Origin of the sequence: Nocardiopsis potens DSM 45234 (genome assembly GCF_000341105.1) — a bacterium.
Classification (GTDB): Bacteria; Actinomycetota; Actinomycetes; order Streptosporangiales; family Streptosporangiaceae; genus Nocardiopsis_A; species Nocardiopsis_A potens.
This window is the reverse complement of record NZ_ANBB01000042.1, coordinates 1-57,671: the sequence shown is the minus strand read 5'-3', so window position 1 is coordinate 57,671 and position 57,671 is coordinate 1. Positions and strand designations below refer to the sequence as shown.

At 75.7% G+C, this 57,671-nt stretch carries 43 protein-coding genes and 1 pseudogene (1 of these 44 running past the window's edge); 22 read left to right on the top strand and 22 right to left on the bottom strand.

Annotation, left to right across the window (positions count from 1 at the left end):
• Positions 1-277 carry the 3' portion of a hypothetical protein gene (locus D459_RS0116815; protein ID WP_017594176.1) on the top strand. The gene continues 107 nt to the left of window position 1, outside the view, so only the last 277 of its 384 coding nucleotides appear in the window; the start codon falls outside the window, past its left edge; the stop codon is at positions 275-277.
• Positions 278-2,088: 1,811 nt separating this feature from the next.
• On the opposite strand, the gene D459_RS31925 is transcribed toward D459_RS0116815, so the two are convergent.
• The gene (locus tag D459_RS31925; RefSeq protein WP_051065459.1) at positions 2,089-2,445 is read right to left on the bottom strand and encodes an AbrB/MazE/SpoVT family DNA-binding domain-containing protein; all 357 of its coding nucleotides are present in this window, start codon (positions 2,443-2,445) and stop codon (positions 2,089-2,091) included.
• Between the two features lie 196 nt (positions 2,446-2,641).
• Here D459_RS31925 and D459_RS0116805 point away from each other — a divergent pair, with 196 nt between their 5' ends.
• Complete coding sequence (locus tag D459_RS0116805) at positions 2,642-3,805, top strand: DUF418 domain-containing protein (protein WP_017594174.1); 1,164 nt, start codon at positions 2,642-2,644, stop codon at positions 3,803-3,805.
• A gap of 144 nt (positions 3,806-3,949) precedes the next feature.
• Here D459_RS0116805 and D459_RS0116800 read toward each other — a convergent pair whose 3' ends face one another.
• The 3 genes from D459_RS0116800 to D459_RS31915 all read right to left on the bottom strand — a co-directional run bounded on the left by D459_RS0116800 (position 3,950) and on the right by D459_RS31915 (position 8,255).
• A complete protein-coding gene (locus D459_RS0116800; protein WP_017594173.1) occupies positions 3,950-4,252 on the bottom strand; it encodes a hypothetical protein in 303 nt (100 codons plus the stop codon).
• 98 nt (positions 4,253-4,350) lie between these two features.
• Positions 4,351-6,531, bottom strand: a complete 2,181-nt coding sequence (locus D459_RS33725; RefSeq protein ID WP_017594172.1) for a serine/threonine-protein kinase — start codon at positions 6,529-6,531, stop codon at positions 4,351-4,353.
• 74 nt (positions 6,532-6,605) lie between these two features.
• Positions 6,606-8,255 carry a class I adenylate-forming enzyme family protein gene (locus D459_RS31915; protein WP_241485065.1) on the bottom strand — a complete coding sequence of 550 codons (1,650 nt, stop codon included), beginning with the start codon at positions 8,253-8,255 and terminating at the stop codon, positions 6,606-6,608.
• Here D459_RS31915 and D459_RS0116780 point away from each other — a divergent pair.
• On the top strand, positions 8,221-9,165 hold the full coding sequence (locus D459_RS0116780) for a cation diffusion facilitator family transporter (protein WP_017594171.1): 945 nt from the start codon (positions 8,221-8,223) through the stop codon (positions 9,163-9,165). The two genes, D459_RS31915 and D459_RS0116780, sit on opposite strands and share 35 nt — an antisense overlap.
• Before the next feature lie 63 nt (positions 9,166-9,228).
• Here the strand turns inward: D459_RS0116780 and D459_RS0116775 are convergent, their stop codons facing one another.
• From D459_RS0116775 to D459_RS0116755, 5 genes are read right to left on the bottom strand one after another with little or no spacing between them, the layout of a single operon-like run.
• Positions 9,229-12,087 (bottom strand): DUF5682 family protein, encoded by a 2,859-nt coding sequence (locus tag D459_RS0116775; protein ID WP_017594170.1) that lies wholly within the window; start codon positions 12,085-12,087, stop codon positions 9,229-9,231.
• Positions 12,087-13,199, bottom strand: coding sequence for an ATP-binding protein (locus D459_RS0116770; RefSeq protein WP_017594169.1), 1,113 nt, complete (start codon positions 13,197-13,199; stop codon positions 12,087-12,089). The genes D459_RS0116775 and D459_RS0116770 overlap by 1 nt, the downstream gene beginning before the upstream one ends.
• Before the next feature lie 11 nt (positions 13,200-13,210).
• Positions 13,211-14,554 carry a vWA domain-containing protein gene (locus D459_RS0116765; protein ID WP_017594168.1) on the bottom strand — a complete coding sequence of 448 codons (1,344 nt, stop codon included), beginning with the start codon at positions 14,552-14,554 and terminating at the stop codon, positions 13,211-13,213.
• The gene (locus tag D459_RS0116760; protein ID WP_017594167.1) at positions 14,551-15,957 is read right to left on the bottom strand and encodes a hypothetical protein; all 1,407 of its coding nucleotides are present in this window, start codon (positions 15,955-15,957) and stop codon (positions 14,551-14,553) included. The genes D459_RS0116765 and D459_RS0116760 overlap by 4 nt, the downstream gene beginning before the upstream one ends.
• Complete coding sequence (locus D459_RS0116755) at positions 15,957-16,457, bottom strand: hypothetical protein (protein ID WP_017594166.1); 501 nt, start codon at positions 16,455-16,457, stop codon at positions 15,957-15,959. Before D459_RS0116755 ends, D459_RS0116760 begins: the two co-directional genes overlap by 1 nt.
• Positions 16,458-16,772: 315 nt before the next feature.
• On the opposite strand from D459_RS0116755, the gene D459_RS31910 reads away from it, so the two are divergent.
• Entirely contained in the window at positions 16,773-17,387 is a 615-nt protein-coding gene (locus tag D459_RS31910; RefSeq protein ID WP_338044425.1) for an effector-associated constant component EACC1, read from the top strand.
• Positions 17,384-19,372 (top strand): esterase-like activity of phytase family protein, encoded by a 1,989-nt coding sequence (locus tag D459_RS0116745; protein WP_017594164.1) that lies wholly within the window; start codon positions 17,384-17,386, stop codon positions 19,370-19,372. Before D459_RS31910 ends, D459_RS0116745 begins: the two co-directional genes overlap by 4 nt.
• Before the next feature lie 1,375 nt (positions 19,373-20,747).
• Here D459_RS0116745 and D459_RS31900 read toward each other — a convergent pair.
• Both D459_RS31900 and D459_RS0116735 read right to left on the bottom strand, forming a co-directional pair.
• The gene (locus D459_RS31900) at positions 20,748-23,594 is read right to left on the bottom strand and encodes a hypothetical protein (RefSeq protein ID WP_017594163.1); all 2,847 of its coding nucleotides are present in this window, start codon (positions 23,592-23,594) and stop codon (positions 20,748-20,750) included.
• A 403-nt stretch (positions 23,595-23,997) separates the two neighbouring features.
• Complete coding sequence (locus D459_RS0116735) at positions 23,998-26,799, bottom strand: hypothetical protein (RefSeq protein ID WP_017594162.1); 2,802 nt, start codon at positions 26,797-26,799, stop codon at positions 23,998-24,000.
• 248 nt (positions 26,800-27,047) lie between these two features.
• On the opposite strand from D459_RS0116735, the gene D459_RS0116730 reads away from it, so the two are divergent.
• Positions 27,048-28,481, top strand: coding sequence for a DUF2201 family putative metallopeptidase (locus tag D459_RS0116730; RefSeq protein WP_017594161.1), 1,434 nt, complete (start codon positions 27,048-27,050; stop codon positions 28,479-28,481).
• A gap of 227 nt (positions 28,482-28,708) precedes the next feature.
• Positions 28,709-30,583, top strand: coding sequence for an AAA family ATPase (locus tag D459_RS0116725; protein ID WP_017594160.1), 1,875 nt, complete (start codon positions 28,709-28,711; stop codon positions 30,581-30,583).
• Positions 30,584-30,654: 71 nt separating this feature from the next.
• On the opposite strand, the gene D459_RS0116720 is transcribed toward D459_RS0116725, so the two are convergent.
• On the bottom strand, positions 30,655-31,299 hold the full coding sequence (locus tag D459_RS0116720; RefSeq protein WP_017594159.1) for an HNH endonuclease family protein: 645 nt from the start codon (positions 31,297-31,299) through the stop codon (positions 30,655-30,657).
• 511 nt (positions 31,300-31,810) lie between these two features.
• Between D459_RS0116720 and D459_RS36950 the strand changes: the two genes are divergently transcribed.
• Positions 31,811-32,224, top strand: coding sequence for an NUDIX domain-containing protein (locus D459_RS36950; protein WP_017594158.1), 414 nt, complete (start codon positions 31,811-31,813; stop codon positions 32,222-32,224).
• A gap of 78 nt (positions 32,225-32,302) precedes the next feature.
• Here D459_RS36950 and D459_RS0116710 read toward each other — a convergent pair whose 3' ends face one another.
• The 3 genes from D459_RS0116710 to D459_RS0116700 form a co-directional block, all read right to left on the bottom strand.
• Positions 32,303-34,015: a hypothetical protein gene (locus D459_RS0116710; RefSeq protein ID WP_152523008.1), complete on the bottom strand. Its 1,713-nt coding sequence runs from the start codon at positions 34,013-34,015 to the stop codon at positions 32,303-32,305.
• On the bottom strand, positions 34,012-37,179 hold the full coding sequence (locus tag D459_RS0116705; RefSeq protein ID WP_152523007.1) for a hypothetical protein: 3,168 nt from the start codon (positions 37,177-37,179) through the stop codon (positions 34,012-34,014). The genes D459_RS0116710 and D459_RS0116705 overlap by 4 nt, the downstream gene beginning before the upstream one ends.
• Before the next feature lie 160 nt (positions 37,180-37,339).
• Positions 37,340-37,837 (bottom strand): DUF2975 domain-containing protein, encoded by a 498-nt coding sequence (locus D459_RS0116700; protein WP_017594156.1) that lies wholly within the window; start codon positions 37,835-37,837, stop codon positions 37,340-37,342.
• A gap of 167 nt (positions 37,838-38,004) precedes the next feature.
• Between D459_RS0116700 and D459_RS0116695 the strand changes: the two genes are divergently transcribed.
• The 6 genes and pseudogenes from D459_RS0116695 (at position 38,005) to D459_RS37480 (ending at position 41,484) form a co-directional block, all read left to right on the top strand.
• On the top strand, positions 38,005-38,685 hold the full coding sequence (locus D459_RS0116695) for a response regulator transcription factor (RefSeq protein ID WP_017594155.1): 681 nt from the start codon (positions 38,005-38,007) through the stop codon (positions 38,683-38,685).
• Between the two features lie 140 nt (positions 38,686-38,825).
• On the top strand, positions 38,826-39,725 hold the full coding sequence (locus D459_RS0116690) for a universal stress protein (RefSeq protein ID WP_017594154.1): 900 nt from the start codon (positions 38,826-38,828) through the stop codon (positions 39,723-39,725).
• A 206-nt stretch (positions 39,726-39,931) separates the two neighbouring features.
• Positions 39,932-40,108, top strand: a complete 177-nt coding sequence (locus tag D459_RS35890; RefSeq protein ID WP_161634169.1) for a hypothetical protein — start codon at positions 39,932-39,934, stop codon at positions 40,106-40,108.
• Positions 40,108-40,758: a CBS domain-containing protein gene (locus D459_RS31895; protein WP_017594152.1), complete on the top strand. Its 651-nt coding sequence runs from the start codon at positions 40,108-40,110 to the stop codon at positions 40,756-40,758. Before D459_RS35890 ends, D459_RS31895 begins: the two co-directional genes overlap by 1 nt.
• Positions 40,759-40,763: 5 nt before the next feature.
• A pseudogene (locus D459_RS37575) lies at positions 40,764-41,129 on the top strand (CBS domain-containing protein); the annotation flags it as partial.
• Between the two features lie 61 nt (positions 41,130-41,190).
• Entirely contained in the window at positions 41,191-41,484 is a 294-nt protein-coding gene (locus D459_RS37480) for a BON domain-containing protein (RefSeq protein WP_017594150.1), read from the top strand.
• Positions 41,485-41,596: 112 nt separating this feature from the next.
• On the opposite strand, the gene D459_RS0116670 is transcribed toward D459_RS37480, so the two are convergent.
• The gene (locus tag D459_RS0116670) at positions 41,597-42,118 is read right to left on the bottom strand and encodes a flavodoxin domain-containing protein (protein WP_017594149.1); all 522 of its coding nucleotides are present in this window, start codon (positions 42,116-42,118) and stop codon (positions 41,597-41,599) included.
• 154 nt (positions 42,119-42,272) lie between these two features.
• Positions 42,273-42,911 (bottom strand): CBS domain-containing protein, encoded by a 639-nt coding sequence (locus D459_RS31885; RefSeq protein ID WP_017594148.1) that lies wholly within the window; start codon positions 42,909-42,911, stop codon positions 42,273-42,275.
• 250 nt (positions 42,912-43,161) lie between these two features.
• Here D459_RS31885 and D459_RS0116660 point away from each other — a divergent pair, with 250 nt between their 5' ends.
• The 3 genes from D459_RS0116660 (at position 43,162) to D459_RS35885 (ending at position 46,582) form a co-directional block, all read left to right on the top strand.
• A complete protein-coding gene (locus D459_RS0116660; RefSeq protein WP_040710276.1) occupies positions 43,162-43,920 on the top strand; it encodes an HAD family hydrolase in 759 nt (252 codons plus the stop codon).
• The gene (locus D459_RS0116655) at positions 43,917-46,298 is read left to right on the top strand and encodes a glycoside hydrolase family 65 protein (RefSeq protein ID WP_017594146.1); all 2,382 of its coding nucleotides are present in this window, start codon (positions 43,917-43,919) and stop codon (positions 46,296-46,298) included. The genes D459_RS0116660 and D459_RS0116655 overlap by 4 nt, the downstream gene beginning before the upstream one ends.
• Before the next feature lie 128 nt (positions 46,299-46,426).
• Positions 46,427-46,582 (top strand): hypothetical protein, encoded by a 156-nt coding sequence (locus tag D459_RS35885; RefSeq protein WP_020380215.1) that lies wholly within the window; start codon positions 46,427-46,429, stop codon positions 46,580-46,582.
• A 124-nt stretch (positions 46,583-46,706) separates the two neighbouring features.
• Here the strand turns inward: D459_RS35885 and D459_RS0116645 are convergent, their stop codons facing one another.
• On the bottom strand, positions 46,707-47,099 hold the full coding sequence (locus D459_RS0116645; protein WP_017594144.1) for a hypothetical protein: 393 nt from the start codon (positions 47,097-47,099) through the stop codon (positions 46,707-46,709).
• 227 nt (positions 47,100-47,326) lie between these two features.
• Between D459_RS0116645 and D459_RS0116640 the strand changes: the two genes are divergently transcribed.
• Positions 47,327-48,061, top strand: coding sequence for a helix-turn-helix domain-containing protein (locus tag D459_RS0116640; protein WP_017594143.1), 735 nt, complete (start codon positions 47,327-47,329; stop codon positions 48,059-48,061).
• Between the two features lie 111 nt (positions 48,062-48,172).
• Here D459_RS0116640 and D459_RS0116635 read toward each other — a convergent pair whose 3' ends face one another.
• Entirely contained in the window at positions 48,173-48,859 is a 687-nt protein-coding gene (locus D459_RS0116635) for a CBS domain-containing protein (RefSeq protein ID WP_026120461.1), read from the bottom strand.
• A gap of 15 nt (positions 48,860-48,874) precedes the next feature.
• Positions 48,875-49,726 (bottom strand): universal stress protein, encoded by an 852-nt coding sequence (locus D459_RS0116630; RefSeq protein ID WP_017594141.1) that lies wholly within the window; start codon positions 49,724-49,726, stop codon positions 48,875-48,877.
• 350 nt (positions 49,727-50,076) lie between these two features.
• On the opposite strand from D459_RS0116630, the gene D459_RS0116625 reads away from it, so the two are divergent.
• Together D459_RS0116625 and D459_RS0116620 are read left to right on the top strand one after the other, a co-directional pair.
• Positions 50,077-51,069 carry an Acg family FMN-binding oxidoreductase gene (locus D459_RS0116625; RefSeq protein ID WP_017594140.1) on the top strand — a complete coding sequence of 331 codons (993 nt, stop codon included), beginning with the start codon at positions 50,077-50,079 and terminating at the stop codon, positions 51,067-51,069.
• Between the two features lie 207 nt (positions 51,070-51,276).
• On the top strand, positions 51,277-53,010 hold the full coding sequence (locus tag D459_RS0116620) for a sensor histidine kinase (protein ID WP_026120460.1): 1,734 nt from the start codon (positions 51,277-51,279) through the stop codon (positions 53,008-53,010).
• Between the two features lie 162 nt (positions 53,011-53,172).
• On the opposite strand, the gene D459_RS0116615 is transcribed toward D459_RS0116620, so the two are convergent.
• Positions 53,173-54,093 (bottom strand): universal stress protein, encoded by a 921-nt coding sequence (locus D459_RS0116615; RefSeq protein WP_017594138.1) that lies wholly within the window; start codon positions 54,091-54,093, stop codon positions 53,173-53,175.
• A 346-nt stretch (positions 54,094-54,439) separates the two neighbouring features.
• Here D459_RS0116615 and D459_RS0116610 point away from each other — a divergent pair, with 346 nt between their 5' ends.
• The gene (locus D459_RS0116610; protein ID WP_017594137.1) at positions 54,440-54,919 is read left to right on the top strand and encodes a hypothetical protein; all 480 of its coding nucleotides are present in this window, start codon (positions 54,440-54,442) and stop codon (positions 54,917-54,919) included.
• Between the two features lie 28 nt (positions 54,920-54,947).
• On the opposite strand, the gene D459_RS0116605 is transcribed toward D459_RS0116610, so the two are convergent.
• The gene (locus D459_RS0116605; protein WP_017594136.1) at positions 54,948-56,366 is read right to left on the bottom strand and encodes an MFS transporter; all 1,419 of its coding nucleotides are present in this window, start codon (positions 56,364-56,366) and stop codon (positions 54,948-54,950) included.
• Positions 56,367-56,472: 106 nt separating this feature from the next.
• Here D459_RS0116605 and D459_RS0116600 point away from each other — a divergent pair, with 106 nt between their 5' ends.
• Positions 56,473-57,069 (top strand): TetR/AcrR family transcriptional regulator, encoded by a 597-nt coding sequence (locus D459_RS0116600; RefSeq protein ID WP_017594135.1) that lies wholly within the window; start codon positions 56,473-56,475, stop codon positions 57,067-57,069.
• Positions 57,070-57,671 lie beyond the last annotated feature (602 nt).

Sequence of the window (57,671 nt, the reverse complement as noted above, 5' to 3'; positions counted from 1 at the left end):
CTGCGCCCGGCCGCTGGCCTGCGCCGGCCGCGACTTCGCCGCGCCGCCGAGGCGCGATGCGGCCGGGTGGTCCGTGGTGGCCGCCGTCCTGGGCGAAGGGCTGCGCTACGAGGGGCGGTCGGTGTGCGGCTGCACCCGGGAGCCCCGGTACCGCCCGCGGACGCGCGCGCAGCTGCGGGCCCGCAGGGACGCCGCCGCGCGGGAGGGCCTGCCGCTGTCCGAGGTGCTGTCGCGGCCGGATCCTTCGACACCGGTAGATGACGACCCCCGCCGCTGAGCGCACGGCCCCGGCCCCACTCCCGGCCGGACGGACCACGACCGGCGACAACGGCGCAGGTAGAGACAGAGCAAGGCCCACCACCCGAGCCCGGCACCCCACGGGGCGAAGGTCCAAGCAGGCGGCGAGGGCGGGAGGGAGGCCGGCCGATCGGGCCGGCGCGGCACCCCGCAGAGCGAAGCTTCAAACAGGCGGCGACGGCAGAGGTAGGGACGGGCCGAGCGCCCCAGCCGAGCGCGGCACCCCACAGGGCCGGGGTTCAGGCGGGCGGCGAAGGCGGGTGGGGCACCGGCCGGTCGGTCAGGCGCGGCGCCCCACGGGGCGAAGGTTCAGACGGGCGGCGACGGTGAAGGTAGGGCCGGGGTACGGGAGTCGCCCGGGCACGGCGCCCCACGGGGCCGGGGTTCAGGCGGGCGGCGAAGGCGGCGGTGGGGGACCGGCCGGTCGGTCGGGCGCGGCGCTCCGCGGAGCGAAGGTCAAGACGGGCGGCGACGGCGCCGGCAGGGGCGGGGCAAAGGCAATCGCCCGGGCGCCGGGCCCCACGGGGCCGGGGCTCAAGCGGGCGGCGACGGCGGGTGGGGGACCGGCCGGTCGGTCGGGTGCGGCAGAGCAGGGCGGGAGTGGTCGGGGCGGGCAGTGGGGGCGGGATCGCCGTGCCCGCGCCGCCCGGGCGCCGGGGCCGGCCGCCCCTGAAACCGCTCCCCCTCCCTGACCTGGGCGAATACCCACGGTGATGGCGGGGAGGGGCGCCCTGCGCACCGCGAGAGCACCCCGGTGATTCCCAGGCGCGCACCCTGGGCCGGATCGGGCCCCTGAGGCCCTGATTCGCCCTGATCGGGCCGGTGTTCGGGGGTTCGAGCCACCCGCAAGACCGGGATGCAGGGGGGCCGAAACCCAGGAGAGGCAGGGGTGAGGGCGAGATGTCGCTTTTGCCCTGCCGGGAGGACCCACTTGGGTCACTCTGGGTGACCGGTGAGGGGGTGGTGGGAGCTTCGGGGCTTACTACTCGCTGGTAGATGTAATCGGGGTGCTCTCGCGGTGCGCAGGGCGCCCCCGCCCCTGCCTGTTCCCTGCCGCGAACCCGGCATAGGGGATATGACCACCCTGCTCGGCTCGGGCAGGCCCACCCGCACCGCCGGGGCGCCGCGCCCGGGCGGCCGCCTCCGCCCCGCTCCCCACCGCTGCCGTCGCCGCCTGCTTGAACCTCCGCTCCGCGAGGCGCCGCGCCCGGGTGGGGCCTGCGCCCCGGCCCTACCCTCGCCGTCGCCGCCGGTTTGAGCCTTCGCCCCGTGGGGCGCCGCGCCGAACCGACCGGCCGGTCCCCACCGCTACCGTCGCCGCCGGTTTGAACCCCGGCCCCGTGAGACGCCGTGCCCGGGTGGGGCGCCGGGCCCGGTTCCCACCTGCGCCGTCGCCGCTCGTCTTGACCTTCGCTCCGTGGGGTGCCGCGCCGACCGACCGGCCGGTCCCCCTCGCCGCCCGTTCGAACCTCCGCTCTGCGGGGCGCCGCGCCCAGGTGAGACGCCGGGCCCGGTTCCTACCTGCGCCATCGCTGCCCGCCTTGACCTTCGCTCCGCGAGGCCCCGCGCCGAACCGACCGGCCGGTCCCCACCGCTGCCGTCGCTGCCGGCCTGAACCCTCACCCCGTGAGGCGCCGCGCTCGGGCGACCACCCCCGCCCCGGCCCTGCCTGCGCCGTCGCCGCCTGCTTGAACCCTGGCCCCGTGGGGCGCCGCGCTCGGCTGCGGCGAGACCACCGCCGGGCCGGGCCCGTTCCTTCTGTGCTGCGGACCCGGTTTCCGGGGCCGCCCGCTACTCGGGGGCGCCGGCGCTCTCGCCGCCCCCGCCGTCCTCCGGCCCGCCGGACTCACCGGGCCCGCCGGCCTCGCCGGCCCCGCCCTGGGCGTGCTTCTGCAGCTCGGCGAGGAGTCCGCTCGCACCCTGGAGGTTGCTCATCAAGCGGTCGAGGGTCATCAGGGCCAGCCCCTGCTCGGGGTCGCCGAGGACGAGGAGCTTGGTGCCGGGGGCGATGCCCAGGTCCCGGCGGGCCTGGGCCGGGATCACGATCTGGCCCCGCTCGCTGACCGTCACGGCGCCGTAGAAGCCCCGCCCGCCGGGACCGTAGGAGGCCTTGCTCTCCTCGGTGGCCACCTCATCACCGCTTTCCATCCGCGCACGTGGACGTTTTGCAAAGCGTATCAAGCGAATCATGTCCGGTTCCGGCCAGTCACCGGACTGACCTGCAGGTATGATTTACATGTCATTGCGTGTATAACGTTCTTTGCGGAGAGGGCCCCGGTTCCGCGCACCCGGCGGCCCCTCGCCGCAGACCGACCGGAGCAGAACCGCACCAGGAGGGCCGACCGTGACGACGCCGACCCGCGCCCCCGGGGCCCGCGCCCTCGCGCCCGATCTGGCCCGGGGCGCCATGCTGCTGGCCATCGCCTGCGCGCACGCCCCGCTGTTCACCGCGGCGGCCGGCCGCGCGCCCTCCGCGGCGGACGACATCGCCCTGGTCGCGCACCAGCTCTTCGTGGGCAACCACGCCCGGCCGATGTTCGCGTTCCTGTTCGGCTACGCGCTGGTGCAGATGCTGGACCGGCGGACCGGGCGCGGCGCGTCCTGGCCCGAGGTCCGCCGGCTGCTGCGCCGCCGGGGCTGGTGGCTGGTGGCCTTCGGCGCGCTGCACACGGCGCTGGTCCCGCTGGACATCCTGGCCGTCTACGGGATCACCTCGGTGCTGCTGCTGGGCCTGCTGCGGGCCCGGAACCGGACGCTGCTGTGGGCCGCCGGGATCGCGCTGGTCCCCGCGACCCTCTCCACCGGCATGGGCATGTGGCAGGCGCTGGACCAGGGGGTGACCGTCCTGGAGTCGGGCTCGATCGCGGTCACCGCCGCCCCGCCGCTCCCCGACCGCCTGGCGGTCTGGCCGTTCAGCCTGGTGTTCGGCGGAGCCTCGGTGGCCCCGCCGATGATCATCGGGATCTGGGCGGCCCGGCGGCGGCTGCTGGACGAGCCCGGGCGGCACCGCGCCTTCCTGGTCCGCGCCGCGGTGCTCACCACCGCGGTCTCGGTCCTGGGCGCGGTCCCGGCGATCCTGATCCAGCTGGGCGCCTGGGCCGACCCGTCGGCGGCCGCGGTCTGGGCTGCCTCCTTGGCCCAGCCGCTGACCGGCTACTTCGGCGGGATCGGCCTGGCCGCGATCATCGCGCTGGCCGCGATCGGCGCGGCCCGCACCCGGGGCCCGCTGACCACCGCCGTGGAGGCGCTGGGGCAGCGCTCGATGAGCCTGTACCTGTTCCAGACGGTCGCGTTCCTGGCCGTCTTCCACCCCTACGGCCTCGGCCTCCGGGACGACCTCGGCCCGGCCGGCGCCTTCGGGGTCGCCGGGGCGGTCTGGCTGGTGTCGCTGGCCGCCGCCGACCTCATGCGGCGGGCCGGCCGGAAGGGCCCGGCGGAGGTGCTGCTGCGCCGGCTCGCCTACCCGGCGCCGGCCGCCCGCGCCTCCGCCCCGGCGCCTCCCGGTTGACCCCGGCGCCGCCCCGGCGGCGGGTGCGGCGGGAATGCCTTCCCACCCGATCGGGGCGCGACGCTCTCTGAACGGCACTCTCCGGGAGGAGGCACCGGGCCCCGCCGGCCCCGGGGGGCGGCGGCACGGTTCCAGCCCCAAGGCTCAGGCGGCGGCGAGTGCCGCGTCCTCGGCGCGGTAGTCCAGGTAGCGGGCGGTGAAGGCGGCGTCGGCGACCGGCTCCGGGCCGGCCTCCGCCGCCCGGGCCGGCCAGTCCGGTTCCTCGCGGACCGTCTCGGCGTAGGTGCCGGCCGGCGTGCAGCCGATCCGCTCGGCCGCCGAGGTGCCCAGGACGATCGGGGACTCGGTGTCCCACGGCGTCCGCCCCAGGCCGGAGGCCTCCGTCGCGGGGCGCACCCGCCAGGCGTGGCCGAAGTGCGCGGCGACGGCCTCCGCGATCTCCCGCACGCTCGGCGCACCGGGGTCGGCGCCGTTCAGGGTGCGCGCCGGGGACCTCGGCGGCCCGGTGGACCAGCGCTTTCCCTCCTACCTGTGACCACCCTGCCTCAGGCGGTGCCGATGCGGGCCGCGGTGCCGGTGGTCTCCTCGGCGATCACCGGGCCCAGCGGGGTGTACCCCGTGTCCTGGGCGGTCCCGGCGCCCTCCTCGCCCAGGGCGTAGAGCCAGAAGTCGCGCAGCGCCGCTCCGGCGCCCCCGTCGTAGCCGCACTCGAAGGCGAACACGTGCGCGATCCGCATGATGGGGTACGCCTCCCCCTCCGCCGAGGGGAGGGCGGCCCTGCCGCCGTCCAGTTCCAGCTGCTCGGTGGCCGCCTCCGTGCTGCCGGGGTCCGGGACGACCGGGGAGCCGGAGTCGTTGACGACCGGCAGCGCCGTCAGCTCCATTTCGTCGGCGAAGGAGGCGTTGACGAACCCGATGCCGCCCTGCTCCTCCTGGAGGACCTGGTAGACGCCCTCGTCGCCGGGGGCGGCCACGGCCGCGTCGCCCCAGTCCTCGGGGTCCCACCCGGTGCCCCGCGACGCCAGGTAGTCGGCGAACACCCGGGCGGTGGAGGCCGTGTCGTCGTGGCGGACCGGGACGATCTCCAGGCTCGGCCCCTCCCCGTCCGCCCCCTCCGCGGGGACGGTGCCGGGCAGCCCCGGGTAGTCCAGGTCCTCCCCGCGGTAGAGGCTCGCGAGCCCGTCCGCCGTGAACGCCGTGCCCTCCAGCTCCTCGTTCGCGCTGACCACGGCCACGGCCCCGGTCACCACGGGGAACTGGACGACGGGGCAGCCCCGGGCGGCCTCGGCCGCCTCGACCTCCTCCGCGGTGAGGCCGGCCTCGGCCGACCCGAAGTCGGCCTCGCCGCTGACGAACATCTGCGCCCCCGCGCCCGACCCGACGGCGTCGTAGGAGGCCTCGACGCCCGGCTGCCGCTCGGCGTAGTCCGCGGCCCACCCCTCGAACGCGGCGGCGAGGAAGGTGGAGCCGGCGCCCTGGAAGGCCCCGGACAGGGTCCCCTCGCCGGCGAGGGGCGGCGGTTCGGCGGCCGGGCCGGGCCCGCCGGGCTCCCCGTCGTCCCCGCCGCCGAACCGCGCGGCGGCGATCAGCCCGGATACTCCGATGAGCGCGACCGAGAGCGCCCCGGCGGTCAGGGCCAGGGGGAGCTTCCAGCGGCGGGCCGGGGGCCCGTCCCCCGGCGTCCCGGGCGGGGCCGGGGCGGGCGGCGGCGTTCCCGGGACCGCGGGCGGAGCGGGCCTCGCCGCGTGGGGTTCGGGCGGGGCGGGCCGCGTCCCTCGGGTCTCGGGCGGGGCGGCCGCTCCCGGCCCGTCCCCTCCCCCGTCCCAGTGGGCGCGGATGAGCCCGTCGACGACCGTCGTGTCGTCGGCCCCGGCATCGGCCCCCGCCTCGGCGCCGGGGGCGGGGCCGGCGATCCGGTGCAGCAGCTCCGCCGCCCGCGGGCGGCGGTCCGGGTCCTTGTCCAGGGCCGCGGTGACCGGCTCCCGCAGCTCCTCGGGCAGCCCGCCCAGGTCCGGCTCCTCGTTGAGGATGCGGTACATCAGCGTCTCGGCCCCGCCGCCGCCGAACGGCGAGCGCCCCGTGGCGGCGAAGGCGACCATCGCGCCCCACGCGAACACGTCGGCCTCGGGCCCGCTGACGCCCCGGTAGCGCTCGGGGCTCAGCCAGCCGGGCGAGCCCACCAGGCCGCCGGTCCGGGTCAGGCCGGTCTCGTCGACCGCCCGCGCGATGCCGAAGTCCAGGACCTTGGGGCCGTCCGGGGCGAGGATGACGTTGGACGGCTTGAGGTCGCGGTGCAGGACGCCGGCCGCGTGGATCGCGGCGATCGCCTCGGCCATGCCCGCCGCGACCACCCTCGCCTGCGGCATCGGGATCGCCCCGCCCTGGCGGACCCGCGCCCCCAGGGTCGGCCCGGGCAGGTAGGGGGTGGCGTACCAGGGCTGCCCCGCGCGGGTGTCGTGCGCCAGCACCGGGGCGATGCAGCGCGCCCGGACCCGGCGCATCAGCTCGACCTCGCCGGCGAAGCGGGCCCGGAACTCCGCGTCGCCCGCGTACTCGGGCCGCACGACCTTGATCGCCACCCATGCCCCGGCCGGGTCGGTCGCGGCGAGGACCACCCCCATGCCGCCCGCGCCGAGCCTGCCGTGCACGGTGAACGGCGGGACCGACCGGGGGTCGGCGGGTTCGAGCGGGGCGAGGCCGGCGGGCGCTCGGAAGGGGTGGGCCATCGGAGTCCTCGGGGGTCGGGGCTCCCTCCCCCGGCACGGCGCCGCGGCCGTGCCCCGTGCGGGGAGGAGGACGTTCACGCGGTTCGGACGCCCCATTCTCCCGAATCGTTCACTCCTGCCGCACCCGCCCCGGCCCGGAGCCGGACCGGCCCCGGCGCCGGGCCCCGGGAGGCGCCCGGCCCGCGCAGCGCGGGGGGGCACCCGCCTGGTCGGCCGCCCGGGGCGACCCGGTCGGCCGGCCACCGCGCGACGCCGCCGCCCTTGGCGCCCACCTCCAGGCAGTGCCCCCCGGGTCCGGCCCCGGTCTCCGCCAGCCGCTCGGTGGTCACCGGGTCGTAGGCGGCGGCCAGGAGGCGGTGCCGGTCGAAGGCGTGCTCGCTGTGGTCGTCGAAGAGGTGGCGGGAGGGCGCCGCGTTCCCGGGCGCCTCGGTCGCGGTGTCGGTCATCTGTACTCCTTCTCCTTGCTTCCGTCTGCTCTGCGTTCGGTGCCGCGGGCGCGGTCCGCGGCGGCGGCCTCGGCGGCGGCGCGGGAGAGGGCGGCCGTGCACACCTTGCCGGTGGGGCCGAGCGGCGGCTCCGGCAGGACCGCCACGTGCTCGGAGGAGTTTGCGGACGTCCAGGCCGCGCTCGTCGCGGAGGAAGGCCAGCAGGTCCTCGCGGGCCGGCGGGGGCGTGCCGGGCCCGGGGACCACGCAGGCGCACATCCGCTCGCCCGGGTCGGGATCGGGCACCGGCAGGCGGTGCGCCTCGGCCGGGGCCGGGTGCGCGCCCAGTTCGCGCTCCACCTCGGCCGGGGAGATGTCGACCCCGCCGCGGATCACCGCCCGGCGGAGCCGGTCCACCGCCCGGAGCCGCCCTTCGGCGTCGATCAGCCCCAGGTCGCCGGGGCGCACCCAGCCGCCCGGGGCCCTGCGGTCGGCGTCCAGCCCGGGCGCGTCCACGTGGCACATCGGCGTCATCGGCCCCAGCGCCCAGATCTCCCCGGTCTCCCCCGGCGGGACCGGCCGGCCCCCGGGGTCGCGGATGCTCACCTCGGCGACGCCGGAGGCGGGGTGCCCGGCGACGCCGGGCTCCCAGGCGCCGGGGTCGCGCCCGGTGTGGCGGTTGGCGCCGCCGGTGGAGCCGTAGACGTCGACCACCGGGCGGCCGAACCGCCGCAGGCAGGCGTCGCGGACCTCGCGGTGCAGCGGCGCGCCGCCGGCCACCACCGTGCGCAGCGCGGAGGCGTCGGCCTCCTCCGGCAGCTCGGCGATGCGGCGCAGCATGGTCGGCACCCCGATCAGGTGGGTGGGGCGGTGCCGCTGCACCGCGCGCAGCGCGGCGGCCGGGTCGAACCGGGGCAGCAGCACCAGGGTGCCGCCGTACCGGGCCGGCGTCACCGGGGCCCCGCAGGAGCCGAAGGAGGAGGCCAGGGAGACCAGCACCAGGTTGCGCATCGGGCCCGGGCCGGTGTGCAGTGCGGCCGGGTAGTCGCCCCGGCCCCCCGCCATGGCGTTGTGCGTGTAGGCGACCATGGCCGGCTCGCCCTCGGAGCCGGAGGAGAGCAGGATGCGGGCCGGGGCCTCCAGGGCCGGGCGGGCCGGGGACCAGCCGGCGGCCCTCCGCCCGGCCCCGGATGCCCGGAGGGGCGGCCGCGTCCCGCTAGGATGCGCCCCTGTCCGATGGAACAGCACCTCAGCGGGGGGATCGATGAGCACCGAGGGAAGCACCAAAGCCGTGGTCATGGCCTTAGCGGCCAACCTGGGGATCGCGGCGACCAAATTCGCGGCCTACGCGCTGACCGGCTCGTCCTCGATGCTGGCCGAGTCCATCCACTCGGTGGCCGACTCCAGCAACCAGGCGCTGCTGCTGATCGGCGGCAAGCGGGCCAAGCGGCGCGCCACCCCCGACCACCCGTTCGGCTACGGCCGCGAGCGCTACATCTACGCGTTCCTGGTGGCGATCGTGCTGTTCAGCCTGGGCGGGCTGTTCGCGCTCTACGAGGCCTGGCACAAGATCAGCGACCCGCATCCGATCACCGCCTGGCACTGGGTGCCGGTGGTGGTGCTGCTGGTCGCGGTCGCCCTGGAGTCGACGGCGCTGCGCACCGCGGTCAAGGAGTCCAACGCGGTGCGCGGCCGCGCGAGCTGGGTCCAGTTCATCCGCCGCTCCAAGTCGCCGGAGCTCCCGGTGATCCTGCTGGAGGACACCGGCGCCCTGATCGGCCTGGTCTTCGCGCTGGCCGGGGTGAGCCTCACCCTGATCACCGGCAACGGCATCTGGGACGGCCTGGGCACCGCCGCCATCGGCCTGCTGCTGGTGGCCATCGCGATCGTGCTGGCCGTCGAGGTGAAGAGCCTGCTGCTCGGCGAGTCCGCCTCCGACGAGCACGTGCGCCGGATCGAGGCGGCCATCACCGGCACCGAGGACGTCGACGGCGTCATCCACATGCGCACCATGCACCTGGGCCCGGAGGAGCTGCTGGTCGCCGCGAAGATCGCGGTGGACGCCCAGGACGACGCGGGCCGGGTGGTGCGCGCCATCAACGCGGCCGAGGCGCGCATCCGCGAGGAGGTCCCCATCGCCCGGCTCATCTACATCGAACCGGACGTCCTGCGCACCGGCCGGACCCCGGCGGGCGCGCAGAGCGGCTGACCCCGGCCCCGGCGCCGCGAGGGGCGGAGCACCCTGACCACCGCCCTGAAGCGGGCGGGGTGCTCAGCCCAGCAGGGCCGCGACCGCCTCGGCCGGGGCCGGGTGGCGGTCCAGCAGGGCCGCCGCCCCCGGGTGCGCGGGCCCGCCCGCGGCGGGGGCCGCGGCGGGCCACTCGGCCTCCACCCCGAGCAGGGCGGCCACCGCGTCGCCGGCCGCCCGGTTCCCGGTGAGCAGGTCGGCGACCGGCCCGGCCGGGGCCGCGCCGACCGGGGGCCCGGCCTGCGGCTCCGGCTCCGCCCACGGCGGCGTCCACGCGTCCAGCGCGGGCAGGGACCCCGGGAAGGTCCGCCCGGCCTCCCGGAGCAGCACCGGGACCATCTCCCCGGCGTGCTCCTTCAACGTGGTGATCAGGGACGGCAGCCACGGCAGCAGCACCCGGTCCGGGAGCCGCCCGAAGGCGTCCGAGATCGCCTCCACCACGAACGGCGCCAGCATCGGCACCGGGGAGAGCGCCTGCACGAACCCGCTCAGGTACTGCGGGAACGCCGGCACCACCAGCGGGTTGTCCAGCAGCTCCGCGCAGCGGCGGCGCAGCTCGGCCAGCGGCAGCAGGTCGAGCCGGTTCTCCGCCGCCCACAGCAGCGCCGTCTTGGCCGGCTGCGAGGGGTGCGACTGCTTGACCGCCAGCTCCAGCTGGGTCCGCTCGCAGCCCAGCGCCAGCGCGGTGTTCTCCAGCGTGAGCAGGAACCCGAGCATCGCGGCGACCTGCCGGATGCCGACCGCGTCGTCGGTGAAGGAGGTCGGCAGCATCGTGCAGTAGTGCGCGAAGCCGGTGGTCACGAACGCCTCGCACCACTTGGGCAGCGCCGGTTCGGTGGCCCGGTAGTGCCCGAGCAGCCGGCGGAACCGGCGCAGCACCTCGGGGGCGCCGTCGACGGTCCGCTCCGCGGCGAGCAGCTGCACGGCGCGCTCGCCCAGCTCCTCGGTGAGCCGCGGGGACTCCAGCAGCAGGATGGACTCCTCCACCGACTCCAGCGCCGAGGCCGCGGTGGCCTTGGCCCCCCAGGCGGCGGCGCGCAGCCGCTGCTCCAGCACCTGCTCGACGGTGACGCCCTCGTAGCCGAGCTCGATCAGCGCCCGCTGGTTGCGGCCGAGCGCCACGTCCCAGCTCTCCTGGTGCGAGCGCTCGCCCAGCTCCAGCGCGCCGGTGATGGGTCGGGCCACGTCGCCGGGGAGCAGCCGGCGCAGCCGCCACAGCAGCCGGGAGCACGGCTCCAGGTGCGGGTCGGCCCGCAGGTCGATCAGGACCCGGTGCACCCCGCTCTTCTTCGGCATGCCCAGCGGGTCGAGCCGGTCGTACAGGTCCTGGACCAGCGGCGGGAGGGCTTCGTAGCCGACCTCGCCGATCCGGTCGCCGCCGAGCAGGATCTCGCAGAGCCGCCGCACGTCGCGCCGGCCCGGGACGGTGTCCTTCTCGATGCAGGTGATCGCCGCGTCCTGGAAGTCGTACGGCGTGGGGCGGGCCCGGTTGCGCATCCCCGCCAGCAGCACCGACGTCTCATAGACCGCGATGGCGTCGGCGGTGCTGGCCAGGTAGCCGTTGCGGCGCGCCAGTCGGACGATCTCGACGCACCAGCCGACCAGCTCCGCCTCGTCCAGCGGGTCCATCACCGGCGGGCTGGACAGGAACCCGGTCAGCCGGTCGGCGACCGCCTGCGGCGCGGCGGGCGCCTTGGCCCGGCCCTTGCCGCGCTTGCGGGCGCCCCGCTGGCCCTTGAGCACGAACGGCTCGGCGCCCCTGGCGGAGACGTGCTTGTCCCAGGTCGCCGCGGCGATCGACACCGACCCGCCGGCCAGCCCGAACTGGGCCTCGATGGCCGAGTGGCTGGACGGGATGAGGCCGTACAGCCAGGAGGTGCCGGTGCCGGGGGTGATCTCGAAGCCGTCGGACTCCGGTTCGGTGCCGAACTCCGCCACCCGGCTGGCGGCATGGAACGCGCCGCACACGTACATCGCCTCGCCCGGGTCGCCGCCGGTGGCGGCCAGGTGCTCCCGGATCCGGGTCCACATGTACCGCTCGCGGTCCTCGTCGATGGAGACCCGGTCCCCACCGGAGGGGGCCAGCCGCCGGAACAGGCTGCCGATCATCACCATGACCTGGCGGTAGGTGTCGTAGTCCGCGCCGGCCAGCGGCTGCTCGACGTACTGGTCCCACCACTCCGACCAGTGCCGGACCCGGCCGTGGCGGAGCAGGTGCTCCTCCAGTTCGGCGAAGCGCGGCCGCAGGTCGCCGATCTCGACGCCGACCGCGCCGCCGTGCATGGCGGCGTTCTCGTCGTCGGCGGCGTCCTCTGCCGCCCCGGCCGGCGGCGCCGGCGCGGGGGCCGGCGCGGCGGCCTCGGGCTCGCCGTCGGCGCCGTCGGCCCGCTGGTAGGCGGGGTCCCACTGGAACACGTGGTCCACCGACCGGTCCACCAGGACCAGTTCGACCCCGGGGTCGTCCAGCGCGTAGGCGATGGCCTGGTACTCGGCGGAGGTCTCGGTGATCGGCGCGACCACGCTGAGCGGGCCCGCGCCGGGCGGGAAGCCCTCCAGGTCGGTGGCGAAGGCCTGCAGCGCCACCGGCAGGCGGCAGTTGCGCAGCTCCTCCAGGAGCGGCCGGAGGTCCTCGCAGAGCTCCAGGTAGACGGTCTTGGGGCGCTTCTCGCGCAGCCGGCGCGCCATGGACAGCGCGGAGGCCGGCGAGTGGTGGCAGACCGGGAAGATCTCCAGCTTCTCGGCGAGTGCCCGGTCGACGTCGTCGACCATGCCGGACAGGATCTCGGCGGGGGCGCCGGCGAACTCGGCCGCGGCGGCGCCCAGCTGGTCCCGGAGTGCGCGGAACGGGCTGGTGTCCGTCATCGCTTCGGTCGTCTCGCTCATCAGGAGAGGGTTTCGATCGCCTGCTTGCCGCCCTCCAGGAACTCCGTCCATTCGCCCCCGGAGGACTTGCTGTGCTTCTCGACCACCCCGTGCCAGAACTTGTTCATGATGGTCAGGTCCTCGGGGTTGCGGCGGACCAGCGAGCCCACCATCGACCCGGCGAGGGTCTGGGCGCGCAGCGTGCTGTCGCCGAAGAACCGGCTGTGCAGGATGGCGTCCTCCAGCACGCCGATCTGCTCGGCGGTGGACAGCGCCGACTCCAGCTTCTCGTCGTCGCTGGTGGCCGACTCGGCGGCGGCGCGCAGGTCGGTGAAGCTCTGCAGCAGGATGTCCAGCAGGGTGAGCGGCACCTCCAGGTCGATGCTGTGCCGGCGGAGCAGCTCGGTGGTGCGGAACCGGACGATCTCGCTCTCGCTGCGCTTGTTGGTGACCACCGGGATGCGCACGAAGTTGAACCGCCGCTTGAGCGCGGAGGAGAGGTCGTTGACGCCCTTGTCCCGGCTGTTGGCGGTGGCGATGATGGAGAACCCGGGCTTGGCGAAGACGGTGTTGTCCTCGTCCAGCTCGGGGATGGACACGTACTTCTCGGACAGGATCGAGATCAGCGCGTCCTGCACGTCGCTGGTGGAGCGGGTGAGCTCCTCGAACCGGCCGATGGCGCCCTGCTCCATCGCGGTCATGATCGGCGAGGGGATCATCGACTCCCGGGACTGGCCCTTGGCGATCACCATGGACACGTTCCAGGAGTACTTGATGTGGTCCTCGGTGGTGCCCGCGGTGCCCTGCACGACCAGGGTGGAGTCGCGGCAGATCGCGGCGGACAGCAGCTCGGCCAGCCAGCTCTTGCCGGTGCCGGGGTCGCCGATGAGCAGCAGGCCGCGGTCGGAGGCCAGGGTCACGATGCTGCGTTCGACGAACGTGCGGTCGCCGAACCACTTCTGCGGGATCTCCCGGTCCAGGCCGTCGGAGGGCTCGGAGCCGAGGATGAACAGCCGCACCATCTTGGGGCTGAGCCGCCAGGAGAACGGCTTGGCGCCGTCGTCCACCGACTCCAGCCACTCCAGCTCTTCGGCGTACTTGACCTCGGCGGGGGCGCGCAGCATGTCGGACATGGGTGGGTCTCCTAGTCCAGGAAGTTCTTGAGTTCGAAAACGAGCTTGTCGATGTTGCCGGACAGGACGGGGGTGCCCATGTCCTTGAAGCGCTGGCGGAACCAGGGGTTGACCATCTGCCGGCCGCCGCTGGTCACCGAGCCGACCGGGATGAAGCGGACGCCGGAGCGGTGCAGCGACTCCATGCCGTTGAACACCTCCTGCTCCCGCCATTCGAAGAAGTCGGAGATCCAGGCGACCACGGTGTTCTTCGGGTCGGTGATCTTGGGCCGGACCTGCTCCATGGCGACGGTGCCGTCGGTGCCGCCGCCGAGCTTGGTACGGAGCAGCGTCTCGAACGGGTCGTGCACCCACGGGGTGAGGTCCAGCGCCCGGGTGTCGTAGGCGACCAGGTGCACGTCGACCTTGGGCAGCCCGGCGAAGATCGACGCGAGGATGGTGCAGTTGACCATCGAGTCGACCATGGAGCCGGACTGGTCGACCACCACGATCATCCGGGCCGGCTCGACCCGCTTGGCGGTGTGCCGGTAGAACAGCCGGTCGACGTAGAGCCGCTGGTCCTCGGGGTTGTAGTTGGGCAGGTTCTTCCAGATGGTGCGGTCCAGGTCGAGGTTGCGGAACACCCGCTTGGGCGGGACCGACCGGTCGATCTTGCCGGTGCTGGTCTTCTCCACCCGGGTGCGCAGCACCTGGGAGACCTCGTCGACGAACCGCTTGATCAGCGCCTTGGCGTTGGCCAGCGCCACCCCGGACAGGTTGTGCTTGTCGTGCAGCAGCTGCTCGATCAGCGACATGCTCGGGGTGAGCCGCTTGGCGAGCCTGGGGTCGCCGAGGACCTCGCGCAGCCGCATCCGGCGCACCAGGTCGCCCTCGATGTCCCCGAGCGTCCCGGACAGGCCCTCGCCGTTCGGGCGGGAGCGCAGCTCGCCCGGCCGGTGGCCGCAGGCGCGCTCCAGCCACCCGGCGTCGGCCTGCCACTCGGCGAGCCGGGAGGCGCTGACGTCGCCGGAGCCGGTGGCGAACACGTTCAGCAGCAGCTTCGACACCAGGGCGGCGCGGCGCACCGCCTCGGCGCCGGCCGGGCCGTCGTCGTCGCCGGCGGCCAGGGCCTCCTCCGACATCAGGCCGTCGAACTCGGCGGCCAGCTCCGGGAAGCGCTGCACCACGGTGTCCACGCTGGTGCCCGGGTCGAGCAGCGCCGGGGGCAGGCCGATGTCGTCGACGACGGCGACGCCGGCCGACTCCAGGGCGGGCTGCTCCTCGTCCCCGAAGAGGCGGGACAGCAGCCGCCAGTAGAGCACCTGGCGGCGGTTCTGGTCAGGGTTGACCGCGGTCTCCTCCGCTGCCCCGCTCATTTGCGCAGCAGCCTTCCGGAGCGCTCGCGGAGCACGTTGACCGCGTCGTAGCGGGCCTCGGCCTTGGCGACCTTGGGGTCGGTGGGGCCCATCGCCCAGTCGGCGGTGTGCACCTCGGCGGGCTTGCGCTTGATGGTGGTCTGCACCGCGAGCGGCTGCACCGACCAGCGGCCGGCGTCCCAGCGGAGCAGGCCGATGCAGGCCGAGGAGGCGGCGACCAGCTTCTCGGTGAGCGGGCCGCAGCCGGGCAGCCGGCCGGTGTCGACCGGGAGCACCGCGTCGCCGAGGTCGAAGGCCGGGCCGCCGTCGGCGGCGGTCCCCTTCTTGTAACCCTCCAGCAGCACCGGTTCGGCGATCCGCACCGGGTGCCGCTCCAGCGGCGGCACGGCCGGGGCGTGGGCGACGGGCAGCGCCACCCGGGCGGTGCTGAACGGGTCGGCCGGCTCGTCCAGCCCGGCCAGCTCCTCCTGCCAGATCAGGTCGCCGCCGTCCAGCAGCGGCATGCCCTCGATCTTCACGGAGCGCTTGTCGGCCAGCGCGCCGAGCAGCACCTGGTGGTCGGTGAGCAGGTTCCACACCCCCGGGCCGACGATCACGTCGACCTTGGGCGCGGATACCGCGGCGCGTACCAGCCGCGCCGGGCCGCCGTCGGCGGGTTCGAAGATCGCGTGCACCTGGAGCTGGACGGCGGTGCCGTGCTCGTGCACGTCGGCACCGAGCGGCAGCAGCCGGCCGGTGGCCGGGGCGGCGGTCCCGGACGGGCCGGCCTGCGCGGCGTCCTGGGTGAGCAGGACCGCGCGGGCCCACAGGTCGGCCCAGCGGCGGGTGGGCAGCCCCTCCATGGCGGCGACGGGCGCGTTGGCCTGGAGCTCGGCGGCCAGGCCGTCGAGCAGTACCGCGGCGCGGCGCCGCTCCGGGTCGCCGAGCAGCGCCTCGATGGCCTGGTCGGCGCCGCCGGCGATGTCCCGGTCCACGCCCCGCCAGCCGATGACTGCGAGTTCGGTGAGCCAGGAGCGGACGCCGCCGAGCGGGCCGGTGGGCGCCTCGGCGGGCTCGTCCGGTTCGGGGTCGGCGTCTCGGGTGCGGCCCAGGGCGGTGTCGGCGGCGGCGAGCAGCGCGTCGTGCACCGCCCCGATCAGCGCGCTGCGCGCGCCGGCCAGCGCGGCGGTCTGGGCGTCGCCGATGGTGCCGGAGCCGATCGCATCGGCGGCCTCGCGCACCAGGGCGCCCAGCGGGGTGGCGGCCATCGCACCGGCCAGGTCGGCCAGGGCCCGGGTCTGCTCGGCGCCGGGGCGCCCCAGGCCGTTCTCCAGTGCCCGGTCGAACACGGCGACCAGGTCCAGGGCCTCGTCGACGCCGGAGGGAGCGGCGGAGGTCAGTTCGGCGGTCTGTGCGGGCAGCATCAGCTCATCGCCCCCGTGGCCGGAAACCAGTGCATCTCGGGCAGCGGCGCGGTGGCGCCGGGAAGCTCCAGGTAGGACAGGTAGCGCAGGAACCGGTTGAACACGGCCCCGGACTCCTCCCGCACGGGGCCGCCGCCGAACGCGCGCGCCATGTCGTAGGGGCCGGCGTCCTCCTCCACCTGGATCTTGAGGTAGTCGGTGACGCGGCGCAGCCCGTACTGGGAGACCGCCTCGGTGAGCAGTGCCTGCAGGTGCTTGCAGGGGAAGCCGCCCAGCCCGCCGCAGGGGCGGTTGTTGTTGGTGCCGCAGCTGAACGTGTGCGTCCCGGCGGTGAACGAGGAGACGTAGACCCGCGCGATGTCGGATCCGCTGGAGACGACGCCCTGCAGTCTCCCGTCGGCCAGCTCCACGAACGGCACCTTGGCCAGCTTCCGCGGCTTGGCGGGCGGCAGCACGGTCACCGCGCTCGCCCGGCCGACGTCGAAGCCTTCGGATTCCACGGCATCACCTTCTAATACGACAGATGAGGGGTAGGCGGCGCGGAGAGCCCGTGCCGCCCGTCGGTGTGCGACGCGCCATGTCTATCGGATCTCTGCGACAAACCCGACCTCGTCCCTCCCACCGGGACCGCGGACCCCTCGGAACCGCCGGGCCGCCCGCACTCCCCTGCCCCGACCCGTCTCCCGGCCGGTCCGGCGGCCGGGCCCCCTGGGTGATTCCCCACCCCGCGCACCGGCTTTCCCGCCGCCCCTACTTCCACCTCTGTTTTTCTTCCCCTACCATTCAGAATTCCCCTCCGGGCCCACGGCGGCGAAATGTACCCTCTTCCGTTCTCCGAGTTCTCCGTACGCAATAGGTGGACGCGAAGATACGATTCCGGCATCATCGGATCGGAGCGCCCCCGGAGGCGACGGGGCCGCTCCGCGTCGCCGCTTTCCCCAGCGGTGCAGTGGATCCGCCCGTGCCGAGCGCGTTCTGACGGAGTGCCGATGAAGATCGACCTTTCGATGCAGGGGCCCAGCAGCGGCACCGAGTCCCGGTCGCTGTACAGGTGGCTGCAGGAGAAAACCCGAGAACTGCACGCGGAAGGCGTGAGCCTCGCCCCCGCGGGCGGGCCCGACCCCCTACCGGGTCAAATGGGAACGGTTTTCGAGATCGTCCAGTTCGTTTTCGACAACGTGGCCCAGTACGGGGCGCTGGCCGTGGCGATCGCCTCCTGGCGGCGCGCCCACCACTCCCGCTGCTCGGTCCAGCTGGAGCGCGACGGTGTGAAGATCACCCTCACCGAGGCGGAACTCGACGACGCCGAGGCGATAGCGCGTGCCTTCGAGCGGCTCGCCGGAGCCTCCGGCACCGACGCCGAGGAGCGGCGCCCCGATTCCGAAGGCGGTGAAGCCTCCGGCGGAGACGGTTCCGAGGAGGCCGAATGAGCGGGCAGGACCGCTCGGAGGCGGAGGAGAACAGCAGGCCGAACGGTCCCGGTGACCGGATCGACCCCGCCCGGTCTGCGTGCGTGCTGATCGGGGTCGGCGGCTACGAATCGCTCCCACCGCTGCCCTCCGTCCGGCGCAGCGTCACCGATCTGAAACGCGCCCTGGCCGACCCGGAGATCTGGGGCGTCCCCGAGAGCCGGATCAAGACGGTGCTCGATCCCGCCTCCCCCGGCGACCTCACCGGGCCGATCTACGAGACCGCCGAACTGGCCGAGGACGCCCTGGTCGTCTACTACGCCGGACACGGGCTGCTCGGTTGGGACGAGCAGCTCCACCTGACCCCGACCAGCATGATCAGCGGGCGTTGGGAGACCGCGCTGGAGTTCCGCCGGCTCCGCGAGATCCTGAAGGAGTCCGGAAGGCACGCCAGGCGGCGCATCCTGATCCTCGACTGCTGCTTCAGCGGCAGGGCGCTGGAGACCGGCGCGATGGCCGCCGGGGACGGCGCCCGGCTCCCCCGGCCCCGCCAGGTGGAGATCGACGGCTCCTACGTGCTGACCTCCACCACCGGCAGCGCCCCGTCCGACGCTCCGCCGACGGAGACCCACACCTCCTTCACCGGTGCGCTCATCGAGGTGCTGAACCAAGGGGACCCCGAGAACCCGGGCGCCGAGGGGCTCTCCCTGGACCGCATCCACCAGCTGGTGAAGAAGAGACTCGTCGCCAAGGGGCTCCCCGAACCGCAGGGGCTGGACCACAACGGCGTCGGCGATCTGCCGTTCGTGCGCAACCGGAAGGCGTTCCCTCCGCCGCCGGCCCCGGCGGGGCACTCCCGCCGCACCGTGCTCGCCGCCGCTGCGGTGACCGGTGTCCTCGGCCTGGCCGCCGGCGCGGTCGGCGGCTTCACCGCCCACGACCGGATCCGGGCGGACGCCGGGAACACCGCCTCCATCCCCGGTCCCTGCGGCGGCGACGGGAAGGCGGTCATCCTCGACGTCTCCGACGACCTCGACCGCGCACCGGAGAACGAGCACATGGGCAGCCGCGTGGAAGGGCTGTCCGCCCTCGCCCTGGCCGGCGAGGGCGGCGCGGCGCTGGCACTGCGCGACAACGAGCCGGCCCAGGTCTTCTCCCTGTCCCTGGGAGGTCCCGGGTCCTTGGAGCCCTCCGTCACCGGGCTGCAGATGCTGTATCAGGAGAACGGCGACCGGTTCACCAAGTTCGACGGCGAGGGGCTGGTCCTGGAGAACGGCGGGGAGACCGTTCTGGCCTCCTCCGAGAGCGGGCCGGCCGTCCGCCGCTTCCGGATCGAGGACGGGCGCCAGGTGGGCGATCCGCTGCCGCTGCCCGAAGAGTTCCGCTACTCACCGGACGGCAACGCCCAGAGCGGCCGCAGCCTCGAGGCCCTGGCCGCCACCCCGGACGGCGCCTACCTGTACGCGGGCATGGAGGGCCCGATCCTCGGCGACTACGACGTGCACGGCCGCCACCAGGTGCGCATCCAGCGCTACCAGGGCGAGCCCGGCGGCGACTACACCCTCGACCGGCAGTTCGGCTACCAGACGGAGGTGGGCCTCTACCTGGTCGAACTGGCGGCGATCGACGAGGATCGGCTGCTCGCGCTGGAGCGCGGATACCTCAGCGGCCTGGGGAACGGCATCCGCGTCTTCGAGATCGACCTCGGCGGCGCCGACGACGTCACCGGCGAGGTCCTCGACTGGAACGCCACCGACCTGCTGGTCTCCAAGACGCTCCTGTTCGACATGGCGAACTGCCCCGAAGGCGACATCACCTCCGAGGAGACCCAGCCCAACCAGCTGCTGCAGAACGTCGAGGGGATGGCCCTCGGCCCCGAGCTGGGCCGCGCCGACGCGGACGACCCCGACCTGGCGGGCCACCGCTCCCTGTACCTGATCGCCGACAACAACGGCCGCCCCGCCCAGTCCACCCGGGTCTACTCCTTCGCCCTCGACCTCCGCTGAAGCGGAACACCGAGCCCAGACGGAGCCGCCGCCCCCGCCCGACCCCGGCCCCGACCACCCCGGCAGGGCCAGGCGCCCCACCTGAGCACGGCACCCCACGAGGCCAGGGTTCAAGCAGGCAGCGAAGGCGGGACGACGGCAGGAAGAGGGCATGCCGGCCAGTCAGTCGAGTGCGACGCCCCACAGAGCAAAGGTTCAGACCAGCGGCGAGGGCGGGGAGGGGCACCGGCTGGTCGGTCCGGCGCGGCGCCCCGCAGAGCGAAGGTTCAGACAGGCGGCGACGGCGGCGGTGGGGGCGGGGTGCAGGCGTCGCCCGGGCGCGGGCCCCACGGGGCGGAGGTTCAAGCAGGCAGCGAAGGCGGCAGTGGGCACCGGCCGGTCGGTCCGGCGCGGCGCCCCACGGGGCCGGGGCTCAAGCGGGCGGCAAAGGCGGGCAGGGGCACCGGCCGGTCGGTCGGGTGCGGCAGAGCAGGGCGGGAGTGGTCGGGGCGGGCCGGGGTGGCCGGTTCGCCGTTCCCGTGCCGCCCGGGCGCCGTGGCCGGCCGCCCTGAAACCGCCACCCCTCTCTGACCTGGGCGAATACGTAGGGTGATGGCGGGGTGGGGCGCCCTGCGCACCGCGAGAGCACCCCGGTGATTCCCGGGCGCACATCCCGGCCCGGATCGGGCCCCGGAAGCCCCGAATCGCTCCGGTCGGGCCGGTGGTGAGGGGTTCGAGCCGCCCGCAAGGCCGCAAAGCAGGAGGCCGGAACCCGAGCAGGGGCGACGCGGGGGCGAGATGTCGCTTTTGTCCCCCTGGGAAGACCCTGCTTGGCCACTCTGGGTGATCGGTGAGGGGGTGGTGGGGGTCTGGGGGCTTACTACTCGCTGGTAGATGTAATCGGGGTGCTCTCGCGGTGCGCAGGGCGCCCCCGCGCCCGCCCGTCCCTCGCCGCGAACCCGGCATAGGGGATAAGGCCACCCCCTGGCGGGAGCATGCGCCGGGCCTGGCCGGTGAACGCGGCGCCCCGCCCCTCTCCCGCCTTTGCCGCCCGCTTGAACCCTGACCCCGTGAGGCGCCGCACCCGGGCGACCGCCTCCGCCCCGCCCCTCCCCTTGCCGTCGCCGCCGGTTTGCACCTTCGCTCCGTGGGGCGCCGCACCCGACCGACCGGTCCCTCCTCCCGCCCTCGCTGCCGTCTGAACGTTCGCTCCGCGAGACGCCGCGCCCGACCGACCGGTCCCCCTTCCCGCCGTCGCCGCTGGTCTGAACCTTCACCCCGCGAGGCGCCGCGCCCGACCGGCCGGCCGGTCCCGCTCCCGCCCTCGCCGCCAGCCTGAACCCTCGCCCCGCGAGACGCCGCGCCCGGGGGGGACGTCCGGGCGGGCGGGGCGGGGTCACTTCTCCAGGCCGAGTACCAGAAGCACCGTGCGCACCAAAGTCGGCAGTGACTCCTGGAAGCCGTCCAGCATCTGCAGGGCGAGCATCCAGGCTTCCGGGCGGCCGTCCAGGGGGCGCATCTCCTCGGCCAGTGCCTCTCGGACCCGGGCGTCCATTCCCGCGAACTCCAGCAGCGTACCGACGGGTCGGCCGTGTCGCACCAGGTCGGCCGGGGTGAGCACGCCCCGATCGAGAGCGTACAGCGGCCACGGGCGCTCCGGTCCCCTTTCCCATGACAACTCGACCTTGGCCAGTGCCTTCTCCGGCGGCGCCCCCTCGGCCAGGCGCTGCCAGACGCGCTGCTCCGGTTTGGTCATCCGCCCCACCCCGGCGCGGATCGGCTCGGGGCAGTCGGGGAGCGCGGCGAGCTGTTTGACCCAGAAGAGGCCGAACGGGCTGCGCAGGTGCGCCTCCAGCAGCACGCCCCAGTCCCAGTCGAACCGCTCGGCGGTGATCCGTCCCAGCCTCCAGGAGCTGCTGCGCAGCCGCTTGACCAGTTTCCAGGCCGATTCCTCCTCGGCCACCGCCGTCCGAACCAGCTCCACCGCCTCCTCATCGTCCTCGGCGCGGTCCGCCTCCGGGACCAGGGAGGTGCAGAAGGCCTCGTGCCGAGGGGAGCAGTCGCGGCCGTTCCGCTCCCACAGCCCCAGCAGGATCCGCAGCCGCAGGCTGCGCCGGTGCATGCGCAGCTCCTTCGCCTCCATCCGGTCGAGGACGTCCGGATCGCCGCAGCCGGCCACCGGATAGAGCCACCGCCAGGACCCGCACTTCAGCAGCTCCTCGCGGAACCCGGGGTCCAGCGGCAGGCGCTCGGGCCGGCCCGGGTGCTCCGACCGGGCCAGGCGCTCCGACCGATCCGGGTGCTCCGGGCCGAGCGGCACGCCGGCCAGCAGCGCGTCGCGCACCTCGCGCGACGCGGCCTCCTGGTAGAGCAGCCCGGCGTTGACCGCCGGGTCGTCCAGTTCCGCCAGGACCCGGACCGCCTCGGCCGGCAGCCCGGGGCGGCGGGACAGCGCCACCGCGTCGCGCGTTCGCCGCCCCGCCCGGATCCGCTCCGGCCATTCGTCCCGCCACCGCCCCTGGGTGAACAGGTCGTGGGCGGTGCGGTCGTCCACCCGGTCCAGCATCCGCTCCTGGTCCTCGGCGGGCAGTGCACCGAGCAGCGCGGTGAAGGCGGTCCGCGCCTGGGAGTACGGCCGGGACTTGGTCACCGGGGGCATGCCGGCGGCGTCGGGCCAGGGGCCGCCGGCCGTCCCGCCCCGGTTCCGGGCGGCGTCGGCGAGCAGCTCTGCGACGGTTCCGCGGGCGCGGGCGACCCGGCGGCGCAGCGCCCGCCACGCCGCCGGGTCGGTGCCGACCGTGTCGGCGAGCAGCGCGGCCAGTTCGCCGCCGAAGGCGTCCCATTCGACCCGGGCCCGCTCGTCGCCGGCGGCGAGGGCCGCGCCGACCTGCAGGGCGGCCGAGGCGGGGCGGACCTCGTCCAGCAGTTCCCCGGCGGTCAGGGTGCGGCCCAGGCTCCGGGCGAGCAGGCCGGCCGCCACTCGCGGCGACACGATGCCCGCCAGCGCGGCCAGGACCGCCGCGGGCAGCGGCCGGTCGATCCGCTGCGCCGGCTCGTCGGGGGAGCCGTGCGCCGCGACCAGCTCGGTGAGCAGCCCGTCGGGGCAGTCGGGGCGTCCGGCGAGGTATTCGATGAGGACCTCGGGCAGTGGTTCGGCCCGGTGGGCGGCGCCGACCGCCGCCCAATCGGCTCCCTCTTCGGGGGCACCCTGCCCGAGGTCGCGCTGGCGGGCCTGGAAGACCGCCCATCTCAGCAGCCCGGTGGGGACCGTGCGCGGCAGTACGGCCAGCGCTCGCAGCGGCAGCGGCCGGTCGATCCGCTTCAGGAACCGGTCGGGGTCGGGGGCCCCGGAGACCAGTTCGGCCAGCAGTTCCTCGGGGCAGTCGGGCCGCCGGGCCAGGGTCTCGGAGACGGCGGGGCAGAACGGGCGCTCGCGGTGCGCGGCGGCCAGCACCTCCCAGTCGGCGCCGCCGCGCACCTCCAGCCGCACCTCGACCCACTCGGCGTTGACGCCGTCCGCGTCCTCGGCCTCCGCCGCGCGCAGCTCCTCGACGGCGTCCCCGGTCCCGTCGGCCCGTTCGGCGGCGGCGCGCAGCTCCGCCGCGCCCTCCTCGCTCTTCAGAGCGCGCTCGGCGAGGTCCCGGACCGGTTCCGGGAAGCAGGAGCGCAGGCCGGGGTCGTCCAGCACCTCCCGGAGCGCGTCCGGGCCGCCGTGCAGCAGCAGCGCCCGCACCGCGCGGAGCAGCTCGCGGCGCTCCAGTTCCCCGCCCCACAGCCGCAGGGCGTGCCGGACCAGGTCGGGGAAGGGCGACCCGAGCGCGGCCTCCTGGAGCGTCCGGTCCCCGTGCTCGTCGTCCGGCTCCGCCTGCAGCAGGCGGGTGACCGCGCCGGCGGGGGCACGCCAGCGCGGGTCGGCGGGGTCGGCGGAGTCGAACAGGAGCTCGTACTCGCGCTCGGACCACGCTTCCCCGGAGTCGTCCTCGCCGCAGATCGCCTCGGCCACCAGGGGGCTGCCGGTGGCGGCGAGCCTCCGCCGCAGCTCCGGGTCCCTCTCCACGATCCGCCTGGCATCGAGCAGGGCGGCGATACCGGGCTCGCCCGCCGCGAAAGCGCCCTCGACCAGGGGTTCCGGGAGGCGGCGGTTCCGCGTGAGCACGGGGCGCACCAGTGCGGGGGCTCGGGTGAGGAGGTCGGCGAAATCCTCCGCGCTGCAGAAGTCCAGCAGCGTCGGCATGGCCGGCATGTCGGGGTCCTCTTCCTGATCGGCAGGGGCGGGCCGCAAGGCGTTCCGGGGGGAATCGGGGGCGCCGTCGGCCCGCCGTCGTGCGGTGCAGGTTAGTGCAGCGCTGCGACAGGCCTTTTCGGGCCGTCCGTCCCGTGATGGGCCGAGCGTCCCGGCCGCGCCGGAGGCGGCGGAGGAGGCGTGCAGGAAGAAGTAGCCGGCGGCGGCCGAACCGCCGGACAGCGCCGGCCGGAGAACGGAGGACGGCGGGCGGATCGGGGGCGCCCGCCCCTGCGGGCGCGCGGGGGCTCGCCGCGCACCCGCAGGGGCGACCGGTGGAAGCGGGGGCTCGCCGACGCCCCGCACTCCGGCGCCCCGCCGACCTCCCCCGAGGAGCTCGGGGAGCCGGCGCCGCAGGGCCGGATCACTGCTCCGCGCCGACCGCCGTCAGCGCCGTGCGGACCAGGGTCGGCAGCGTGTCCGGGAAGCCGTCCAGCATCTGCAGGGCGAGCATCCAGGCATCCGGGTGGCCGTCCAGGGGGCGCACCGCCTCGGCCACTGCCTCCCGGACCCGGTCGTCCGTCCCCGCCATCCCCAGCACCGCCCCGACGGGCCGGCCGTGCCGCACCAGGTCGGCCGGGGTGAGCAGGCCTTGGTCGAGGGCGAGCAGCGGCCACGGCCGCCCCGGGCCCGGACCGGAGAGCGCGACCTTGGCCAGGGCCTTCTCCGGCGGTACCCCCTCGGCCAGCCGCCGGTGGGCGCGCTGCTCCGGTTTGGTCATCCGCCCCAGTCCTTCGCGGATCGGCTCGGGGCAGCCGGGCAGCCGGGCCAGTTCGGTGGCCCGCCCGGCGCTGAACGGGCTGCGCAGGTGCGCCTCCAGCAGCGCGTCCCAGTCCCAGTCGAGCCGCTCCGCGGCGATCCGGTCGATCCTCCGGGAGCTGGTGCGCAGCCGCCGGATCAGCTTCTTGGCCGACTCCGCCTCGGCCACCGCCGACCGCATCAGCTCCACCGCCTCCTCATCGTCCTCGGCGCGGTCCGCCTCCGGGACCAGGTACGCGCCGGGGTCCTCGTGCCGGGGGCAGTGGCCGCGGCCGTTCCGCTCCCACAGCCCCAGCCTGATCCGCAGCCGCAGGTTGAGCGGGTCGGTGCGCAGGTCCTTGGCCTCGATCAGGTCGAGGATCTCCGGGTCTCCACAGCCGGCCACCGGGTAGAGCCACCGCCAGGACGCACCCTTCAGCAGCTCCGTACGGAAGCCGGGATCCAGCGGCAGACGCTCCGACCGGTCCGGGCGCTCCGGGCCGAGCGGCACGCCGGCCAGCAGCGCATCGCGGACCTCGCGCGGGGCGGCCTCCTGGTAGAGCAGTCCGGCGTTGACCGCCGGGTCGTCCAGTTCCGCCAGGACCCGGACCGCCTCGGCCGGCAGCCCGGGGCGGCGGGACAGCGCCACCCGGTCGCGCTGCCGCCGCCCCGCCCGGACCCACTCCGGCCATTCGGGCCGCCACCACCCCTGGGTGAACAGGTCGTGGGCGGTGCGGTCGTCCACCCGGTCCAGCAGCCGGTCCTGGTCCTCGGCGGGCAGTGCGCCGAGCAGCACCGCGAAGGCGGTCCGCGCCTGGCCGGCCGGGCGGGCCCCGGTCACCGGGGGCATCTCGGCGGCGTCGGGCCAGGGGCCGTCCGCGGCCTTGCCGCGGGCGACCTCGGCGAGCAGCTCGGCGACGGTCCCCCGGGCGCGGCCGGCCTTGCGGCGCAGCGCCCGCCACAGCAGCGGGTCGGCGCCGACCGTGTCGGCGAGCAGTACGGCCAGTTCATCGCCGACGGCGTCCCATTCGGCGCGGGCCCGCCCGTCGCCGACGGCGAGCGCCGCGCCGATCTGGAGAGCGACCGGCGCGGGGCGGAGCTCGTGCAGCACCTCCCGGGCGGTCAAGGTGCGGCCCAGGCTCCGGGCGCACAGGCGTGTCGCCGCGCGCGGCGACACGATGCCCGCCAGCGCGGTGAGGGCCGCCGCCGACAGCGGCCGCTCGACCCCTTCCACCCGGCTCTCCTTGTTCGGGGAGGCGTGGTCTGAGACCAGTTCGACGAGGACCTCGTCGGGGCAGTCCGAGCGCTGGACGAGGTATTCGGAGAGGAACACGGGCAGCGTCTCGGCCCGGTTCGCGGCGGCCAGCGCCGCCCAATCGGCGGCGTCGCCGGTGACGCCCTGCTCGCGGTCGCGCTCGCGGGTCCGCTCCAGCACGGCCCACTGCGGCCGGTCTCGGAGCTCGGGCAGGAGCGCGGTGATCTCCCGCAGCGACAGCGGCCGGTCGCTCCGCTCCAGGTACCGGTTGGAGCCGGGCGTTGTCCGGATCAGCTCGACCAGCAGGTCCTCGGGGCAGTCGGGGTGCCGGACCAGGGCCTTGATCACTTCGGGGGTGAACGGGAGCTCGCGGTGCGCGGCGGCCAGTACCGCCCAGTCGGCGCCGCCGCGCACCTCCAGCCGCACATCGACCCAATCGGAGCCGAGGTCGGGGAACTCCGCCTCCGCCGCGCGCAGCTCCTCGACGGCGGCGGCGGTCCCGTTCGCCTCTTCGGCGGCGGCGCGCAGCTCCGCCGCCCCCTCCTCGCCCTTCAGGGCGCGCTCGGCGAGGTCCCGGACCGGTTCCGGGAGCGCGGAGCGCAGGCCGGGGTCGTCCAGGGCCGCCCGGAGCGCGTCCGGCCCGCCGTGCTCGTGCAGCGCCCGCACCCCGCGGAGCAGCTCGCGGCGCTCCAGGCGCTCGCCCCACAGCCGCAGGGCGTGCCGGACCAGGTCGGGGAAGGGCGACCCGAGCGCGGAGATCTGCAGCGACCGGTCCTTGTGGTACCGGTCCGGTTCCGCCTGCAGCAGGTACGCGACCGCGCCGGAGGGGCCGCGCCAGCGCGGGTCGGCGGGGTCGGCCGAGTCGAACAGGAGCTCGCACTCGCGGCGGGACCACGCGGACCAGAAGCCGCCCTGAGCGCAGAGCGCCTCGGCGATCAGGGGGCTGCCCGAAGCGGCGGCCCTGCGCCGCAGCCCGGGGTCCTCCTCAAGGGCCTTCCCGTTCTCCAGCAGGGCGGCGATGCCGGGCTCGCCCGCCGCGAGGGCGCCGTCGACCACGGAGTCCGGCAGGGGACCGGAGCGGTTCTGCGCGACCGCGGGGCGGACCAGCGCGGGGGCTCGGGCGAAGAGCTCGGCGAAGTCCTCCGGGCGGCAGAAGTCCAGCAGGGTCGGCATGGGGGCCTTTCCGGGTCGGCGGGGCGCGGGCCGCGCGGGGGCGGGCCGCCGGTGTGCGGTGGAGGCTAGTGCAGCGCTGCGACAGGCCTTCCGGGCCGCTCGCCGCCGCGGATCCCGGCGTGGATCCCGGCGCGGACGCGGGTGTCGGCGGCCGGTGGTTGAATGCGTGCACCGGAACCGCCCGGACGGACGCCGATCCCCCGCCCCGCCGGGCCCGCCCCCGCCGCCCCCTTCCCGGAAAGGCCCCGATGCGACAGAGCCGGCACGATGCCCGCCGACCGGCGGCGCGGCGCGCGAGCGCCCCCGTCGACCTGCTGGACCGCCGGGCGCTGGCCGAGCACGACCCGGCCGACCCGGAGACGGTGGAGGAGGCGCGCAGGCTGAAGGAGGCGGCGCTGCTGGACTTCGGCGTCGCCGACAGCGCGGTCGCCTCCTGGCTGTACGCCAAGTGCCACTACCAGATCCCCACCACTGCGGTGCCGACCGCGGCGGTCGCCGCCACCGGGGACGGCACCTGCATGCTGCTGTACAACCCGCGGTTCTTCACCCGGCTCGGCGTCGACGGGGTGAAGTTCGTGCTCTACCACGAGGCGCGGCACATCATCCAGCGCCACCTGTACCTGGAGCCGGAGCTGCGCGACGACCCGCTGTTCACGCTGGCCGCCGAGGTCGGCATCAACCACGCGGTGATGGTCCGGCTGGGCCGCACCGGGCTGCCCGACCTGGACGGCGAGCCGACCGGCGTCGACCCCCGGGAGGTGCACCGGGCATACGCCGACGACCTGCGGGGGCAGGGCCTGGAGCCGGTGGACTACGCGGCGTTCACCGAGACCGACATGTCGGTCTACTCCGAGCTCAAGCGGATGGCCGCGCCGCCGGTGCCGGCCGTGCTCTGCGTGCACATGGGCGAGGGGGGCGGCGGTGACGGCGTGCCGCTGGACCCCGAGACGGTCGGGCAGACCGCCTCCGCGGTGCTGGAGGAGGTCATGCGGCGGGCCCGCGGCGGCGACCGGTCCGCCCGCGCCGAGCTGCTGGAGATCGCCGACCAGAGCGCGGAGGGCGGCGAGCGGATCGCGCGGATCTGGGGGTCGCTCGGCCTGGCCGCGCTGCGCGGCGAGACCCCGCGCACCCGCCGGGTCGACTGGTGGAAGCGGTGGCTGGCCGACACCCTGGCCTCCAAGCTGCACTCCGGCGAGCGGCTGGTCTACCCCAAGAAGCTCGGCGCGGTCATGCTCGCACTGGGCCACGAGCCGATGCTGGCCCGCCGCGGCGACGAGCGCACCAAGGTGGTGCTGATCGCCCTGGACACCTCGGGGTCCATGCCCGACTCGGTGATCGAGTGGATCACCGGGCTGGTCGGGCGGACCGACGGCGTGGAGGCGCACTGGGTGTCCTTCGACGGCGAGGTGATGCCCTTCGTCCCCGGCGAGCGGGTGCTGGGCGGCGGCGGGACCGACTTCCAGAAGGTCGTCGAGTACGCGGAGGGGCGCCGCGAGATCAACGGCCGCCGCTTCGAGGAGCGGCCGGACGCGGTCATCATGGTCACCGACGGCCACGCCCCCGCGGTCGTCCCGCGCGACCCGGACCGGTGGATCTGGCTGATCACCGACGGCGGCAGCACCTGGCCCGAGCTGCACGACCCGCCGATGGCCTGCCACCGGGTGGCCACCGGCGACCACTGAGCCCCGGGGCCCGCCCCGGCCCCTCCCCCGGCGGCGCCCGGACCGCGGTCCGCCGCCCGCCCCCTGCCCCCACCTCCCCGAACAGCTGAAGGAGTCGCCGTGCCGACCCGGTTCCCGACCAGTGCCCCGCGGCCCCGGCGCCGCGCGCACCCGCCCGGAGCCGCCCCGCGGCCGGACGCCGCCCGCACGCCCCGCCCCGAGGGCCGGAGCGACCTGCGGGAGGCGCGATGAGCACCGCCGGAACGGCCCGGGACACCCGGGAGAGCGCCCGCACGCCCCGGTGGGAGCCCACCGCGACCTACCCGGACCCGCCGGAGGGCGGGGCGGCCCCGTCCCGCCTGGAGCGGTTCATCGACGCGATGATCGCGATGGGCCAGACCGGGCAGGTCTTCGGCGAGCACGGCATCGGCAAGACCTCCACCTTCCTGTCGCACATCCCGCAGGCGCACCCGGGGACCGAGGTGGTGCTGCTCCCGGCCGCCAACCTCACCCCGGACGACCTGCTGGTCAACGCGCCGGTGCGGCAGGACGGCGGCGGTCTGGCGCTGCGCCAGCTCATCATGGGCCGGCTGCGCCCCGGCCGCCCGTTCGTGCTGGTGATCGACGACTCGCTGCAGGCCGGCGACACCATCCAGTCCCAGCTCATGCAGATCGCGTGCAACTGGACGCTGGGCGAGCACGACCTGCGCGAGCTGGGCTGCGTGGGGGTGTTCCTCGCCGACAACGAGTCGTCGTCCGAGACCGGCACCCGCCGCACCGACCTGGCGATCCTGGACCGGATGGCCACCATCCGGATCACCGCCAACGACACCTCGTGGCGGCGCAGGCTGGCCGAGCGGTACCCCGCCCGCGACCTGGGCGGGGTGTTCCGGGAGTGGGCCGGGCTCACCCCCGAGCTGCGCCGGCTGCTCTCGCCGCGCACCCTGCAGCACGTGCTGGACTGCGCCGAGGAGGGCCTCCCGCTGCGCTGGGGGCTGCCGCTGCTGAACGGCGTCCGGGTCGCGCTGACCGAACCGGGCCGGGACGGGCGCCCCGGCCGGGACCGCACCGACGAGGTCCTGGACCGGATCGCGGCCGCCGCGGGCGCCGCCAACCCGGACAGGGTGGCCGACCCGGTCCGCCGCATCCTGCGGGCCGCGGTGCGCAACCGCTGGGCGGTGCTGCTGCAGGGCCCGCCCGGGTGCGGCAAGACCGAGATCACCCGGCAGGTGGCGGCCGAGGAGACCGGCCGCGCCCCGGTGTACTTCTCGCTGCCGGTGACCGCGCTGGAGGACCTGTGCGTCCCGGTCCCCGCCTCCGACGGGACGCTGGACGTGCTGCTCACCCGCTCCCTGCTCGGCCCCGAGCCGAAGGTGGTGGTCTGGGACGAGTACAACCGGCCCAAGGACAAGGCGGCCTTCGCCAAGCTGATGGAGGTCACCCAGGAGTGGTCGCTGGCGGGCCGGCCGATCGAGAACCTGCGCGCGCAGGTCGCCCTGCAGAACCCGCCCTACCACCTGGGCCGCAAGCTGCTGGTCAGCACCAACAACCTGGCGCAGGCCAGCCGGTTCACCGTCTCCTACGAGGTGCTGCCCGAGGACATCCCGGCCAACCAGTGGCTGATCGACACCTACGGGCGCACCGCCGAGACGGTGCTGGAGTGGTGGAAGAACGACATCGACGACGAGGGCCGGGAGTGGATCACCAAGCGCACCCTGGAGCGGCTGATCAAGCTGCACCTGGCCGGTGAGCCGCTGGAGGCCGGGCTGGTCTACCTGGGGGACGGCGAGTTCGCGCCGGTCCCGCTCTCCGGGCTGGAGGCCCGGCTGGCCGAGCGGCGGGCGGTCGGCCTGCACGACATCGCCGCCGATGTGGACGCCTGGGAGACCAAGCTGGCCGCGGCCGTCCGGGAGTCGTCGGAGGGCACCGCCGACTCCGACACCGTGCACCGGGTGCTGGCCAACTCCGAGGTGTCCCAGCTCCGCGAGCACCTGCCGGAGGTGGCGCGGCTGCTCCGGCACCTCCCGCCGAAGCTGCGCGCCACCTACCTGGTCGGCCAGGCCCCGGAGAAGCAGCGGTTCTGGATCGACGCCTTCGCCGAGATGGCCGCCGCCGGGCGCTGAGCGGCGCCTCCGTCCCCGTACCGCGGAGTCCCCGTACCGCGGACCCGCGGTACGGGGCGCGCCGCCTCCGGTCAGGCCGCGGGCTCGGTGTCAACCACCGCGTCCGGGCAGTCCTCGGCCATCCGGGTGAGCGTCTCGTGCTCGGCGCGGTCGGCGGTGAGGCCCCAGCGGACCTTGACCGCGGTCCACTCGGTGATGTAGCGGCAGTGCGCGCTGGTCAGCGACGGCAGCCAGGTCGCGGGGTCCTGGTCGGCCTTCTGCCGGTTCTCCCGGGCGGTGACCGCCACCAGCGCGACCGGTTCGCCCAGGTCGTTGGCGTAGTCGCGGCGGCGGGCCGTGCTCCAGGCGGAGGCCCCGGAGTCCCAGGCCTCGGCCAGCGGCACCATGTGGTCGATGTCCAGGCCGCGGGCCTCGGTGTGGGTGCGGCCGTCGTAGTAGGAGTACCACTCGCCTCCGCTGAGCCGGCACCGCTCGCCGATCTCGGGGGCGGTGACGGCCTCCTCGATGAGGACTTCGGCGCGGGTGTTGCACCGGTCCCGGTCGGCGTCGGTCCAGTGCGGGAAGAGGGAGCGGTCGTAGCCGTCCCGGGACTCGTCGGCGACGGGGAGCCCGGCGACGGCCTCGGCGAGCGGGACCGGCGCGGCGTGCGCCGGGGCCGGGGCCAGTGCGACGGCGGCGACGCAGACGGCGCCGGCGGCGAGGGATGAGCGCAGCATGGTTGCCCTTCGAACGGTGATCGCTGTACGTGATCGCTGTGCGTGGTCGATCTGCGCCGAACGGCCCCCGCGGAAACGCGTCGCCCCTGTACACCGCCGCCCGGGGGCGGCCATACCGGCACCGGGCGGGACGTTCTCCGCACACCGCCCCGGGTCCCGGACGCCCCGTTCCCCGCTATCGGTCGGACCGCTTACCGGCCGACCCGGGCCGGCCGGCCCTGCCGGGTCCCATCCGGCCCCGTCCGGCCCTACCGGAGCCCGTCCGGTCCCGCTGCCCGCCGCCCGGGGACCGTCGCCCATCGGCCGTCGCCGGGCCCCGGGGCGGACGCGCAGCATCCGGCGGCAGGCCGGCCCTGCGGCGGGCCGACACGGCCGGGCGGGGTCGCGCGTCCGGGCGCGCCCCCGTGAAAAGGTCGGAACCGCCGCCGCAGGGCGGCCCGCCGGCGGCCTGCGCACCGGCGGCGCGGGCGGCGTGGGCAATGTGGACGATGCGGGAGAACGGGAGCGCGGCGTGGACCGTGACCGGAGACCGACCGGATGCCTGGTACTGATCACCGACCGCCGCGGCCGGGTGCTGCTCCAGCTGCGCGACGACATCCCCGGCATCTGCTGGCCCGGCCACTGGGTACTGCCCGGCGGCCGCCGCGAGCCCGGCGAGACCTGGGAGCAGAACGCGCTCCGCGAGGTCTTCGAGGAGACCGGCATCCGCCTGCCCTCGGTGAAGCGCGCCGAGGTCGACCCGCACGAATCGGAGAAGGCCCCTCCCCCGGTCTTCCTCGCCTCCTTCGACGGCGACGAGACCGACCTGGTCCTCGGCGAAGGACAGGAACTCCGCTTCGTCCACCCCGACGGCGAACTGCCCGAGCCGATCCCGCCCTACATCCGGCACTACATCGCCCGCCTGGCACCCGGAGGCGCGGGGTAGCACCGGGCGACGCCGGGGCCCGCGCGGCGCGCCCGCCCCTCCCCAGCGGGGACCGGCGTCCCAGGAGGTCCGCCCCGGCTACCCGGATCTGCGTGCGACCAGGGCGGACACCGCGTCGTCAGCGCCGGAGACCGGGCGCCAGCCGAAAGCCTTCGCCAGAGCCACCATGGCATAGGCGTTCTCCGGGTCCCCGTCCCGGTAGACGGCCGCCTCCAGCAGCAGCTCCCGGAGCCGGTGCGCTCCGCGCAGGGTGAACCGGCCCCTCCCCGGTTTGAAAGCGCCGATTCCCTCGGCCGTCTGGACCAGGTGCAGGTCGGCGTCGCCACCGGACAGGGCCCCGGGGTTGAGCACGGGTCGCACCGCCCAGCGCACCTGGAGCGGTAGCAGGGTGAGCAGCCCCGCCACCCGCCCTCCGATCCAGGTGAGCGGCAGGATCAGGAGCAACGCTCCCAGCATGAGGAGCTCCGTCCGACCGGTCCGCCCCTGCGCCAGGGCGTCGATCAGCCTGCCGAGACCGCCGAGCTCCTCCAGCGCCAGCCCGGTGCCGAACAGGACGGCCAGGCAGCCGCCGAGCACGCAGAGCGCGCGCAGGTAGACCGCGGGGGCTCCGCCCGCGAGCGCGGAGAGCGCGCGCACCTCCGGAATCTCCCTGCGGTCGCCGGCGCTCCGGGCGGTCTCCTCCAGGGCCCGGGCGTAGAGCGATCTGCGGGGGATGCCCGCCCAGCGCAGCAGCCGGTGCAGGCGGAGGCGCCGGCGGAGGCCCGGGCGCGGAGCCATGGAGGCGGGTTCGGCGGCGAGCCATCCCGCCACTTCCGGGGAGCGCAGTGCGGCCACGGCCAGCGCCGGAAGGAGGGCTTCGCGCTGCTCGTCCGGGTCCTCGTCGTCTTCCTCCGCGAGCGCCACCCACATCTCGAAGAACCAGCGCTCCCGAAGGGCATCGACCGCCAGCCGCTGCAGGACCGGGTCCGGAAGGCCGCCCACGGCCGTCCCGATCAGGAAGCCCCGGCCCTCATCTCCCCGCACGGCCGCCCTGAAGTACTTCGGATGCCTCCGCAGCGCCTCGGCCAGCGGTTCGAGGCCCGTGACGGCCTTCTCCCCCACCCCCTGGGCCACCAGCGCCAGCGTGTCCAGGCGCCGGAAGAGCTCGGGGGAGAAGGGCAGCGAGGCGATCGCGGCGCCGAGGGCGGCCGCCTCCGCGGCGATGTAGGGCTCCTCGAACTCCGCGCCCACGGTGGTGAAGCGCAGGCAGGCGCCCAGCGCGGGCATGGCGTCGGCCGCCGCCAGCTCCGCCAAGACGCCCTCCGCCCGTTCCCGTTCGCCCCTTTCCTCCAGCATCTCCACGGCCAGAGCGAGGACGTCCGCGAGCGGTTCCGCTCCGCTCCGGTCCTTCCGCTCTCCGACCGCCTCCAGCAGCGCCTGCAGCCCGCCGGGGCGGCGCAGGGCCGCCAGCGCGGCGAGGTAGCGCGCCGCCGGCCGGGCCGCGCGCGGCGCCTCCGCCGCGGCCGGCGGCGCGCAGCCGGCCGAGAAGGCGTCCAGGCAGGAATCGCCCAGCCGGTCCAGGTCGGCACCGCTCCCCTCCTCAGCGCCGTCCGCGCCGCCGAACAGGTGCCGCGCCGCCCACTCGTGCACCAGCAACCGGGGCGGGGGCGAGCCGTCCGGGCTCTCCTCGCCGTACCGGACATAGCGGGCGAAAAGCCCGGCTTCGGAGAGCAGGTCGCCCAGAACCCGGTCCTGAAAGGCGATGAGCATCGCGAGCTCGGCGCGGGACGCGCCCCTGTCATCCGTACTCACCGCAGCCCCCTCCTCCGGCGCCGCGCCCGCGCCACCGGCGCCCGTGCCGGCTCCTCGGCGCAGCGCCGCTCCAGCTCCGCCAGTCTCTTCCGGTCCTCCGCGTCCAGCCCTCCCCGGGCCATCTCCGCCGCCCGAGCCCGGGCGGACTCGTACCAGCCCTGGTCCAGCAGGGCCTCCGCATAATCCAGACGGGCCCAGGGAGACATGGCGCTCCCCAGCTCCTCCAGCTTCCGCTCGGCGTCGGCGAAGGCCTCCTCCGCCTCACTGCAGCGACCCGTCCGGGCCAGCGCCTCGGGCAGTTTGCGGAGGGAGAACGGGACACCGATCTCGCCGCCGAGGCGGTGCAGCTCCACCGCCCGTTCCCACTCCCCCCGGATGCTGAGGAAGAGCCCGGTCAGCGAGGACGCCATGAAGTTCCCGCCCTGCCCGGCGAAGTCCAGCAGCCGCCACGCGGTACCGTGCTCGCGAGAGCTCATGAAGTACTCGGCGAGTTTCAGAGCCGCAGCGTGCGAACCCAGGCAGATGTGCAGTTCGCAGTGGTCGATCAGCTCCTCGTGCCTCCCCTGGCGCTCCAGCAGGTCGGCCAGCCGGACGACCGCCCACTGCTTCTCCCGCTCCGACTCCGTCCGCAGCAGGCGCTCCAGTTCGCCCTCGGTCCCGGACTCCTCCAGAGCCGAGGCCAGCAGCCGTGTGTCCTCCCCCGTTTCCTCGACCGCGCACCGCAGGGGCTCCACGGCCTCCTCCGGGCGGTCCGCGAGGAGGAGGCAGCGGCCCAGCTCGGCCAGGTGCCCGCGGTCGCCGGCCTCGACCGCGGCACGCAGCAGGTCGGCGGCCTCGCCGTAGCGCTTCTCGGACTGCAGCTCCTCGCACCTCTGCTCCACCGCTTCGGCGGGGTCCGGGGCCCCGTGCTCCTGCGGTTCCCCGTCCTCCTCCAGAGGCGGCAGCCCGGCCTGGCGGCGGTCGGCGTTCTCCAGGATGCGCTTGACCTGCTCCGCCCCAGGGCCCGCAAGCCGTTCCAGCTCTTTCAGGTGCTGCTCCATCTCTTTCAGGAGCCGCTCCGTCCGGATGTTCCTCAGCACGAGCTCTGAGTACTCATCCCCTTGCTCGGCCACCCGCGCCTCCCAGGAGTCGGCCTCTTCGGCCACCTCGTCCTCCTGGAGTGCGCCGGTCCGCAGGAGGGCCCAGAGCAGCCCGGCGTCCGCCGCCCGCTGTTCCCAGGCACGGCGCATCAGCGTCTCACCGGTGCGCGCGAAGTGCTCGACCAGGAAACGGTAGGACCACGGCATGTCCTCACGGACGCCGGCCTCCGCCCATTCCAGCGCCGCGCCGGTATCGCCCTCCCCCGCGCTCGTACGGGCCAGGCCCTCCAGTGCGGCGCGGAAGGCACCGCGTGCTTCGGGGTCGTCCCGGGTGCGTTCGGCCAGCTCCCGGTAGGCCCCCTTCGCGGCCTCCCACTCCCCGGCGGCGCGCTCGTTGTCGGCGACCGCCCGCAGGGAGATCCATTCCGGGTCGTCCCACTCGCCGTCCCGGGCGGCCCGGTAGAGGAGGTCCAGCTCCCCCCGGGCCTCGGCGAACCTGCCCAGTTCCCGGCAGGCCCGCGCGTGCTCGAAGAGCCCCCTCACCCTGCCGGCCTCGGCCGCCGGAGCCAGCACCTCGGCGGCCTCCTCGTACCGCTCGACGAGGTTCAGCTCGCTGCCCAGCAGGATCGCCGCCCGCAGGTCGCCGAATCCGGCGGAGCGGCGGAGCGGCTCCTCGGCCCTCTCGAGCCTGTCGCGTGAGTACAGGAGCGCCCATCCCAGCAGACGCAGGGCCCCGGCCCCCGCCGGGTCGTCCTCGGGGAGTTCGGCCAGGTGCTTGCGGGCGGCCCGTTCGACCAGGGGCCACAGCTCCTGGTCGGCGGCGGTCTCGGCGAGGTTGTCCAGCTCGCCGCCCCGGGTGTGCTCGACGAGCGCTTCCAGCGCCTCTTCCGGGATCGGGCGGTCCGCCTCCCGCTCCCAGCGGTCCACCAGGTAGTCGAAGGCGTAGAACGCCCCGGGCTCGGTGTCGGAGGAGCGCAGGCACCCCTCGGCGCCGCCGATCCGGGTGGTGGCCTCCTCCAGAGCCTCCTCGAAGGTCTGCCGCCCCGCCCCGCGCCCCTCGGCGCCGTCGACGAACGGTTCGTGCAGCTCGCGCAGGAGCCCCGCAGGAAGAGGCGCGTGCCTGCCGGCCCGCCGCGCCTCCACGGCCGCGGTCACCACGGCCCCGGCCCGGTGCGAATCGGCGCTTCCGGTGAGCCCCTCCCAGAACTGGTAGGCCACCGGCCCCCGGGAGAGGTACTCGGTCACCCCGTAGCGGTCTTGGGCGAACGCGTCCAGAACCCGCCGGTCGTCGGTGTCGGGGGCGGCGAAGCCCTCCGAGTCGGCGCGCTCGACGGGCACCCGGACCACGATGTCCGGGCTCTTGTCGAAGAACGGGCGGCCGGCCGGGCCCTCCTCGCCGGGGCGGCCGTGCCGGTCGCGCATCGTGGCGACGATGACGTTGCCCGACCCTTCCGGAGCGAGCGCGTAGACGTCGTCGCCCTCCAGCCCCTGGGCGATGTAGTCCTCCAGGCCGTCCAGCCAGACGACGGCCTTCCTGGGGACCGCGTCCTCCGCCACCAGGCCGCGAACGCCGGCGGAGCCGTCCCCGCCCGGCCTGCGCGGGCGGAACAGGCGCCGCTTCGGGTACATGCCGCGCACCACCTCGTAGGCCAGGCGGCTCTTGCCCGACGCGGAGGGGCCGGTGAGGAGGACGATGCCGCTGCCGCGCAGCCTGTCCCGGACCTCGTTCTCCAGCCGCTCGCGGGGGACGTAGTCGGGCAGGCGGTCGGTTCCGCCGCCCTCGCCGCCGTCCCTGGAGCGGGAGGCGGTGACGCCGAGGCCGCCGTCGCCGACCGGGTCGGCGTCGCGCACCCGGACCGGCGCCCCGTGGACCAGGTGCCTGCGGTGGGCGGCCGCGCGCCGCCCGAGGTCGAAGAACTCCTGCGCCCGCTCGATCGGCTTGGCCAGGGCGGTGTTGGCCACCATCGCCGCCCCCGCGGCGACCGCGGCCGCCCACAGCGGGAGCGAGACCTTCTCGACCAGGACGGCGCCACCGGCCAGCACCCCTGCCGCCAAGAGCACCGGGAGGACCCACCTGAGTCTCACGCGCCTCCGTCCGGGGTCGGTTCGACGGCCGTCGCGCGCGATTGTATTGAACCGCCTTCCCCTGCCGCTTCTGGGCTCCCGGGCCGCCGGCGGGGGCTCGGCGCCCCGCCTCCGCCTCCTGGGGAAGGGCGGAGCGGACCGCGGGCCGGCATCGGCCCCCTCAGACCACCTCGGCCATCTCGGTCTGCAGGTCCGTGGCCTTGCGCAGCAGGCTCCGCAGGACGGCGACGAGCATCGCGAACGCCGCTCCCGTGCCGGTGCAGGCGGCCGCGGCGCCCAGGGCGGCGATGACCTCCATCCCGTCGTACGGCGAGGGGATCTCGGCCACGGCCAGGTGCACGGTGACGCCGAGCGCCAGCAGGGTCGCCGCGACCGTCGCCCCGATGACGGTGTCGACCCAGCGGAAGGCGCGCGGGGTGAAGACCGCGTCCCGGCCGGCCATGGCGAGCAGCATCCACACCGCGACGAGCGCGACCTGGACGCAGGCGACGCCGAGGATCGCCACCGCCACGTAGGGCGCCTCGAACGGAGCGTACGGGGGGAAGTACTCCACCTCCTCGGCCGCCGCCGTCGGGATGACCACGATCTGGCCGAAGAGGCCGACCAGGATCGCCGCGACGATGCCGGCCCGGAGGGCGGTGACGAAGAAGCCGTTCATGCATCGAGTATCGATGTATTCCTATCGATGGTCAATCGATCCCTGTTTCCGTACCGGCGGTCTGCGCCGACCGCGGAGGCGGCGCGCCGGAGACGGGGCGGTGCCGGACGCCCGTCCGGCGGGTACGTTCCCGAGAGCGGGAGGGCCCCGCCCCTGCTCGGGGAGGGATGAACGTGGCGGACACCGACGGCACCATCCGAGTGTTCCTGCTCGACGACCACGACGTGGTGCGCCGCGGCATCAGCGCGCTCCTCGGCGAGGAGGACGACATCGAAGTGGTCGGTGAGGCCGCGAGCGCCGCCGAGGCCGTCGCCCGGATCCCGGCGGCCCGCCCCGACGTGGCCGTGCTCGACGTCCGGCTGCCCGACGGCAGCGGGGTCGAGGTCTGCCGCGAGGTCCGCTCCCTCCTGCCCGACCTGGCCTGCCTCATGCTGACCTCCTACGCCGACGACGACGCCCTCTACGACGCGGTGATGGCCGGCGCCGCGGGGTACGTCCTCAAGCAGATCCACGGCTCCGACCTGGTCGGGGCGGTGCGCACGGTGGCGGCCGGCGAGTCCCTGCTCGATCCGCGCAGCACCGCCCGGATGCTGCGCCGGATGCGCGAGCAGGCCACCCGGCAGGACCCGCTGTCCGACCTCTCCGAACAGGAGCGCCGCATCTTCGAACTGATCGGCGAGGGGCTCACCAACCGCCAGATCGGCGAGCGCGCCTTCCTCGCCGAGAAGACCGTGAAGAACTACGTGTCGAGCCTGCTGGCCAAGCTGGACATGGAGCGCCGGACGCAGGCGGCCGCCTATGCCGCCCGGTTGAAGGCCGAGTCCCGGCGCCCCTCCTCCTCCGAATGACCCGGTCGGCGGCGCGTCAAGGGCCGTGCGGCCCGGATCGCCGGGCGTCCCGGGCCGCGTCCCCGGGGCGTCCGGCCGCGGACGCCCGGAGCCGCCGCGCCTAGCGTCGGTGGCGGGAGAGGACGAGGAGCGGAGGAGCCATGGCAGCAGAGGAGAAGGCGCCCATCGCGGCGGCGGTCGACGGTAAGCGAGGGAGCATGCGGGCCCTGGACTGGGCCGTGGAAGAGGCGCGGCTGCAGGGGCGCCGACTGCGCATCGTGCACGCCTTCGACTGGCCGCTGTACCACTCCACCCCGCACGGCCTGGCCGGTTTCGACATCGAGGAGTACGGCCGGCGGATCACCCGCGACGCCGAGGAGCGGGCCCGGGAGCACGCCCCGGAGGTCGAGGTGGAGTCGGTGCACATCACCGGGGACGTCGCCCCGGTGCTGCTGGAGGAGTCCCGCCGGTCCGAGCTGATCGCCGTCGGCTCCCGCGGCCTGGGCACCGTCGGCGCGGTGCTGATCGGCTCGACCGCGCTGGAGCTGCTGGCGTTCGGCTCCTGCCCGGTGGCGGTGGTGCCGGACCGGGAGCCCCGCCCGCCGGCGGGCCGGGTCACCGTGGGCGTGGACGGCTCCGCGCCGGCCCGCGCCGCGGCCGCCTGGGCGTTCGGGGCCGCGGCCGAGCGCGGCGCGGAGCTGCGCGCGGTCACCGTGCCCCGGAGGACGACCCGGGCCCGGTTCGGCGCGCCGGAGGAGCCCACCGAGCGCACCGGGGACGATCCTGCGGTGGAGGCCGCGGAGGAGGAGGCCCGCCGGATGCTGTCGGAGTCGATCGCGGGCGAGCGCGAACTCCACCCCGGGGTCCGGGTGGAGGAGGCGGTGGAGGCCGGCCACGCCGCCGAGGTGCTCTGCGCCCGCGCCGAGGACGCCGACCTGCTCGTGGTGGGGACCCGCGGCCGCGGCGGCTTCACCGGGCTGCTGCTCGGCTCGGTGAGCCAGGCGGTGCTGGCGCACAGCCCCTGCCCGGTGGTGGCCGTCCGCGCCGAGTACGGACGCTGAGCCTCGGGGGTCCGGGCCGGGCCGGCGGCGCGCCCGGCCCGGCCCGGCCGCGTGCGGAAAGGCCCCGTCCGCCCGTGGTCCCGCCGGCCGGGAACGAAGGTCCTCCGGCGAAGGGCCTCCGGTCACTGTCCGCCCGGCACCAAGGCGGCGAGAGTGGATGCAGGGCACCGGGAACGCCGGGACCACAGGCGGTGAGGAGGGCGACGATGCACCGGACCTCTGAGGAGCCGACGCCGGAAGGCCGGCGGACGATGGCGGAGAAGCGGGAATTCGAGGAGCACGTGCACCGGCCGGAGAGGCAGGTCGCCCTGCTCTCCGCGGCCGGGGAGCGGATCATGGCCCGGATCCCGCAGGGCGCCTCCTCCGAACGGGGAGGCCTCTGATGGCCCCCGCGGCGGCGATGCGGGTGGCGGAGATGATGTCCGCCCCTGCCGTGCTGCTCACCGAGGACATCGCGCTGGACCGGGCCGCCCGGTTGCTGGGCGAGCGGCGCTGCGACGGCGCCCCCGTGGTCGGCCCGGACGGGGCCCTGGTCGGTGTGGTCACCGAGATCGATCTGCTGTGCGACCTGTTCGCTCCTGCCGCGGACCCCTACGGCCGCTGCGTACGGGCCTCCGGGAAGGAGGCGCCGCCCCGCCGCGTGGCCGACGTGATGACCCGGGCCGTGATCACCGCGGCCGACGGCGACGGTGCCGCCGAGCTCGCCCACCGGATGATCGAGACGCGGGTCCGCTGCGTCCCGGTGCTCCGCGGGGACCGGGTGGTGGGGGTCGTGGAACGGCGCGACATCGCCCGGGCCTACCTCCGCTCCGACCGGGCCATCCGGGACGACGTGGTGGCCGCGCTCGGCGGCGCCGACCCCTTGTCGGTCACGGTGCACGGCGGCGTGGTGGAGATCGGCGGCGCCGGGGCCTCGGGGGCGGTGCGGGCAACCGCGGCCGCCGTCCCTGGAACGCGGGACGTCCTGCTCGTTCCCTCTGCCGGGACCGGATCGGCGGCGCCCGCGGAGGGACCGGGCGCCCGGAAGGAGTGAGGGCGATGCGCAGTACGGTCGGCGACGTCATGACCGCAGACGTCTCCTCGGTGGCCGAGGACGCCGGTTACCTGGAGATCGTGGAGACCATGCTGGAGCAGGAGGTGGGAGCCCTTCCGGTGACCGGCGCGGACGGCCGGGTGGTCGGCGTCGTCACCGAGGGGGACCTCCTGCACAAGGAGGAGTTCGGAGGCGAGGAGTACGGAGGGGGCTACCGGTCACCGGTGCGCGCCTGGCTGCGTTCCCGGATCGGCGGAGGCGGCCTGCTGTCCGGGACGTCCTTCGAGAAGGCTTCGGGGATGACCGCGGCGGAGCTGATGAGCGGGCCGGCGGTCACCGTCCGGCCGTCGGCGTCGGTCGTGGAGGCCGCCCGGATCATGGAGCGGCACGGGGTGAAGCGGCTCCCCGTCGTCGATGAGGACGGGGGGGCTGGTGGGCCTCGTGGGCCGGCGCGACCTGCTCAGTGTCTTCCTCCGTTCGGACGAGGGAATCGCGAGGGAGGTCGGCGAGGAGATCTCCGCCCTCCCCTCCGGGTCCGCGGAGGTGACCGCCGACGTCGAGGACGGTGTGGTGACGCTGCGCGGCTCGGTCCGGAGCCGGAGCACCGCCGATTCGCTCCGGCGCCAGATCGGCCGCATCGAGGGGGTGGTCTCCGTTCTCGGCGACTCCCTGGTGTGGGAGGTCGACGACGTGCTCCCACCGTACGTGCAGTGGCGCGGCCTGTGAGTCCGCCCCGCCGGGTGCGCATCGGGCGGGCGCTCCGTGGACCCTTCGGCCCCGAAGCGCCCGCCCCTGAACCGGCGCATCCGGGATGCGGGCGGGCCGTGCCGGACCCGCCTCACACCTGGGCGCCGCCCTCCGCTGCGGAGAGTTCCACCGCGATGGCAGCGGCCCAGGCGTCGATACCGGCCCAGTCCCGGAAGTCGCCGTAGCGCCCCCGCATCAGCCGGTAGATCACCCGCCCCGCGAGAGGCAGGTGGCCGGGGCGGAGGGCCCCCGCGAACAGGCGGTGCCCCTTCGGGCGGACCCGCTCCCGCAGTTCGGCCACCGGTTTCGGCTCTTTGGCGAGCGCCTCGAACCGGCCGCCGACCGCACCGGCCATGCCGACGCTGTACAGCCAGACCGGGCGGCGGGCGAGCGCCTCCGAGTTGCGCCGCGCGTAATCGGCGGCCTCCTCGAGCCATGCCCCCTCGTGCACCGCGCTTCCGATGACCGCCGCCTCGTAGGCTTCGGCCTCCCGAGCCCGGGAGAGCCGGACCGCCTCCGCTCCGATGCCCTGTTCCCGGAGGCGCAGCGCGACCCGCTCGGCGATCCCCCTGGTGGAGCCGTGCTCGCTGGCATAACCGATCAGGACCGTCATGGCTCCTCCCTCGTCCGTTCTCCTGCCGCCGTCCGCGGCCGGTCGAGCGGGTGCCGGTGTTCCCGCACCGCCTCATGCTGCTCTTCCTGCGGAGCGCCTCCGTTCCGGCCAGCGCGGCGGACGCCGCAGCGGTGGCCGGCGGCCCGGCGGGCCTTCAGCGCAGCGGGCCGGGCGGGGCGCCCCGCCCGGCCCGCTCCCGTGCGGCCGGCGGCGCGAGGTCGTCCTTGCGATAGGCGAGCCTGCTGCGGACCCCGACCACCCCCTCGACCCGACCGGCATCGTGCAGCAGGCGCGGGATGTCCGACCTGCGGGGCACTTCGCCTTCCAGGGTCACCACGCCGCCCTCCACCGAAACGGCGACGCCCGGAAGGCCGAATCCGCGCCGGACCACGTCCTCGGCCACCAGCCAGCGGATCCTGTCGTCCCGCACGAAGAAGACGCGGAGCAGGTCGGAGCGGCTGACCAGGCCGACCAGCCGCCCTCGGCCGTCGACCACCGGAAGGCGCTTGACCCTCCGCCTGCGCATCCGCTCGGCCGCCTCCACCGGGGTCGCGTCCGCGGTGACGGTCACAGCGGGCGTCGTCATCAGATCGCGCGCCGACGCACCGCTCCCGCTCCCCTCGACGGTTCCCGGGGCCTCGATCCGCCGCAGCAGGTCCGCGGCGGACACCACCCCGACGACCTTCCGGTCGGCGTCGACCACCGGCAGCGCACTGACCCCGTTGTTCCTCAGCACGACCGCGATCTCCTTGAACCCCGCGTCCTCCGACGCGGCGATGACCCGTGTGCTCATCAAGTCCGCGACCGTTCTCATCGGCGGCCTCCCGGTGCCCTCGCTCCGTCCTCCGATGCTGCCCCGCCCACCCGCCCGGGGCGAGCGGCGAACGTCCCCCGCCCGGCGCCGTTGGTCCCCGCCCGGGCCCGGTGCTCCGGCCGTTCGGCCCGGGCCCGGCGACCAAAGACCCTGCCCTCCGCCCGCCGGCGCGGGGTGTGATGGGGGGCGGGGGCGGTACCGGACCGCCCGGACGGAGGGGCGGTGGACCGTGCCGCCAGGTGGAGCGGTGATCCCGCTGGACGAGATCGAGGCAGTGCTCTTCGACGTCGACGGGGTGGTCACCGACACGGCCGCCGTGCACGCGGCGGCCTGGAAGTCGGCCTTCGACCCGTTCCTCCGGTCCCGCGCCGGAGCAGGGGAGCCCTACCGGCCGTTCCGGCTGCCCGAGGACTACTTGGAGCTCGTGGACGGCAAGGCGCGCCTGGACGGGGTACGGGCCTTCCTCTCCTCGCGCGGCATCGCCCTCCCCGAAGATCCGTCGCACCCCGGTGCCGCGACCGCGGCGTCGCTGGCCGAAAGGAAGGACCGCCTCTTCCTGGCGCGTCTGCGCAGGAACGGGGCGTCCGCGTTCCCTTCCACCGCGGCACTGATCCGGCGGCTGCGGGAGGCGGGTGTCGCGACCGCGGCCGTCTCTGCGAGCCGCAACTGCGCCGCGGTACTGAGGGCCGCCGGTGCGGAGCCGCTGTTCGACGCCCGGGTCGACGGTGTGGACGCGGCCCGGCTGGGTCTGCCCGGCAAACCCGACCCCGCCCTGTTCCTGGAGGCGGCCCGCCGACTGGGCGCACCGCCCGGCCGCACCGCGGTCCTGGAGGATTCGCTGGCCGGGGTGGAGGCCGGGGTTCGCGGCGGGTTCAGGCTGGTGATCGGGGTCGACCGGAGCGGCCGGGAGGGCGAGCTGTACCGGCGCGGCGCGCACGCGGTGGTCGCCGACCCCGGTGACCTGGAGATCTCCGGGGTGTCGGGGTGAGCGGCTGGAGGCTGGTGCACGAGGGCCCCGGAGGCGGGCGCACCGGAACCCGCGAAGCCCTGTGCACCCTGGGCAACGGCCTGTTCGCCACCCGCGGCGCCGCCCCTGAGGCGCGCGCCGACGGGGTGAACTACCCCGGCACCTACATCGCCGGGTGCTATGACCGCGCGGTCTCCTCCGTCGGCGGCCGCCGGGTGGAGAACGAGGACCTGGTCAACGCACCCAACTGGCTCCCGCTGACCTTCCGCTGCGGCGACGGCGCCTGGTGCGCCGGCCCCGACCCGGCCGGTCCGGACCGCACCGAGCTGGACATGCGGCGCGGCGTGCTGACCCGGACCTTCCTCGCCGTGGACGGCGGCGGGCGGCGCACCCGGGTGGTCCAGCGGCGGCTGGTCTCGATGGACGACCCGCACCTGGCGGCTCTGGAGACCACCCTGGCGGCGGAGAACTGGAGCGGGAGGCTGACCGTCCGCTCGGCCCTGGACGGGGAGACGGCCAATGCCGGAGTGGCGCGCTATCGCGGTCTGGCCTCGCAGCACCTGCGGCCGGAGGGCGCAGGCGGGGGCGCCCCCGGCGCGGTCTGGCTGCGCTGTGCGACCGCGGGGTCGGGGGTGGGGATCGCCCTCGCCGCGCGGACCCGGGCGGTCCGGGGCCCGGAGGCGGTACACTCCGCCCCGCCCGCCCGCGCCGCCTGGGCCGGTTGCGACCTGTCGATGAATCTGGTGGAAGGCGGGCAGGTCACGGTGGAGAAGGTCGTCGCCCTGTACACCTCCCGGGACCGGGCCATCGGCGATCCGCTGGGGGCGGCCCGCTCGGCCGCGGACCGCGCCGGCTCCTTCGAGGCGCTGCTGCTCAGGCACGCCGCGGCCTGGAGCCGCCTGTGGCGGGCGTGCGATGTGGCCATCGAGGACGAGGAGGACCAGCAGGCCCTGCGGCTCCACCTGTTCCACCTGCTGCAGACGGTGTCACCGCACACCGCAGAGCTGGACGCCGGGGTGCCCGCCCGGGGGCTGCACGGGGAGGCGTACCGCGGCCATGTGTTCTGGGACGAGCTGTTCGTGCTGCCCTTCCTGAACCTGCACTTCCCGGAGACCGCACGGGCGATGCTGCGCTACCGGTGGCGGCGGCTGCCGGCGGCGCGGCGGGCCGCCCGGGCCGCCGGACTGCGGGGGGCGCTGTTCCCCTGGCAGAGCGGAAGCGACGGCCGGGAGGAGTCGCAGCGGCTTCACCTCAACCCGCGCTCCGGGCGGTGGCTGCCCGACCATTCGCACCTGCAGCGGCACGTCGGCCTGGCCGTCGCCTACAACGTATGGCAGCACCACCAGGCGACCGGGGACCTCTCCTTCCTGGCCGAGTTCGGCGCGGAGCTGCTGGTGGAAGTGGCCCGCGCCTTCGCCGACGCGGCCGTCTACGACTCGGCCCTGGACCGCTACCGGATCCGCGGCGTCATGGGGCCGGACGAGTATCACGACGGGATGCCCGGCCGCTCCTCCCCGGGCCTGGACGACAACGCCTACACCAACGTCATGGCGGTGTGGGTGATGCTGCGCGCCATGGACGCGCTGGAGGCGCTGCCGGAGCAGTGCCGAACCTCGCTGGAGGAGGCCATCGGCCTCTCCCCCGCTGAGACGGCGTGCTTCGAAACGCTCTCCCGGAGAATGCACGTCCCCTTCCACGACGAGGTGATCAGCCAGTTCGACGGCTACGAGGAACTGGCGGAACTCGACTGGGACGCCTACCGGGACCGATACGGCGACATCCGGAGGCTGGACCGGATCCTCGAGGCCGAAGGCGATTCCTGCAATCGCTACCGGGCGTCCAAGCAGGCCGATGTGCTGATGCTGTTCTTCCTGCTCTCCGCGGACGAGCTGGCCGGGTTGCTGAGGCGGCTCGGCCTGCCCTACGACCCCGGCCTGATCCCCCGCACCGTGGAGTACTACCTGGCCCGCACCTGCCACGGCTCGACGTTGAGCTCAGTGGTGCACGCCTGGGTGCTCTCCCGTACCGACCGGGAGGCCTCCTGGCGCTTCTTCCGCGAGGCCCTCCGCTCGGACATCGACGACTCCCAGGGCGGGACCACCGCGGAGGGGATCCACCTGGGGGCGATGGCGGGCACCATAGACCTGCTCACCCGCTGCTACACCGGCCTCGAACTGCGGGAGGGGGTGCTGCACCTCAGCCCGCTCACCCCCGCCGAGCTGCCCGTGCTCTCCTTCGTACTGCGCTACCGGGACCACTGGGGCGTGCGTCTGGAGGTGGACGGAGAGAGCGCCCGGGTGTCCGTGCCTCCGTCCGCGGCACCGCCGTTCCCGGTCGAGCTCAAAGGCCGCCGCGCCACCGCGGCCCCGTGCACCTCGTGCGAGCTCCCCCTCCGCTGACCGCTCCCGTGCAGGTCCCGGAAGAGCGTGGCCTTCGGCCTTCCGCGGCCGGGCGCCCGCCTCTGCCCGCGCCCGTGAGCCGCCGGGTGGACTGGAAGGCGAAAGCCCGCCGATGGCCAGGGAGGTCGATGATGAACAGGCTCGCGCACGCCGAGGAGCAGGCGCTCCTCCCGGACGTCACCGCCTCCTGCCTGCAAGGAAAGGAGGGGATCCTGGAGGTCGGCTTCGGCCTCGCCCGGCGGGAGCGCGGTCGGCGCAGGGCCACCGTCGAGCAGGGCGGCTGACGCCCGCCGGCGTCCGGGAGGGGCCGGTCGCGGGCGCCCCTGGAGCGGAGCGCCCGCTCTTCCGCGCCGCCGCCCCTCGGGGTTCCGCCCCCGGACCGCTCCGGAAGAGGGAGCGGCCCCGCGTTCACCGCGGGCCGTCGGGCAGAGTGCCGCCCCGCTCCTTCCGCGCCGGTCCCGGAGGCCGCCCGCCACCGGGCCCGTCCCCGGAACAGGGGGAAGCGAGCCTCAGGCAGAGCCGGCGGTACAGCTTGTCCACCGCCGCGTACAGCGAGTCCGCCTCCGCTCCGGCGTGTACCGCATCGCCCTCCAGGACCGCGACCGCCTCCACCTTCAGCAGCCGGCCGTACCCGCCGACCTCGCGGTACCCCGCCTCGGCGTGCACCCGGAGCACCGGTGGCCCGGCGCACCGCTCCAGGCCGGCCAGCCGGTCCGCGATGTGCGCGGCTCCGGCCGGGCCGATGCTCCTCGGACAGGTGACGGAGATCCGCGGATCCTCCCAGCGGTCCCGAGAGCGCACGGTCCTCACCTCCTCCCGCTTCCTTCCCGGTGCGCCCAGTCTGCTCCGCCGGTAAGCCACCGGGCAGCGCCGTCCCTCCCGTTCCGGGGCGCCTTCGGTCCCGTCCCCGGTGCCGCTCCTCGGGACCTCCGCCCCCCTCTTCCCGCCCCAAGGCCCCTTGGGCCGCCGCGGGCGGGACCCGAGGCTGGAAGGTGTAAGCGGGCAGCGATCACCGCGGGGAGGAAGCGATGCAGGACGAACGGACGGGACGGCCGCCGAGCGGGGACTTCTGCCGCCGGGCCGCCCAGCGCCGGAGAGAGCTCGGCCTCACTCGGGAGGAGGTCGCCCAGCGGGCCGGCATGGCCCCCGGTTACGTCGCCTATCTGGAAGAGCATCCGCCGCTGCTCACCCGGCGGTCGCTGCACCGCCTGGCCCAGGCCTTGAGCACCTCCCCCGACCACCTGCTCGGCGCCGACACCGAGGCGCCCCCGGGGGCCGGAGGCACCGTCCTCCCCCGACCGGAGCTGCGCACGCTGACCCGCCGGGAGTGCGACGAGCTCATCGCCCCGGGCGGAGTGGGGCGCTTCGCCTTCGCGCCGCACGGCGGCGGACCGCCGACCGTCCTGCCGGTCAACTACGCGGTCGTCCGGGGCGACGTCGTCTTCCGGACCGGCGCCGAGGGGGTGATCGCGGCGCACCTGCCCGGCCGCGCCTCCTTCGAGGTCGACCGGATCGACGACGCCGTGAACGAAGGGTGGAGTGTTCTGCTCACCGGCCGCGCCCTGCCGGTCCGCGACGCCCGCGACGTCCTCCGGCTCCGCGGCCTCACCCCGGTCCGCCCCTGGGCGGGGGGCGAGCGCGAGGCCTACGTGCGCATGGTCCCGGAGAAGGTCACCGGACGCCGGATCGTTCCGGCTGAGCCGCAGCCGGGCACCGCACCGCCCTTCCCCCGGGCGGGAGAGGGACCGGTGCCGGCGCCGTGAGGCGGGGCCCGCCGGAGAGCGGAGCGGCCCCGCCCGCAGCCGGGCGGGACCGTGCCCGTTCCCCCGGGCCTTCCCGTCCCGCCGGCCTCCGTGCGGGCGCGGGGCGGCGGCTCACCGCTCCCGCCCGCTCCTCGGTCCGGGCATGAGCGCGGAGGACAGCGGCGACAGGTCGTCGGCGTCCCAGTCGAGCCGGTCCGCCACATGGACGACGCCCTCGATGTGCCGGACGGACCTGGACAGCGCCACCGCACTGGATCGCAGCCGGACCCGGCCCTCCAGCACGACCTCGCCCCGCTCCACCCGGACCCGCACCCGCGGCAGGTCGAACTCGGTGAGCAGCCTGCGGACGACCTCCTCTCGGATCCGGTCGTCCGGGCGGGTGTAGAGCCCCACCAGGTCGCTCCGGCCGATCACCCCGACCAGCGCTCCGTCCGGGCCGACCACCGGGAGGTGTTTGACCCGGTGGCGGTGCATCAGCTCGGCCGCCCTGGCGACGGGCTCCTCCGGGCCGACGGTCACCGGTGGCGCGGTCATCATGCGGCGTACCGTGGCGGCGCCGGCCTTGGAGCGCTCCTCCCTGGCGCGCCGGCCGCGCCCCGGCCCGGGGCCGCCCGGCGCGGTGAGCCTGAGCAGCAGATCGGCCTCGGAGACCATCCCGATGACCCGCCCTTCCCCGTCCACCACCGGGACGGCGCTCACCCCGAAGCGGCGCAGCAGCTCCGCCAGCTCCCGAGGGTCGGTGTCCGCGGAGACGCCGACCGGGTCCGCCGCCATCAGGTCCTCCACTCGTACGGTCATGGCTTCCTCCCGTTCTCAGGCGGCGTGCACGATCGTCACGGGGCACTCGGCGCGGTGCAGCAGGCCGTGCGCCGTCGCCCCCAGGGCGAACCGGGGGATCCCCCGGCGTCCGCGCGCCCCCACCACGATCAGCCGGGCCTCCTTCGCGGCCTCGACCAGCGCCGGGACCGGCCGGGCCTCCACCACCTCGGTGCGCAGCCGGACCGAGGGGAAGTCGGTGCGCCACGGGGCGGCGGCGCGCTCCAGGGCCGCCTCCTCGATGTCGCGCAGCACACCGAAGTCGTAGGGCATCGGGGCGGAGGTGACCGGGGGCAGCGGGCGCTCCCAGGCGCGGACGGCCGCCACGCCCTCCCCCGTCGCCGATGCGGCGTCGAAGGCCTCGGCCAGGGCCCGGCCGCTCTGCGCCGAGCCGTCCTCGCCGACCACGATCCCCTCCCGGTCCTCCGGAAGCGGCTCCGGGCCGACCACCGTCACCGGCGTCTTCGCGTGCGCGGCCACCCGGTAGGCGACCGATCCCACCTTCAGCCCGGGAAAGCCGCCCCGGCCGCGCAGGCCGACCACCGCCATGGAGGCGTCTTCGGCATGGCGCAGCAGCGCGGCCGCCGGGGCGTCCACGACCGCGGTCCCGCCCGTCCGAACGCCCGGGGCCGCCGCGGCGGCGCGCTTCTCGGCCTCGGCCAGGATCCGCGGGCCCTCCTCCCTGATCTCGGCCTCGGACCAGATGAAGGCCCCTTCCGGGGACGGAAGCGGCTGCGCCGTCAGCAGGACGAGGCGCCGTCCGCGCCGGGCGGCCTCCGCGGCCGCCCAGTCGACGGCCTTCAGCGCCGCCTCTGAGCCGTCCACACCCACCAGGATCGAGCGTTCCATGGGACTCTTCCCTCCACCGCGCTCCGAAATTCCCGTTCCCCTCGATCCTCGTCCGCGGAGGCGCCCCCGGCGGCGGGGCCGAGGTCCCCTCTCGGTGGGCCGAGGTCCCGGGCCCGCCTCGCCCTGCGGCGGTCCCGCGCAGTACGGAGGTCCTGTCGCCCCGGGGGGCGGCCGGTCCCGAGCGCCCGGGACCTCTGTCCCCGGGAAGGACCTCCTTCGGCCCTTGGCCGGGGAAGAGCGCCGGGGTGAGCTGGAGGCGAGCCCGGGAACGGGACTCCCGCCCGCGGAGACCGCTCCCGGTTCCCGCTCCGGCCGAACGCGCCGGAGCACCGAGCGACCGGAGCCGCCTCGTGAAGACCTCCTCGGACCACCGCTTCATCGGACGCGAGCCGCTGGAGGCCGCGATCCGGGCGGGCGACCGCGCACCGTCGGTGTGCGGCACCCGCCCTTGGACCATCTCGGGCGGCGGGGGCCGCATCTCGCTGCGCGCCGACCCGGACCGCCGACTGGACGCCGCCGATCCCGGTTCCCGGGAGCTGGTGATCAGCTGCGGCGCGGCGCTGTACAACGTGCGGCTCGCACTGCGCGCGCACGGTCTCCGCCCCCGGGTCGCGCTGCTGCCCGACCCGGAGCGCCCGGCCCTGCTCGCCGAGGTCGGTGCGGACGGGCCGGCGGAGCCGGGCGTGCTGGAGCGGCTGCTGTACAACGCGGTCGAGCGGCGCCGCACCCACCGCGGAGCCTTCCACAGTGACGTCGGCGACGTCCGCTTGGTGCGCGCACTGAGCGCGGCCGCGTCCGCCGAAGGGGCGGTGCTCCACCTGCTCACCGACGGATCGGCGGTGAGCTCGCTGGCCGGCCTGATCACCGCCGCCGAGCACCTGCAGCGCGGAGAGCGGTCCCGGAGCGAGGAGCTCGCCCGCTGGGTCCGCCCGGCCGGAGGGCCTCCGGGCGAGGGCGTCCGCGCCGAGGACTTCCCGCCGTCCGAGGAGTCGGCCGGTACGCCGTTCCCCGGCCGCGACTACGGGCACGGGGGCGTCCGCGGGCTGCTCGCCGCACCGGGGCGGGCCACCGGGACGGTCGCGGTGCTCACCACGGCCGAGGACGGCCGGCCCGCCCATCTCGCGGCCGGCCAGGCGCTGCAGCGGGTCCTGCTGACCGCGGCGGCCGGCGGCGTGTCCGCCGCCTTCCACACCCAGCCGCTGGAGGAGCCGCTGCTCCGCGCCTTCCTCGGCGATCGGCTGTGCCGGGGCGCGTACCCGCAGATGGTGCTGCGCCTGGGCCGGGTCCGCCCGCCGGAGCGCGCCGAGGAGGAGGCGCTGCAGAACGCCCTGGCGGGGTTCTGAGGCGGGGCGGGGCGGACCCGCGGCCGGTGCGCCGCCTCCCGCGCCCCGGCAGGGCGCATGGGGCGGGACGGCCCGAGGCGGCCCTTCGGTGCACGGCGGACCCGCCGCCCCGCCTTCCTCCGACGACCGCCTCTCCGGTTTAGACTGCAGAGGTCAGGCCGTTCTCATCCGCGCCCGCCCGCGGACTCCGGGCTCCAGGAGGGGACCATGCCCGAGGATGCGCCCGGCCCAGGCCCCGGGGCGCCCCTGGTGCCCCAGATGCGGCTCGACGATCTCCTCGCCGAACTGCACTCCCGGATCGACGCGGTGATGCGCGTCCGCGACCGAGTCCGGTCCCTGCTCGAGGCGGTGGTGTCGATCGGCACCGGCCTGGACCTGGACACCTTGCTGCGGCGGATCGTGGAAGCCGCGATGTCGCTGGTCGGCGCCGGCTACGGCGCGCTGGGGGTGATGGACGGCGAGGGCGGGCTGGAGCGGTTCGTCCCGGTGGGCCTCTCCGCGGAGGAGATCGCCTCGATCGAGCATTGGCCGGAGGGGCGGGGCCTGCTCGGGCTGCTGATCAAGGAGCCGCGGACGCTCCGCCTGACCGACCTCGCAGAGCACCCCGAGTCGCACGGCTTCCCCCGGGGCCACCCGCCGATGCGCACTTTCCTCGGCGTTCCCGTCCGGGTGCGGAACGAGGTGTTCGGCAACCTCTACCTGACCGAGAAGGCCGGCGGCGAGGCGTTCGACGAGGACGACGAGGCCATCGTGGCCGCACTGGCCACCGCCGCCGGGGTGGCGGTGGAGAACGCCCGCCTGTACGAGGAGACCCGCCTCCGGGAGAGGTGGCTGGACGCCTCCAACGAGGTCACCACTCGGCTTCTCACCGGCACCGGCACCGGCACCCGCGAGGTGCTGCACCTGATCGCGCAGAAGGCCCGCCGCATGTCGGAGGCGGACATCACGGCCCTCGCCACGCCCGAGGGCGGCAGCCGGCTGACCGTGCGCGCCGCCGACGGCTTCGGCGCCGGTGACGTCGAGGGCCGGAGCGTTCCGATGGAGGGCACCCTCACCGGACGGGTCCTCAGGGAGTGCGCCCCTCTGGCCATCGACGTCTCCCACCCGGGCGGCGGGCCCGCCCCGCTCCTGCAGGGCCTCGGCGTCGGCCCGGCGCTACTGGTCCCGCTGGGGGCCCAGGGCACCGCCCGCGGAGTGCTGCTGCTCGGCCGACGCAAGGGCCGGGCCCCGTTCGCCCCGTCGACGCTGCGCCTGCTGCACGCGTTCACCGGGCACGCCGCCGTGGCCCTGGAGCTCGCCGACGCCCGCGCCGACACCGAGCGGCTGGTCGTCCTGGAGGACCGCGACCGGATCGCCAGGGACCTGCACGACGTGGTCATCCAGCGGATCTTCGCGGTCGCCATGTCGCTGATGGGGGCGGTGCGCCGGATCGAGCCGCCCGATCAGGCGGACCGGGTGCAGCAGGCCGTGGACGACCTCGACGACACCATCCGGCAGATCAGGTCCACGATCTTCGCACTGCAGAGCCTGGGCGGCGGCGAGCGGCCCTGGCTGCGCAACCAGATCCTGGACGTGGTGAACGGCGCCACCGGGGCGCTGGGGTTCGCCGCCGGCCTGCGGCTGGAGGGCCCGCTGGACAGCGGGGTCCCGGACGGCGTCGCCGAGCACGCGCTGGCGGTGCTGCAGGAGGCGCTGTCCAACGCGGCGCGGCACGCCCGCGCCTCCCGGGTGGACGTCCGGGTCGCCGTGGACGGCGAGGTCTCCGTGGAGGTGGAGGACGACGGGGTCGGCCTGCCCGAGGGCGTCCGCCGCAGCGGCCTGCGCAACATGGCCGAGCGCGCGGCCCTGCTGGGCGGGGGGTTCGAGGCCGCCCCCGGGCCGCTGGGCGGCACCCGGGTCCGCTGGAGCGTTCCGCTGCCCGAGGAGGACGGGAGCGGCTGAGAGACCGTCAGGTATGCGCCCGGTCGCCCGAGGTCTCCGACCGCAGGCCGCCCCGCCCTTGCGGCCGGGGGCGGCGCGCGCCCTGCCGCCGCCCCTCGGCGCCCTTCCCCGGCGGGCCCGGATCGGCCCCTTTGCAGGACGGGCCCGGCGCCCGCGGCGGAGTCAGGACGCGAGTCCGTCGGCATGCCCGTGCACGACCGCCACCGGTACCGGCGCGTGGTGCAGCACCGCCTGGCCGACCGAGCCGAGCAGCAGGCCGCGGAAGCCGCCCCGGCCCCGGGAGCCGACGACGATCATGTCGGCTTCGGCGCCCGCTTCGAGCAGGGCGTGCGCCGGCTGGTCCCGGACCACCAGGACGCGCACCGGGACGTCTCCGGTCCGCTCGTCGCCCGCCTCGTCCAGCATGCGGCGCACCAGTTTGTCGGCCCGGGATTCGAGGTTCCGGCGCTCCTCCTCGTCCAGGTCGGCGCCGAGCAGGAACGGGTCGGCCGGCCGGTGCGGCTCCCAGGCGTACACCGCGGTGAGGCCCGCGCCGGTCCGCGCCGCCTCCTCAAGGGCGAACCGCAGCGCGGCCGCGGAGCCGGGCGAGCCGTCGACGCCCACCGCCACCCGGGGCCGCCCGCGGCGCCTGCCCTCCCCGGGCGGCACCACGACCACCGGGCACCGGGCATGCGCGGCCACCCGGATGCTCACCGAGCCGAGGAAGAGCGACCCGGCGCCGCCCAGGCCCCGGGAGCCGACGACCACCAGCCCGGCCTCCTCAGAGGCCTTGATCAGTGCCGGGGCCGGGTCCGAGGCGGAGACTCGGGTACGGACCGGCGTCCGGGGCCGGGCGGCCTCGGCTTCGGCCGCCGCGTCCGCCAGCAGCGAGGAGGCCCGGTCCGCCACCTCGGGGGTAGGGGGCAGCCGGATCGGCCGACCGAACGGGACGCTGACCAGCGGCATGCTCACGGCGTGCAGGACGAGCAGTCCGGTACCCCGGTCGGCCGCCGCCTCGGCGGCCCATCCGAGCGCCCGGCGCGCTGTCCTCGATCCGTCCACTCCGACGACGACCTCGCCGACCGCCTCTCCGTTCCCCGCCATCACCGCCGCTCCCTCCCGCGCGATGTGCCTCCGGCCCCCGGGGGAGCGGCGGCCTGCACAGGCTCCCCCCTGCCCCGCGGCACTCGCTCTGCGTCCCCCGGGGGCGAGTCCAGTCTCGCCCGGGCGCCTTCGGCGCGTTCAGTGCCGTCGTTCCCGGGTCCGAGGGACCTTGGTCCCCCGGCCGGAGGGCGGGGTCCCGGTGGGCGGGGCGGCCGCCGTTCCGGCCTGTGCCCTCCGGTTCCGCCCGCCGCCTCGGCGGCCGTGCCGTCGGACCCGCGTCCGGTGCGGAGGCCCGGGCGCACCGCCCTCCCCGCCCTGCCGCCGAGAGGGGTGGGAGCATCGCCGCATGGGCGGACTTCTCTGGGACGAGGTGCGGGACCTGTTCGACCCCGAGGCGATGGGGGCGCTCCCCGACCTCCGGGTCGCCGGCACCTCGGCGGCGGACTGGCAGGCCCTCCTCGACCTGGTCGAGGAGAGCGGGTGGCCGAGCCGGTACGCCGAGGACGGGGCGGTCCGGGCCGTCCCCCGCGCGGAGGCCGCGCTCTCCCGCCCCGGCACATGGCCCGAGCTGCGGGTGCGGCCGGCCGGCGGCGTGCTCGTGATCTTCCGCTTCTGCACGCCGGAGGAGATCGACTTCGACGTCGACCTGCGGGAGCTCCAGGGGCAGGAGCGGCTGGACCTGTTCTGCGGATTCCTCTCGGCGATCGGGCGCCGCCTGGGCAGGCCGGTGCTGATGGTCCCCGAGGGCTCCCCCGGTCCCCCGGTCCTCGGCTACGACCCCGGGGCCGGCCGCGTCGTCCGCCTGTCCGCCCCTCCGGCGGGGTGACCGGTTCCGGGGGCGCGGCCGGCGGGGGTCAGCGGGGGCGGCGGGCGGGCAGGGCGAGGGCGGCCGCGGCGACGGCGAGCTGGAGACCGGCGAGGACCTGGAAGACCCCGCCGTAGCCGGCGGCGCCGGAGACCGGGCCGGCCAGGGTGACCAGCACCGCGAGCCCGAGCGCGCCGCCCGCCTGCTTGGCGGTGTTGAGCAGGCCGGAGGCGGCCCCCGCGTCGGAGGGGTCGGCGCCGGAGACGACGATGGCGGTGAGCGGGGTGGCGAACAGGCCGCCGCCCAGGGAGAACAGGAGGCCGGGGCCGAGGACGGCCGCGGCGTAGGTCCCGGCCGGCACCGCGGCGGCCTGCCAGGCGAAGCCCGCGGCCGCGATGAGGGCGCCCGCGGCGACCAGCGCGCGGGCGTCGGCCCGGCGCATGAGCAGCGGGGTCAGCCACCGGCCGGCCGCCACGGTGACCAGGGTGTGCGGCAGGAAGCCCAGCCCCGTCGCCAGCGCGCCGTAGCCCAGTACGTCCTGCATGTAGAGGGTGAGGAAGTACCACATCGGGATCTGGAAGCAGGCGCCCGCCAGCAGCGTCACGGCGCAGCCCACCGCGACCGCGCGGTCGCGCAGCAGCCGGGGCGGGACCAGCGGCGCGGCGGCGAACCGCGCTTCGACCGCGGCGAACAGCGCCAGCGCGGCGCCGCCGGCGGCCAGTGCCGCCGCGGTGGCCGGGTCGGTCCAGCCGTGCTCGGGGACCCGGGTGACACCGTAGGTGAGCGCGGTGACCCCGGCGGTCGCCGCGACCGCGCCGGGGACGTCGAGCCGGCCCGGGCCGCCCGCGGGGCGGCGGTCCCGGGCGGTGAAGCGCGCCGCCGCGGCGATGGCGGCGATCCCGACCGGCACGTTGACCAGCAGGATGGCCCGCCAGGACAGCGAGTCGGTGAGCAGGCCGCCCACCAGGTTGCCCGCCGCGCCGCCGGCCGCGCCGACCGCCGTCCAGGTGGCCAGCGCGCGGGTGCGCGCGGGCCCGTCGGGGAAGGTCGCGGTGAGCACGGTGAGGGTGGCGGGGGCGAGCACGGCCGCGCCCAGCCCCTGGGCGGCGCGGGCGGCGATGAGCAGGCCCGGCGTCCAGGCCGCCCCGCCCGCCAGGCTCGCCGCGGTGAACAGGGCGAGGCCGGCGATGAGCACCCGCCGGCACCCGTACAGGTCGGCCAGGCGCCCGCCGAGGAGCAGGAGGCCGGCGAAGGCCAGCGCGTAGGCGCCGGCCACCCACTGCAGGTCGGCCGGCCCGAAGTCCAGCGCGGCCCGGATCGAGGGCAGCGCGACGTTCACCACGGAGACGTCGAGGACCACCATGAACTGCGCGGTGCAGGCCAGCGCGAGCACCGCGCCGACGGCGGGGCGGCCGGCGCGGCCGCCCGCCCGGTCCGCGGTGGAGCGCCGGGGGTCGTCGGGCGCCATGGGGCCTCCAGCAGATCAATGCGGTCACATCGTTCTGCTCGGAAAGCTAGCCCGGGTAGACTCGGCCCGTCAAACCGATGAGAGCACATTGGAAAAAGGAGGGGCGATGGGCCACCGGACCCGCGGACCCGGCGCGCACCACGAGGAGCGCCGGACCCAGATCGCCGACGCGGTCCTCGCGGTCGTCGCCGAGCGCGGGCTGGCCGCGGTGTCGCAGAGCGAGGTGGCGGCCCGCGCCGGCGTCTCCCCCGGCCGGGTGCAGCACTACTTCCCCGCCAAGCAGGGGCTGATCGAGGCCGCCTTCGACCGGGGGAACGCGCTGAGCAGCGCCCGGATCGCGGACGCCGCGGGCCGGGCGGGCGGCCCGCGCGACGTGCTGGCCGCGGTGCTGACCGAGCTCATCCCCTACGACGAGGACACCCGCGCGCACATGCGGGTCCGCCAGGCCTTCACCTCGCTCGCCCTGTCCGACGAGGCCATCGCCGAGCGGATGCGCGCCGAGTACGGCCGCTTCCACCGCCAGGTCGCGGACCTGCTGCACGGGGTCGGCGCCGCCGACCCGGCGGCGGCCGCGGTCTCGCTCACCGCGCTGGCCGAGGGGCTGGCCTACTACGTCCTCATCGGCGCCCACCCCGCCGCCTCGGCCCGCGCCCGCGTACTCGCCGCGATCGCCGAGGCCTGCCCCGCCGACCGGAGCCGCTGACCGGGGTCCGCGCCCCGCCTCTCCCCGATGATCTTGACGCTGCGGCCCCATCAGAGCGCTCGTCGTCAAGTCGCCGTTGCAACGAGCAACTCGGGGAGAGGCGAGGGACGAGAGGCGCCCCGACCGGGTACGGCGCCTTACGGGGCGGGGGTTCAGACGGGCGGCGACGGCACAGGTAGGGCCGGGGTACAGGCCTCACCCGGGCGCGGTGCCTCACGGGGTCGGGGCTCAAGCAGGCAGCGACGGCGGGAAGGGGACCGGCCGGTCGGTCCAGCGCGGCGCCCCACGGAGCGAAGGCTCAGACCGGCAGCGACGGCAGCGGTAGGGGCGGGGCCAGGCACCCCAGCCGGGCGCGGCGTCTCACGGAGCGAAGGTCAAGACGGGCAGCGAGGGCAGGGGGACCGGCCGGCCGGTCCGGCGCGGCGTCCCACGGGGCCGGGGTGCAGGCGGGCGGCGGCGGGGCCGGTGGGGGTCGGGGCCGGATCGCTGCCGGGGAAGGCGCTCCTGGGCGATGATCTTGACGTTGCGGCCCTACCAACGCGGCGGTTTCTAGGGGTCGTCGCAACACCGGGTTGGTTCGTTCAGGCCGTGAGCAGTTTATG

Coding starts and splice junctions, on each gene's coding strand:
- D459_RS31925 (WP_051065459.1), bottom strand. CDS start 2,445: ATGGAAAGCGGTGATGAGGTGGCCACCGAGGAGAGCAAGGCCTCCTAC.
- D459_RS0116630 (WP_017594141.1), bottom strand. CDS start 49,726: ATGGAACGCTCGATCCTGGTGGGTGTGGACGGCTCAGAGGCGGCGCTG.
- D459_RS0116605 (WP_017594136.1), bottom strand. CDS start 56,366: ATGGCGCCCGACGACCCCCGGCGCTCCACCGCGGACCGGGCGGGCGGC.
- D459_RS0116745 (WP_017594164.1), top strand. CDS start 17,384: ATGAGCGGGCAGGACCGCTCGGAGGCGGAGGAGAACAGCAGGCCGAAC.
- D459_RS31885 (WP_017594148.1), bottom strand. CDS start 42,911: ATGAGCACACGGGTCATCGCCGCGTCGGAGGACGCGGGGTTCAAGGAG.
- D459_RS0116770 (WP_017594169.1), bottom strand. CDS start 13,199: ATGTCCGACATGCTGCGCGCCCCCGCCGAGGTCAAGTACGCCGAAGAG.
- D459_RS0116600 (WP_017594135.1), top strand. CDS start 56,473: ATGGGCCACCGGACCCGCGGACCCGGCGCGCACCACGAGGAGCGCCGG.
- D459_RS0116640 (WP_017594143.1), top strand. CDS start 47,327: ATGCAGGACGAACGGACGGGACGGCCGCCGAGCGGGGACTTCTGCCGC.
- D459_RS0116765 (WP_017594168.1), bottom strand. CDS start 14,554: ATGAGCGGGGCAGCGGAGGAGACCGCGGTCAACCCTGACCAGAACCGC.
- D459_RS31895 (WP_017594152.1), top strand. CDS start 40,108: ATGGCCCCCGCGGCGGCGATGCGGGTGGCGGAGATGATGTCCGCCCCT.
- D459_RS0116615 (WP_017594138.1), bottom strand. CDS start 54,093: ATGGCGGGGAACGGAGAGGCGGTCGGCGAGGTCGTCGTCGGAGTGGAC.
- D459_RS35890 (WP_161634169.1), top strand. CDS start 39,932: ATGCACCGGACCTCTGAGGAGCCGACGCCGGAAGGCCGGCGGACGATG.
- D459_RS0116670 (WP_017594149.1), bottom strand. CDS start 42,118: ATGACGGTCCTGATCGGTTATGCCAGCGAGCACGGCTCCACCAGGGGG.
- D459_RS0116695 (WP_017594155.1), top strand. CDS start 38,005: ATGAACGTGGCGGACACCGACGGCACCATCCGAGTGTTCCTGCTCGAC.
- D459_RS31900 (WP_017594163.1), bottom strand. CDS start 23,594: ATGCCGGCCATGCCGACGCTGCTGGACTTCTGCAGCGCGGAGGATTTC.
- D459_RS33725 (WP_017594172.1), bottom strand. CDS start 6,531: ATGGCCCACCCCTTCCGAGCGCCCGCCGGCCTCGCCCCGCTCGAACCC.
- D459_RS0116725 (WP_017594160.1), top strand. CDS start 28,709: ATGAGCACCGCCGGAACGGCCCGGGACACCCGGGAGAGCGCCCGCACG.
- D459_RS31915 (WP_241485065.1), bottom strand. CDS start 8,255: ATGACCACGGCTTTGGTGCTTCCCTCGGTGCTCATCGATCCCCCCGCT.
- D459_RS0116760 (WP_017594167.1), bottom strand. CDS start 15,957: ATGCTGCCCGCACAGACCGCCGAACTGACCTCCGCCGCTCCCTCCGGC.
- D459_RS0116620 (WP_026120460.1), top strand. CDS start 51,277: ATGCCCGAGGATGCGCCCGGCCCAGGCCCCGGGGCGCCCCTGGTGCCC.
- D459_RS35885 (WP_020380215.1), top strand. CDS start 46,427: ATGATGAACAGGCTCGCGCACGCCGAGGAGCAGGCGCTCCTCCCGGAC.
- D459_RS0116775 (WP_017594170.1), bottom strand. CDS start 12,087: ATGAGCGAGACGACCGAAGCGATGACGGACACCAGCCCGTTCCGCGCA.
- D459_RS0116690 (WP_017594154.1), top strand. CDS start 38,826: ATGGCAGCAGAGGAGAAGGCGCCCATCGCGGCGGCGGTCGACGGTAAG.
- D459_RS0116610 (WP_017594137.1), top strand. CDS start 54,440: ATGGGCGGACTTCTCTGGGACGAGGTGCGGGACCTGTTCGACCCCGAG.
- D459_RS0116735 (WP_017594162.1), bottom strand. CDS start 26,799: ATGCCGACCCTGCTGGACTTCTGCCGCCCGGAGGACTTCGCCGAGCTC.
- D459_RS0116730 (WP_017594161.1), top strand. CDS start 27,048: ATGCGACAGAGCCGGCACGATGCCCGCCGACCGGCGGCGCGGCGCGCG.
- D459_RS31910 (WP_338044425.1), top strand. CDS start 16,773: ATGTACCCTCTTCCGTTCTCCGAGTTCTCCGTACGCAATAGGTGGACG.
- D459_RS0116780 (WP_017594171.1), top strand. CDS start 8,221: ATGAGCACCGAGGGAAGCACCAAAGCCGTGGTCATGGCCTTAGCGGCC.
- D459_RS0116635 (WP_026120461.1), bottom strand. CDS start 48,859: ATGACCGTACGAGTGGAGGACCTGATGGCGGCGGACCCGGTCGGCGTC.
- D459_RS0116720 (WP_017594159.1), bottom strand. CDS start 31,299: ATGCTGCGCTCATCCCTCGCCGCCGGCGCCGTCTGCGTCGCCGCCGTC.
- D459_RS0116700 (WP_017594156.1), bottom strand. CDS start 37,837: ATGAACGGCTTCTTCGTCACCGCCCTCCGGGCCGGCATCGTCGCGGCG.